This is a genomic window from Chryseobacterium barbadense (assembly GCF_042849955.1).
Lineage (GTDB): Bacteria > Bacteroidota > Bacteroidia > Flavobacteriales > Weeksellaceae > Chryseobacterium.
Genome location: NZ_BAAFHL010000008.1, coordinates 1 through 57,671, shown reverse-complemented (window position 1 = coordinate 57,671; position 57,671 = coordinate 1). Strand labels below are relative to the sequence as shown.

At 36.9% G+C, this 57,671-nt stretch carries 55 protein-coding genes (1 of these 55 running past the window's edge); 19 read left to right on the top strand and 36 right to left on the bottom strand.

Features of this window, described 5'->3' with window-relative positions; genetic code table 11:
- The 4 genes from ACGHIN_RS05915 to ACGHIN_RS05900 all read left to right on the top strand — a co-directional run.
- Positions 1-458: the 3' portion of an endonuclease/exonuclease/phosphatase family protein gene (locus ACGHIN_RS05915; protein WP_390451726.1), read on the top strand. It extends 535 nt beyond the left edge of the window; the window shows 458 of its 993 coding nt (coding positions 536-993); its start codon lies off the left edge, out of view; its stop codon occupies positions 456-458.
- A gap of 73 nt (positions 459-531) precedes the next feature.
- Positions 532-1,506 (top strand): endonuclease/exonuclease/phosphatase family protein, encoded by a 975-nt coding sequence (locus tag ACGHIN_RS05910; RefSeq protein WP_390451725.1) that lies wholly within the window; start codon positions 532-534, stop codon positions 1,504-1,506.
- Between the two features lie 5 nt (positions 1,507-1,511).
- Entirely contained in the window at positions 1,512-1,877 is a 366-nt protein-coding gene (locus tag ACGHIN_RS05905; protein ID WP_390451723.1) for a hypothetical protein, read from the top strand.
- Positions 1,878-1,903: 26 nt separating this feature from the next.
- A complete protein-coding gene (locus ACGHIN_RS05900; RefSeq protein WP_390451722.1) occupies positions 1,904-2,275 on the top strand; it encodes a hypothetical protein in 372 nt (123 codons plus the stop codon).
- 28 nt (positions 2,276-2,303) lie between these two features.
- Here the strand turns inward: ACGHIN_RS05900 and ACGHIN_RS05895 are convergent, their stop codons facing one another.
- From ACGHIN_RS05895 to mraZ, 18 genes are all read right to left on the bottom strand, one after another.
- Positions 2,304-3,818 (bottom strand): GH3 auxin-responsive promoter family protein, encoded by a 1,515-nt coding sequence (locus ACGHIN_RS05895; RefSeq protein WP_390451720.1) that lies wholly within the window; start codon positions 3,816-3,818, stop codon positions 2,304-2,306.
- Positions 3,819-3,921: 103 nt separating this feature from the next.
- On the bottom strand, positions 3,922-4,332 hold the full coding sequence (locus ACGHIN_RS05890; protein ID WP_390451718.1) for a BrxA/BrxB family bacilliredoxin: 411 nt from the start codon (positions 4,330-4,332) through the stop codon (positions 3,922-3,924).
- A 415-nt stretch (positions 4,333-4,747) separates the two neighbouring features.
- On the bottom strand, positions 4,748-5,194 hold the full coding sequence (locus ACGHIN_RS05885; protein WP_390451716.1) for a GatB/YqeY domain-containing protein: 447 nt from the start codon (positions 5,192-5,194) through the stop codon (positions 4,748-4,750).
- Between the two features lie 111 nt (positions 5,195-5,305).
- A complete protein-coding gene (gene ftsZ, locus ACGHIN_RS05880; RefSeq protein ID WP_390451714.1) occupies positions 5,306-7,222 on the bottom strand; it encodes a cell division protein FtsZ in 1,917 nt (638 codons plus the stop codon).
- An 86-nt stretch (positions 7,223-7,308) separates the two neighbouring features.
- Positions 7,309-8,685, bottom strand: coding sequence for a cell division protein FtsA (ftsA, locus tag ACGHIN_RS05875; protein ID WP_390451712.1), 1,377 nt, complete (start codon positions 8,683-8,685; stop codon positions 7,309-7,311).
- A 19-nt stretch (positions 8,686-8,704) separates the two neighbouring features.
- Positions 8,705-9,694 (bottom strand): cell division protein FtsQ/DivIB, encoded by a 990-nt coding sequence (locus tag ACGHIN_RS05870; protein WP_390451710.1) that lies wholly within the window; start codon positions 9,692-9,694, stop codon positions 8,705-8,707.
- Positions 9,695-9,786: 92 nt separating this feature from the next.
- A complete protein-coding gene (locus ACGHIN_RS05865; RefSeq protein ID WP_390451709.1) occupies positions 9,787-10,164 on the bottom strand; it encodes a GxxExxY protein in 378 nt (125 codons plus the stop codon).
- 82 nt (positions 10,165-10,246) lie between these two features.
- Positions 10,247-11,605, bottom strand: coding sequence for a UDP-N-acetylmuramate--L-alanine ligase (gene murC, locus ACGHIN_RS05860; protein ID WP_390451707.1), 1,359 nt, complete (start codon positions 11,603-11,605; stop codon positions 10,247-10,249).
- Between the two features lie 6 nt (positions 11,606-11,611).
- The gene (locus ACGHIN_RS05855) at positions 11,612-12,088 is read right to left on the bottom strand and encodes a hypothetical protein (RefSeq protein WP_390451705.1); all 477 of its coding nucleotides are present in this window, start codon (positions 12,086-12,088) and stop codon (positions 11,612-11,614) included.
- A gap of 18 nt (positions 12,089-12,106) precedes the next feature.
- Complete coding sequence (gene murG, locus ACGHIN_RS05850) at positions 12,107-13,204, bottom strand: undecaprenyldiphospho-muramoylpentapeptide beta-N-acetylglucosaminyltransferase (protein ID WP_390451703.1); 1,098 nt, start codon at positions 13,202-13,204, stop codon at positions 12,107-12,109.
- A gap of 15 nt (positions 13,205-13,219) precedes the next feature.
- Complete coding sequence (locus tag ACGHIN_RS05845) at positions 13,220-14,458, bottom strand: FtsW/RodA/SpoVE family cell cycle protein (RefSeq protein WP_390451701.1); 1,239 nt, start codon at positions 14,456-14,458, stop codon at positions 13,220-13,222.
- A gap of 85 nt (positions 14,459-14,543) precedes the next feature.
- Positions 14,544-15,869: a UDP-N-acetylmuramoyl-L-alanine--D-glutamate ligase gene (murD, locus tag ACGHIN_RS05840; protein ID WP_390451699.1), complete on the bottom strand. Its 1,326-nt coding sequence runs from the start codon at positions 15,867-15,869 to the stop codon at positions 14,544-14,546.
- Between the two features lie 91 nt (positions 15,870-15,960).
- Complete coding sequence (gene mraY / locus ACGHIN_RS05835; RefSeq protein WP_390451697.1) at positions 15,961-17,202, bottom strand: phospho-N-acetylmuramoyl-pentapeptide-transferase; 1,242 nt, start codon at positions 17,200-17,202, stop codon at positions 15,961-15,963.
- A 79-nt stretch (positions 17,203-17,281) separates the two neighbouring features.
- Positions 17,282-18,742, bottom strand: coding sequence for a UDP-N-acetylmuramoyl-L-alanyl-D-glutamate--2,6-diaminopimelate ligase (locus tag ACGHIN_RS05830; protein ID WP_390451695.1), 1,461 nt, complete (start codon positions 18,740-18,742; stop codon positions 17,282-17,284).
- 19 nt (positions 18,743-18,761) lie between these two features.
- A complete protein-coding gene (locus ACGHIN_RS05825) occupies positions 18,762-20,753 on the bottom strand; it encodes a penicillin-binding transpeptidase domain-containing protein (protein ID WP_390451693.1) in 1,992 nt (663 codons plus the stop codon).
- Positions 20,737-21,102 carry an FtsL-like putative cell division protein gene (locus ACGHIN_RS05820; protein ID WP_390451691.1) on the bottom strand — a complete coding sequence of 122 codons (366 nt, stop codon included), beginning with the start codon at positions 21,100-21,102 and terminating at the stop codon, positions 20,737-20,739. Before ACGHIN_RS05820 ends, ACGHIN_RS05825 begins: the two co-directional genes overlap by 17 nt.
- Positions 21,103-21,182: 80 nt before the next feature.
- Positions 21,183-22,076, bottom strand: coding sequence for a 16S rRNA (cytosine(1402)-N(4))-methyltransferase RsmH (rsmH, locus tag ACGHIN_RS05815; RefSeq protein ID WP_390451689.1), 894 nt, complete (start codon positions 22,074-22,076; stop codon positions 21,183-21,185).
- A gap of 37 nt (positions 22,077-22,113) precedes the next feature.
- A complete protein-coding gene (gene mraZ / locus ACGHIN_RS05810; RefSeq protein WP_390451687.1) occupies positions 22,114-22,572 on the bottom strand; it encodes a division/cell wall cluster transcriptional repressor MraZ in 459 nt (152 codons plus the stop codon).
- A 273-nt stretch (positions 22,573-22,845) separates the two neighbouring features.
- Here mraZ and ACGHIN_RS05805 point away from each other — a divergent pair, with 273 nt between their 5' ends.
- The 4 genes from ACGHIN_RS05805 (at position 22,846) to ACGHIN_RS05790 (ending at position 25,413) form a co-directional block, all read left to right on the top strand.
- Entirely contained in the window at positions 22,846-23,607 is a 762-nt protein-coding gene (locus tag ACGHIN_RS05805) for an alpha/beta fold hydrolase (protein ID WP_390451685.1), read from the top strand.
- 89 nt (positions 23,608-23,696) lie between these two features.
- Positions 23,697-24,245 carry a hypothetical protein gene (locus ACGHIN_RS05800; protein WP_390451683.1) on the top strand — a complete coding sequence of 183 codons (549 nt, stop codon included), beginning with the start codon at positions 23,697-23,699 and terminating at the stop codon, positions 24,243-24,245.
- A 102-nt stretch (positions 24,246-24,347) separates the two neighbouring features.
- Positions 24,348-24,971 carry a ribosome biogenesis GTP-binding protein YihA/YsxC gene (yihA, locus tag ACGHIN_RS05795; RefSeq protein WP_390451681.1) on the top strand — a complete coding sequence of 208 codons (624 nt, stop codon included), beginning with the start codon at positions 24,348-24,350 and terminating at the stop codon, positions 24,969-24,971.
- Entirely contained in the window at positions 24,964-25,413 is a 450-nt protein-coding gene (locus ACGHIN_RS05790) for a GNAT family N-acetyltransferase (RefSeq protein WP_390451679.1), read from the top strand. Before yihA ends, ACGHIN_RS05790 begins: the two co-directional genes overlap by 8 nt.
- 53 nt (positions 25,414-25,466) lie before the next feature.
- Here ACGHIN_RS05790 and ACGHIN_RS05785 read toward each other — a convergent pair whose 3' ends face one another.
- The 4 genes from ACGHIN_RS05785 to ACGHIN_RS05770 form a co-directional block, all read right to left on the bottom strand.
- A complete protein-coding gene (locus ACGHIN_RS05785; RefSeq protein WP_390451677.1) occupies positions 25,467-25,937 on the bottom strand; it encodes an SH3 domain-containing protein in 471 nt (156 codons plus the stop codon).
- Between the two features lie 137 nt (positions 25,938-26,074).
- A complete protein-coding gene (locus tag ACGHIN_RS05780) occupies positions 26,075-26,740 on the bottom strand; it encodes a response regulator (protein WP_390451676.1) in 666 nt (221 codons plus the stop codon).
- Positions 26,741-26,750: 10 nt separating this feature from the next.
- A complete protein-coding gene (locus tag ACGHIN_RS05775) occupies positions 26,751-28,403 on the bottom strand; it encodes a tetratricopeptide repeat-containing sensor histidine kinase (protein ID WP_390451674.1) in 1,653 nt (550 codons plus the stop codon).
- A gap of 65 nt (positions 28,404-28,468) precedes the next feature.
- Complete coding sequence (locus ACGHIN_RS05770) at positions 28,469-28,666, bottom strand: hypothetical protein (protein ID WP_390451672.1); 198 nt, start codon at positions 28,664-28,666, stop codon at positions 28,469-28,471.
- Positions 28,667-29,029: 363 nt separating this feature from the next.
- Here ACGHIN_RS05770 and ACGHIN_RS05765 point away from each other — a divergent pair, with 363 nt between their 5' ends.
- The gene (locus ACGHIN_RS05765; RefSeq protein WP_390451670.1) at positions 29,030-30,073 is read left to right on the top strand and encodes a hypothetical protein; all 1,044 of its coding nucleotides are present in this window, start codon (positions 29,030-29,032) and stop codon (positions 30,071-30,073) included.
- 35 nt (positions 30,074-30,108) lie between these two features.
- On the opposite strand, the gene msrA is transcribed toward ACGHIN_RS05765, so the two are convergent.
- The 9 genes from msrA to ACGHIN_RS05720 all read right to left on the bottom strand — a co-directional run bounded on the left by msrA (position 30,109) and on the right by ACGHIN_RS05720 (position 43,417).
- Positions 30,109-30,660: a peptide-methionine (S)-S-oxide reductase MsrA gene (msrA, locus tag ACGHIN_RS05760; RefSeq protein WP_390451668.1), complete on the bottom strand. Its 552-nt coding sequence runs from the start codon at positions 30,658-30,660 to the stop codon at positions 30,109-30,111.
- A 228-nt stretch (positions 30,661-30,888) separates the two neighbouring features.
- Positions 30,889-31,857, bottom strand: coding sequence for an ROK family protein (locus tag ACGHIN_RS05755; RefSeq protein WP_390451666.1), 969 nt, complete (start codon positions 31,855-31,857; stop codon positions 30,889-30,891).
- An 85-nt stretch (positions 31,858-31,942) separates the two neighbouring features.
- Positions 31,943-33,157 (bottom strand): PepSY-associated TM helix domain-containing protein, encoded by a 1,215-nt coding sequence (locus tag ACGHIN_RS05750; RefSeq protein WP_390451664.1) that lies wholly within the window; start codon positions 33,155-33,157, stop codon positions 31,943-31,945.
- Between the two features lie 35 nt (positions 33,158-33,192).
- Positions 33,193-35,307 carry a TonB-dependent receptor gene (locus tag ACGHIN_RS05745; RefSeq protein ID WP_390451662.1) on the bottom strand — a complete coding sequence of 705 codons (2,115 nt, stop codon included), beginning with the start codon at positions 35,305-35,307 and terminating at the stop codon, positions 33,193-33,195.
- Positions 35,307-36,509: a PepSY-associated TM helix domain-containing protein gene (locus ACGHIN_RS05740; RefSeq protein ID WP_390451660.1), complete on the bottom strand. Its 1,203-nt coding sequence runs from the start codon at positions 36,507-36,509 to the stop codon at positions 35,307-35,309. Before ACGHIN_RS05740 ends, ACGHIN_RS05745 begins: the two co-directional genes overlap by 1 nt.
- A gap of 40 nt (positions 36,510-36,549) precedes the next feature.
- The gene (locus ACGHIN_RS05735) at positions 36,550-38,700 is read right to left on the bottom strand and encodes a TonB-dependent siderophore receptor (RefSeq protein ID WP_390451658.1); all 2,151 of its coding nucleotides are present in this window, start codon (positions 38,698-38,700) and stop codon (positions 36,550-36,552) included.
- Between the two features lie 146 nt (positions 38,701-38,846).
- The gene (secA, locus tag ACGHIN_RS05730) at positions 38,847-41,918 is read right to left on the bottom strand and encodes a preprotein translocase subunit SecA (RefSeq protein ID WP_390451656.1); all 3,072 of its coding nucleotides are present in this window, start codon (positions 41,916-41,918) and stop codon (positions 38,847-38,849) included.
- A gap of 114 nt (positions 41,919-42,032) precedes the next feature.
- Positions 42,033-42,254 carry a DUF2795 domain-containing protein gene (locus ACGHIN_RS05725; RefSeq protein WP_002662059.1) on the bottom strand — a complete coding sequence of 74 codons (222 nt, stop codon included), beginning with the start codon at positions 42,252-42,254 and terminating at the stop codon, positions 42,033-42,035.
- 140 nt (positions 42,255-42,394) lie between these two features.
- On the bottom strand, positions 42,395-43,417 hold the full coding sequence (locus tag ACGHIN_RS05720; RefSeq protein WP_390451646.1) for a GDP-mannose 4,6-dehydratase: 1,023 nt from the start codon (positions 43,415-43,417) through the stop codon (positions 42,395-42,397).
- Positions 43,418-43,492: 75 nt separating this feature from the next.
- Here ACGHIN_RS05720 and ACGHIN_RS05715 point away from each other — a divergent pair, with 75 nt between their 5' ends.
- The 3 genes from ACGHIN_RS05715 to ACGHIN_RS05705 are packed head-to-tail and all read left to right on the top strand — an operon-like array spanning position 43,493 to position 48,075.
- Positions 43,493-44,551, top strand: coding sequence for a DUF389 domain-containing protein (locus ACGHIN_RS05715; RefSeq protein ID WP_390451644.1), 1,059 nt, complete (start codon positions 43,493-43,495; stop codon positions 44,549-44,551).
- A gap of 35 nt (positions 44,552-44,586) precedes the next feature.
- Positions 44,587-45,384, top strand: a complete 798-nt coding sequence (locus tag ACGHIN_RS05710; RefSeq protein ID WP_390451641.1) for a DUF2797 domain-containing protein — start codon at positions 44,587-44,589, stop codon at positions 45,382-45,384.
- A 36-nt stretch (positions 45,385-45,420) separates the two neighbouring features.
- Positions 45,421-48,075: a hypothetical protein gene (locus ACGHIN_RS05705; RefSeq protein WP_390451639.1), complete on the top strand. Its 2,655-nt coding sequence runs from the start codon at positions 45,421-45,423 to the stop codon at positions 48,073-48,075.
- Between the two features lie 14 nt (positions 48,076-48,089).
- On the opposite strand, the gene ACGHIN_RS05700 is transcribed toward ACGHIN_RS05705, so the two are convergent.
- On the bottom strand, positions 48,090-48,431 hold the full coding sequence (locus ACGHIN_RS05700) for a hypothetical protein (RefSeq protein ID WP_390451638.1): 342 nt from the start codon (positions 48,429-48,431) through the stop codon (positions 48,090-48,092).
- A 175-nt stretch (positions 48,432-48,606) separates the two neighbouring features.
- Between ACGHIN_RS05700 and ACGHIN_RS05695 the strand changes: the two genes are divergently transcribed.
- Positions 48,607-48,801, top strand: coding sequence for a hypothetical protein (locus tag ACGHIN_RS05695; protein WP_390451635.1), 195 nt, complete (start codon positions 48,607-48,609; stop codon positions 48,799-48,801).
- A gap of 121 nt (positions 48,802-48,922) precedes the next feature.
- Positions 48,923-49,969 carry a PA0069 family radical SAM protein gene (locus tag ACGHIN_RS05690; protein WP_390451632.1) on the top strand — a complete coding sequence of 349 codons (1,047 nt, stop codon included), beginning with the start codon at positions 48,923-48,925 and terminating at the stop codon, positions 49,967-49,969.
- 91 nt (positions 49,970-50,060) lie between these two features.
- Here ACGHIN_RS05690 and ACGHIN_RS05685 read toward each other — a convergent pair whose 3' ends face one another.
- Together ACGHIN_RS05685 and ACGHIN_RS05680 are read right to left on the bottom strand one after the other, a co-directional pair.
- Positions 50,061-50,219 (bottom strand): bacteriocin-like protein, encoded by a 159-nt coding sequence (locus ACGHIN_RS05685; protein ID WP_390451629.1) that lies wholly within the window; start codon positions 50,217-50,219, stop codon positions 50,061-50,063.
- Positions 50,220-50,293: 74 nt separating this feature from the next.
- Positions 50,294-51,244 (bottom strand): isopenicillin N synthase family dioxygenase, encoded by a 951-nt coding sequence (locus ACGHIN_RS05680; RefSeq protein ID WP_390451627.1) that lies wholly within the window; start codon positions 51,242-51,244, stop codon positions 50,294-50,296.
- Positions 51,245-51,330: 86 nt separating this feature from the next.
- Here ACGHIN_RS05680 and menD point away from each other — a divergent pair, with 86 nt between their 5' ends.
- A complete protein-coding gene (gene menD / locus ACGHIN_RS05675) occupies positions 51,331-53,007 on the top strand; it encodes a 2-succinyl-5-enolpyruvyl-6-hydroxy-3-cyclohexene-1-carboxylic-acid synthase (RefSeq protein ID WP_390451624.1) in 1,677 nt (558 codons plus the stop codon).
- Here the strand turns inward: menD and ACGHIN_RS05670 are convergent.
- Entirely contained in the window at positions 53,004-53,630 is a 627-nt protein-coding gene (locus ACGHIN_RS05670) for an aminotransferase class IV (RefSeq protein WP_390451621.1), read from the bottom strand. The genes menD and ACGHIN_RS05670 overlap by 4 nt on opposite strands.
- The gene (locus tag ACGHIN_RS05665) at positions 53,614-54,591 is read right to left on the bottom strand and encodes an aminodeoxychorismate synthase component I (protein ID WP_390451618.1); all 978 of its coding nucleotides are present in this window, start codon (positions 54,589-54,591) and stop codon (positions 53,614-53,616) included. Before ACGHIN_RS05665 ends, ACGHIN_RS05670 begins: the two co-directional genes overlap by 17 nt.
- Before the next feature lie 47 nt (positions 54,592-54,638).
- Here ACGHIN_RS05665 and ACGHIN_RS05660 point away from each other — a divergent pair, with 47 nt between their 5' ends.
- The 4 genes from ACGHIN_RS05660 (at position 54,639) to ACGHIN_RS05645 (ending at position 57,523) form a co-directional block, all read left to right on the top strand.
- A complete protein-coding gene (locus tag ACGHIN_RS05660) occupies positions 54,639-55,361 on the top strand; it encodes a hypothetical protein (RefSeq protein ID WP_390451616.1) in 723 nt (240 codons plus the stop codon).
- 71 nt (positions 55,362-55,432) lie between these two features.
- Positions 55,433-56,170 (top strand): DUF2189 domain-containing protein, encoded by a 738-nt coding sequence (locus ACGHIN_RS05655; protein ID WP_390451614.1) that lies wholly within the window; start codon positions 55,433-55,435, stop codon positions 56,168-56,170.
- Entirely contained in the window at positions 56,170-57,258 is a 1,089-nt protein-coding gene (locus ACGHIN_RS05650) for an AI-2E family transporter (RefSeq protein WP_390451785.1), read from the top strand. Before ACGHIN_RS05655 ends, ACGHIN_RS05650 begins: the two co-directional genes overlap by 1 nt.
- 13 nt (positions 57,259-57,271) lie before the next feature.
- Positions 57,272-57,523, top strand: coding sequence for a DUF3820 family protein (locus tag ACGHIN_RS05645; RefSeq protein ID WP_390451783.1), 252 nt, complete (start codon positions 57,272-57,274; stop codon positions 57,521-57,523).
- Positions 57,524-57,671 lie beyond the last annotated feature (148 nt).

The following is a 57,671-nucleotide window of genomic DNA, read 5'->3' as shown; positions in this document are numbered from 1 at the left end:
TGGAGATAAGAGGCAAAACCTATCGTATAATCAATGTCTACCTGCAGCCGTTCAAATTTGAAAAAAGCATGGTGAAGCTTAATGGGAATAATGAGCAAAATGAACAAAAACTGAAAGGGGTCATCAGAAGGCTTATTCCTACCTTTAAAAAACATCAGGAGCAGGTAGAGATCATCCGCGAAGCGATTGAGAATTCTCCCTATCCGGTTATTGTTGCGGGAGATCTGAACTCTGTTCCCAATTCTTACGAATATTATCATTTGACAAAAGGGCTAAAAGATGCGTTTGTAACCGCTGGAAAAGGCAGCGCCACCAGTTTTCATGATTATAAATTTCCTTTGCGAATTGATTATGTTTTTTCTTCAGAATTTATCAAGCCTGTAAATTACCGGGTAGACCGATCCGTCAGGTTATCAGATCATTATCCGGTTGTTGCGACTTTTCAGTTAGAAAAATAATATTCATAAAATTAGTTAAAGCCTATGGCGTTGGTAGGCTTTTTGCTGAAGGTCATGCATCAAGACCGTTTTCATGAAGCCGAACCAGATATTATTATTTTTTCATATCTCTGTTATTGTATTATTACTTTGTACCTTGGGAAATGCATGGATTCCCCCTAATCTGGTAGGGAATTTAAATCTTCTTTCTCTTGGGTTTCCCTATCTTATGGTCTTGCACCTCATATTTACCCTGATCTGGATTTTTAAAATGAAAAAAATTGCCTTTCTTTTTGCGGCGAGTATGTTATTGTTCTATAATCCTGTAAGAAGGTGGGTGAATTTCTCACCGAAATCGGAAAATCTTAAATCAATAAGAGATATTAAAGTGCTCACTTTCAATGTGAAATACGGCAGCTTCGGTTGGGATAAAGTGAAAAAATATATTCAGGACCAGGATGCGGATATTATCCTGGTTCAGGAAAAAGATACCAACAGGGATTTAAAACAGGATATGGTAAAATATCCTACGGTAATTCTGAAAACGAAACACCGTATCGTAAGGCAGGCCGAATTAATAGAGGATAAATCCAGAGGAAACTCTTTTTATGCGGATGTGGATATCCGAGGGAAGATTGTAAGGGTGGTTAATGTGTACTTGGAACCATTCAGGCTGCATAAGTCAATGTTTGAACTTAAAGGGCTAAATAAAGGAGGGGATAAGATCAATACCCTTTTATCCCACATGATTCCTACCTTCAAAGCACACGAAGAACAGATAAAGAAAATCAGAAAAGCCATTGACCTTTCCCCGTATCCCGTAATTTTAGCCGGGGACTTCAATTCCGTTCCCAATTCCTATGAGTACTATAATTTGGGGAAAGATCTTCAGGATGCATTTTTAACCGCAGGAAACGGCAGTTCAAGCAGCTTTCACGATTATAAAGTTCCGTTAAGGATCGATTATATCTTCACCTCCAAATCCATTATCCCTTTAAGCTATAAAGTGGACAACTCGGTAAAATTATCAGATCATTATCCGGTAATTGCGGAATTTCTGCTAAATTAGTTCCCATGAAAAATGTATTGTTTATAAGTCTTGTTTTTGGGATTTTATTTACAGCCTGTTCAAAAAAGGAAATGGTGAATACGGATGCCGTTCAGGAGTTGAAGGCGGATTATGATACCACGGCTATTGATTCTTTTTCTTCAGGAGCCACTTCTATAGATATTGTGGAGCAAATCAGAATGTCGTCCCAAAAATATCAGGACTCCGTGAAGGAAGCCATCCGTCTTCAGGAAGAGGAAAAAAAGCTGAAAGCTGAGCTTGAAAAAGAAAATAAGAAGAAGCAGGACGAAGAAAAGAAAAAAACTGAAGAAGAGAAGAAACAGCAGAAAGCTGCAGAAACGCCATCCTCAAACGATACCAAAACCGAATAAAATTTTTTTAACCTAAAATAGAAAATATGAAAAAACACATTGTAACCGCACTTATGCTTTCAGCATTAGCTGTATCCTGTACCAAGACAACCAAAACAGAAACGGTAGAAAATCCTGACGGGTCTGTTACCACAACCACAACCACTACAACGAATGCCGACATCGTAGATACCTCAAAAATCAATCAGGCTAAAGAAAATGTAAAAACAAAAGTGGATGAAACGGGAAATAAAATTGATAATGCAGCCCAAAAAACCAAAGAAGATCTGAATCAGGCCGGAAAAGACATCAAAGCCGGAGCCAAAGAAGTAGGAGAAGATATTAAAGATGCAGCCGCAAAAGGGGCAGAAAAAGTGGAAGAAGGCGCAAAAAAATTAAAAGAGGATTTAAATAAATAAAAAAGAACCGCAGGTCTACTGCGGTTTTTTATTTATTCAGTTCCAGTAAAGGATCTATATATTCTCTGTCGTTACTTAATCTCGGAACTTTATTCTGTCCACCGAGCTTTCCTTTAGATTCCAGCCAGTTATAAAACAGATTGGGCTTGGCCATGTGGACGATAGGCCTTTTCAATGTCATATTGTTATATCTCTTAGCTTCATAGTCTGAATTAACTGTTTTCAGATGCTGGTCGAAAATATCAATGAAACGCTCCAGATCATCCGGATTTCTGCTGAATTCAAAGATCCATTCATGAGCCCCACCTTCATTTTCTTTCATGAACACAGGCGCTCCCGTAAAGTCCGTTACAGAAGCTCCGGTAGCCTCACAGGCTTTTGAAAGTGCGGATTCCACATTGGTGATCATCAGTTCTTCTCCAAATGCGTTGATATAATGTTTTGTTCTTCCCGTTATTTTTATCCTGAAAGGGTTAGTAGATGTAAATATAACCGTATCTCCAATCAGGTACCTCCATAACCCGCCATTCGTCGTAATGACCATGGCATAATTTTTTCCTACTTCAACATCTTCAATGTTCACCACTTTAGGATGGGCAAAATGGAACTGGTCCATCGGAATGAATTCGTAGAAAATACCGTAATCGAGCATCAGAAGCATTTCATCACTGTCTGACCTGTCCTGAATGCCGAAAAAGCCTTCGGAAGCATTATAGATCTCATAATAATTGATATTCTTTCCAATGATCTGCCTGTATTGTTCCCTGTAAGGCTTAAAACTGATTCCGCCATGGAAAAAAACCTCAAGATTAGGCCACAGTTCAGAAATGTTTTTAATATCGGTTTCCCTTACAATTCTTTGCAGAAGAACCATCATCCAGCTTGGAACTCCCAAAATACTTCCTACATCCTCATTTTTAACTTCTGAAACGATTGCCTGTAATTTGCTTTCCCATTCAGACATCAGGGAAACTTTTTTACTGGGAGTAGTGGTAATTTCTACCCAAAAAGGGAGATTATCGATCAAAATAGCGGACAAATCCCCAAACTTTGTGTTGAAATCGGCATATAATTCCGAGCTGCCTCCCAGACGAAGATTTTTATTAGTGAAAAGCTGGTTTTCGGGATGATTGTTGGCATAGATGGAAACCATGTCCTTTCCCGCCTTCATATGGCAATATTCAAGGCTTTCTGCCGAAATGGGGATGAATTTACTTTTTGCGTTGGTGGTTCCGGAAGACTTGGCAAAATGCTTGATATAACCGGGCCAGCTTATATCTTTCTGCCCCTGTCTTGCTTTTTCTATATAAGGTTCGAAATCCTCATAGGTAACGATAGGAACTTTGTTTTTAAAGTCCTGGTAGCTGGAAATGGAGCTGAAACCATATTTCTTACCATATTCGGTATCTTCAGCATGAAAGAGTTGGGAGAATAAGATGCCTTTCTGCGTTTCTACAGGATGATTCATGAAATTCTCTATCTGATCTATCCTTTGGCGGATAAACCAATTGACCACAGTATTGAAAAGTGCTTTCGTTGCCATTTTCAAATATAATGATATTTGACTTTTTAGAGAAAATTTTACAATCGATTAAATAAAAAAACCGCTACAATTTGTAACGGTTTATAGTTGAATGCTATTATTTTTAGCAATATTCGTCATAAGCAGCCTGAAGGTTGGCAGCAATTGCTCCTGCGGGATTTCCTTCAATATGATGTCTTTCCAGCATGTGAACCAACTCTCCGTCTTTGAAAAGAGCTACACAAGGTGAGCTTGGAGGGAATGGAGCCAAATGCTTTCTGGCTTCTGCCACCGCTTCTGTATCATATCCTGCAAAAACAGTGGTTAAATGATCAGGTTTTTTATCTCCTGTCAAAGAATATACAACTCCCGGTCTTGCAGCTCCTGCAGCACATCCGCATACAGAGTTGATTACAAGTAGAGTAGTTCCTGTTTGTTTTAATGCTTCTTCTACCTGTGCAGGTGTAGTTAAATCTTCGAAGCCTTTATCTGTAAGTTCAGCCTTCATCGGCATTACTAAATCTGTTGGATACATTTTTTGCTTTTTTTAATCTTGACAAAGTTAATCAATTATTTACTTTTCTTCAATTTATAAAAACTATCAGGTTTATTTTAGAAATAGAATAAAAAAGAGACTTGAATATCAATATTATAGACATAATTAAAAAAAATTAACATAAAGTTATGAATAATTGAAAAAAAGTGTTAAATTTGAAATGATTCTAAAAACAAATAACCACGGAAAAAACTATTCGAGTTTCCCTCAATTTTAAAAGAGAATCCATTTTTGAAATCTCTGTACACAAAAATGAAGCCCGGAACTATTAGTTTCGGGCTTCTTTAATCAAATCGATATGCAAAGGTTGAATATCCTTGGTTGTGGTTCGAGATACGAGTTGGCGGGATATGGGTTGACATAGTAAACCCGAATCACGGAACTCGCAACTCAATTATGATAGCAGCTTTTTAGCCATTTCGGAAATGCTTTTTCCGTCCGACTTTCCTGCTAATGTTTTGGAAGCAACTCCCATTACTTTTCCCAGATCTTTCAGAGAATCCGATGCGGTCTCTCCGATGATTTTTCTGATTTCAAGCTCCAGTTCCTGCGGAGTAAGCTGTTTGGGTAGGAACTGCTCTATCACTTTCATCTGAGCCTCTTCCACATCTGCAAGATCCTGTCTTCCCTGTGCGGTAAACTGCTCGTAAGAATCCTTACGCTGTTTGATCATCCTCTGTAAAATAGCAATTTCCTGTTCAGCCGAAACTTCTGCTCCTTTTGCTTCAGTTTTCAGCAGTAAAATTTGAGATTTCACAGCACGAAGAGAATCTAAAGCAACTTTGTCTTTCTCTTTCATGGCTGTTTTTATAGCTTCGTTGATGATATTTTCTAAACTCATTTATTCAATTTGTATTTATGTAAAACGTATTAATGTAGTAACGATTAAATATGTAAAATAAGTACTAAGATCATTAATACATTTTACATGAATACATTAATACGATTAATTCTAGTCAACATCTTTATTTAAAAACCTGTTTTCTCTGATCTGCATAGAACCATTGTTTTCAGATAAGTATGTATTAATGCTTTGATCTGAAGCGTTGGTTCCGTCAATAGAGATATTTTTTCTTTTGAAAGCAGGAACAGATTCAAATTCATTCACGGTATCAAAGCTCTGGTAACGGGAATTAAATTCTTTTAATTTATTTCTTCTTTCCATTACCTTATCCTGGTCAACTGTTTTATTCACAAACGTGAATTCACTTTCAGTTGGTTTTGGAGCTTCAATTTCTGTTCTGTTTTCAAAAACAGACTTTTCTTCCACTTTAGGTTCTTCTTTTACCGGTTGTTGAAAGAAGGTCTCTGTTCTCTGAACCGGCTCTTCAACAACGGGAGCAGGAGTGGTAAACTCTGCCTTAGGCTGTCCGAAATCAGCTTTTGGCTCATTGATAGGCTCATTTACAAAAAAGCTGAATTCAACAGGTTTCTCTTCTTCATATGAGTTGGAGAAAGTATCCGTTTTAGGCTCTTCTTTTTTCTCTTCCGTCTCAAATGAGAATGATTGAATTTCAAGATCTGTAGAATCTTCTCCTTCTTCATCAAAAGAGAAAAGATTGAAGGCTTCCTGTTGAGGCTCCTCTTCGTTTCTCCAGCTTTGTACAGGATTGTCTAGCGTATCTTCCTCTCTATCAAAGAATTTGATTTCTGTGGTAACCTCTTCTTCCTCAACAATCATTTTTTTTTCCGTAGACGTCACCTTGAATTGTGGCGTTTCCTGCTCTTCGTCATCCAATCTAAAAAGATTTTTCCCTCCGAAATCATGAGTTGGCTCAGAAGTAACTTCTCTTTCTTCTCTTGTTTTGAAAGGGGAAGCTTTTGGAGTTTCCAAAGCATCATTCAAACCGATTCTGATTTTCTCAGTAGGGCCTGAAAATTTTTGGTTATCATTGGAGAAACCTGTAGCAATAACCAGTACGCTTACTGCATCTCCTAATTCATCATCAGCTCCAACCCCGAAAATGATATCAGCAGTGTTTCCTGCTTCTTTCTGGATATGATCCATGATGATACCGATCTCATCCATGGTAACTTCTTCCGCACCACTTCTGATCAGCAATAGTACATTTTTAGCACCGGTAATCTTATTGTCATTCAACAATGGGGAATCCAATGCTTTTTTAACTGCTTCTTCCGCTTTATTTTCACCTGAAGCCGTTCCTGTAGACATCAAAGCAGTGCCTGAATTCTGAAGTACAGATTTAGCATCTCTAAAGTCAATGTTTACGTCAAAATAACCGGTAATAACTTCTGCCATTCCTTTTGCGGCATTGGTTAATACTTCATCGGCCTTGGAGAATCCCTGCTTGAATCCAAGGTTTCCGAATTGCTGTCTTAGTTTATCATTATTGATAACGATTAATGAATCGACATTGTTTCTTAGTTTTTCAAGACCGTTTTCGGCCTGCTCCAATCTTCTTTTTCCTTCAAAGCTGAAAGGAACGGTAACAATTCCTACCGTAAGGATTCCCATATCTTTCGCTACTTTAGCGATAACAGGAGCGGCACCGGTTCCGGTTCCACCGCCCATTCCGGCCGTAATGAAAACCATTTTGGTGTTTTGTCCCATCGCTGCTTTGATCTCTTCGATGCTTTCAATCGCAGATTTTTCTCCTACTTCCGGATCAGCTCCTGCACCAAGACCTTCCGTAATAGAGGTTCCTAATTGAACTTTATTTGAAACGGGGTTATTGTCTAAGGTTTGAGCATCCGTATTACAGATAACGAAGTCAACCCCGTGAATTCCTTTTTCGTACATGTGCTTTAGGGCGTTGTTACCACCACCACCAACACCAATTACTTTTATGATGGATGAATTTCCTTTTGGCAAATCAAATGAAAAACCTTGTGTTCCTATATTTTCCATAATTATATTTTTTTATAATTAATAATTGATTTATGATAATTGATAAGGAAAAGATCGTGTATCGCTTATCATTCATCATTTATAATTTACTCTACTTCTTCAAAGAATTTTTTAACTTTTTCCATTAGCGACTGTCCGAATGTTAATCTTGCCGCTTTTTTACTTTCGTGCTGTTCGCTCACTATTTCCTGTTCCTGAACTGGGGCTTGTTGAGTCACTGAATTGGTTTCAACGGTTGCTACAGCTTCAGGCTGAGGTTTTTCCTGAACCGGCTCTTCAACTTCCACTGTCTGCTTTTTGTCTCTGATCTTTAAACTTTCCATCAGTAACCCGATAGAAGTTGCAAATTCAGGGCCTTTCAGATACTGGTTTTTATCGTTGGCAACATATTCGTTGGCAAAACCGATTCTGCTGTCGAAACCTGTGGTATAATTAGCAAGCTGACGAAGGTGCTTAAGGTTAGACCCACCACCAGTCAGAACAATTCCTGCGATCAGCTTTTTCTTTTGTTCGAAAGCACCGTAAGCTTTTAATTCTGTATTGACCATTTCCAGAATTTCTTCTACTCTTGCATTGATGATCTGTGCTAAAGTTTTAAGGGAAATTTCTTTATCCGGTCTTCCGTGAAGCCCCGGAATGGTAACAAATGTACTGTCTTTTTCCAGTTCAGGAACTGCGGAACCGAACTTTACTTTCAGTTGTTCTGCATGTTTTTCGATAATTGAACAGCCTTCTTTGATATCTTCGGTAATAATTCCTCCTCCGTAAGGGATTACACAGGTATGACGGATGATATTGTCTTTAAAAATAGCAATATCTGTAGTTCCGCCACCAATGTCTACGATAGCAACTCCGGCTTCTTTTTCTTCCTTTGTAAGAACAGCTTCAGAAGATGCTAGAGGTTCTAAGGTAAGAGCTTCCATTTCCAATCCGGCTTCTCTTACACATCTTGCGATGTTTCGAATGCTGCCCATTTGCCCAACAACTACGTGGAAGTTGGCCTCTAAACGTTTTCCATGCATCCCGATAGGCTCTTGGATTTCTCCTTCGGAGTCTACCTTATATTCCTGAGGAAGAACATGAATAATTTCTTCTCCGGGAAGCATTACCAGCTTTTTTACCTGGTCTTTTAATGCTTCGATGTCATCATCTGTAATAAATTTATCCGGGTTTTCACGCATAATATAATCGGAGTGTTGCAGTGAACGGATATGTTTTCCTGCAATACCTACCGTAACTTTACGGATAGGAACTCCAGCGCTTGACTGTGCTTCAGCCACAGCAGCTTTGATTGAATTAATGGTCTGCGAAATATTATTCACAATACCTTTGTGAACCCCAAGACTTTTGGCCTTCCCAACACCGAGAATTTCTATCTTCCCGTGTGCATTCCTCCTTCCGACAATCGCGACAATCTTTGTTGTCCCGATGTCCAGACCTACTGAATACTCTTGATTTTCCATTGTATAACGATTTGATTTTTTATTCTATTTTAATTTTTGCTTTCGGCTTTGCTGCCGGTTTTTTATCACTTGTTTTTTTTGTTTCTTTTGGCTTGGCAGCCGTTTTGGGTTTGGTACTTTCTTTTGGCTTTGATGATGATGAGCTGCTTGTTTTCTTAGGTGCAGCTGTTTTCTTTATTTCTGCCGTTTTGGGTTTGACTTCTGTTTTTTTAACCGTTGCCGGAACCGAAGCTGTTGCCGCTAATTCTTTATGCCCAGCCTTTAAAATACTGTCGTTTTCTTTAAAATATGGATTTAAAGTGGTGACAATCTGGTTCTGGTATTTCACAGAGACCATGCTGTATTTCTGAGGATCCTGGAACACAAGATATTTTTCTACAAATTCCTTAAAGCCTTTTACTTTAAATTCAATATGGTCTAAATCTCCGATCTCTACTTTGTAGTTTCCTTCACTCGTAAGAAGATTGTAATCATCTTTATCTTTTGAGATCCCGATGAAATATTTTTTGCTGAAATCGTCTTTATCGATCTTTTCAACCAATTCAGCCAGTTTTTCATACTCAGCAGGTTTCACATCACCGGTGACCAACATGCATGGATGCGAATAGGTTTTTGAAATCGGGAATTCCACGCCTTTTCCATCCACATAGAAGTCTTTTCCGTTTTTATTCAATCTGAAAACAGGAACTCTCTGCCTGATATCAAGATTGAGCTTTCCGTTTAAATTCAAATACACATTGGCACTGTCAACAGCAGGAAGAGCATTGATCTTCTTTTCCAGCACGGGAATATTAAGATCACCTACTTTTCCGGACGGATTTTCTTTTTTTACAATTTCCTTAATGTCCTTTTCATCAATGAAATACACCGGAGTTTTCTCATTCATTTTTACAGAAATCTTATTATCCGTAATCTTCTGGCCACTGAATCTCTTTAACGAGAAGCTCAGCAGAAATCCCAGGATGATTACTGTGATAGCAATTTTTAATATTCTGTATTTATTTTTCATTTTTTTCCTTGTTTTAGCGCAATGCTCGCAAAAGCTTTATTTAATTCTCTTTTTTTGTTCGCAAGGGCGTTTCACTCAGCTAAGGCTTGATTTTATAATTTGTTTACTACTCTTCTTATTCCATTTTTAAATAAAGTTGAATGAAAATTTAAAATCATTCCCAACTTCTTATCTGTTATTCTTAAGTAATTTAAAAGTTGGAAGAAATGATAATCATTAATTTCCTGCACAGCTTTTATTTCTATAATTACTTTATTCTCTATTAATAAATCTATCCTGAATGCTTTATCAATCTTTAAATCTTCATAGCTAATAGAAATGTCTTTTTGTCTTTCTACTTCTAATCCTTTTTTCTTTAATTCATAAAGCAAGCATTCTTCATATACATTTTCGTAAAGCCCTATCCCAAGCGTACGATGTACTTTAATTCCCACGTCAAATACGATGCTGGAAATTTCATTTTCACCCATCTTTTTGTGTTTGTGTTTTTTTGCTGAGTGAAACGCCTTTGCGATCGATCAATTTTTGTCTTTCGCGAGCGTGGCGTTAAACTTAGCTTATCTCCATCCATTTACAAATAGGATCATATAGGGTGTCTATATTTCCGGCTCCTACGGTAAGAAGAATGTCAAAATCTTTTTCTTTTATTTTTTCAAAAGCATCAGATAATGTTGATACTTCTTTTTTATCTAATGTCACTTTTTCCAGTAACCAGCTTGACGTAATTCCTTCAAAGTTTTCCTGAAGCTCTCTTGCCGGATAAATATCAAGCAATATCAGCTCATCTGCTTTGCTCAAGCTTTCCGCAAAACCGTCTGCAAAATCTCTGGTTCTGCTGAATAAATGCGGCTGGAATGCCACCAAAAGTTTCTTATCCGGGTAAAAAGTTCTGATGGAACCCATCACGGCATTGATTTCGGTAGGGTGATGTGCATAGTCATCAATATATATTTTACCGCTTTTATAAATATGCTTCGTATATCTTCTTTTAATTCCTTTGAAATTGGCAATTGCTTTTTTTAATGTTTCAAAGTCTACTCCTAAGTTGTGAAGAATGGCCAATGCAACTGTGGCATTTTCCACGTTGTGGATTCCCGGAATTTCCCAGACAAAATCTTTAATAGTTTCGGTTGGCGTATGAAAGTCAAAGTAGATCTTATCATAATCCATCCGAAGGTTGTCTGAATAATAATCGGCTTTTTCATTCACCGCATAAGTTCTGTGATCTCTGCCGATCTCAATTCCTTTTCGGATAAACAATTGTTTACTGTCCGGAACTAATGAGGCAAACTGTCTGAATCCTTCTTCAATATGGTTTTTATCTCCATAAATATCCAAATGGTCTGCATCGGTGGAAGTTACTACTGCCCAATCCGGGGAAAGGTTTAAGAAACTTCTGTCGTACTCATCTGCTTCCACTACAGAATAGGTTGAACCGTTATATAAAAAGTTCGATTTAAAGTTTTCGGAAATACCGCCTAAAAAACATGAAAACGGAAGATTGGCCTCTTTACACAAGTGAGAAACAAGGGTAGAAGTGGTTGTTTTACCATGTGTTCCTGCCACCGCAATACAATCTGTGTTTTCAGTAATTAAACCTAAAACTTTAGCCCGTTTTAAAACTTCAAATTGGTTTTCATTGAAGTAATCTAAAATTCCCAGCACTTTAATAGCCGGAGTATAGATTACCAATGTATTTTCTTTTTGAAGGGAAGTTATTCTTTCGTCTGTAAGATCTTCAAAAACAATATCAATACCCTCATTCATCAGTTCCTGAGTGAGTTTGGTGTGGGTCTTATCATAACCTAACACTTTTTTACCGGATGCATTGAAGTAGCGTGCCAAAGCACTCATTCCGATCCCTCCGATTCCAACGAAGTAAAATGTTTGATATGTTTCTAAAATTTTCATTTTCTACTATTGTAATATTTTCTGTTCTTTATCCAAATCCAGTGCATCGCCTACGTATAAGCCGAATTCGGAAAGGGAATCTTCTAATGATTCATAGGTGAATCCGTATTTTATCCAAAAAGTATATTGAAACATGGCTTTCTGTTTTTCCTCCACATATACTACGTTAAACATAGGCATCTTGTTATTAACCATTTCTATATACTCTCTGATTTTATCTTTACTTGCAGAGGTATTGACAAGAATATTGGAGGAGTAGTAGATCACCTGGTTTTTAGCATCAACATCTAGAAATACATCAGCATTGTTTTTTGTTGTCACCTCAAGATATTCCGGGTTCTCTTCCACAATGGTATATCCTTTACCCTTAAGATAAGAAGTTACACCGGAAAGCTTAAAATCCGCGGGCTTCACAAGAGTTTGTGCAGTCCATAGATTGGCAAAAAAGCCAATCATAAGCAGGATTAAAAATTTTGTTTTCATATTCAATGCGTTATTAGTTTATATTTTGTCCAAAATTTCGTCTACAATCTCCTTTGCCGCATTGGGTTTGGCAAAATAGAGCAGATTTTTAGACATGTCTTTTCTTATGTTTTCATTTTCACAGATTTCTTCCAGAGTATCCCAGAATTTATTCTGTACTTCAGAGTCCTTTACCATTTTTGCCGCATGTTTTTCTACCAGATTCATGGCATTTTTAGTCTGATGATCTTCTGCTGCAAACGGGAAAGGAACCAGTACAACCGGTTTCTGTGCAACGGCCAACTCTGAAATAGCAATGGCTCCCGCTCTTGAAACTATGACATCTGCTGCAGAATAGGCAAGTTCCATTTCTTTAATGAATTCAAGAACCTGTATATTCCTGTTGTCGATCTCTTTTGTTTCTTCAATAATATCCTGATAATCCAGTTTTCCTGTTTGCCAGATCAACTGGTAATTTTTACCGATAATGTCATTTAAATGTGCTTTCCAGGCATTATTCAACGTTCTTGATCCTAGAGATCCTCCTACAGAAAGAATGGTAAGTCTGTCTTTATTAAGCCCCATTTTTTCTTTAGCATCTGTTGTTTCCGTCATTCCCGAAACAATATTTTCTCTAATCGGGTTTCCGAGAAACTTAATCTTTTCATTAGGAAAGCCTTCTACTTTTGGATAGGCGGTAAACACAGCTCTTGCCTTTTTACTCAGAATTTTATTGGTAACTCCTGCGTGGGCATTCTGTTCCTGAATAAAAATCGGAATACCAAGCTTGCTTGCTGAATACAATGCAGGGCCGCTTGCAAAACCTCCTGTTCCTATGGCAAGATCGGGAGCAAATTCTTTAATGATCTTTTTGGATCTGGATAAGCTTTTCAAAATCTTGAAAGGCAGTCCTAAGTTTGACAGAAGATTTCCTCTGTCGATTCCCGCAATGTCAATTCCTTCGATCTTATAGCCTGCCTGCGGAACTTTTTCCATTTCCATTTTTCCGTTGGCACCAATGAACAAAAATTCGGTATCAGGAAATCTTTTTCTGATTTCGTCTGCAATGGCGATGGCCGGGAAGATATGTCCTCCTGTTCCTCCGCCGGATAGTAATACTTTCAACTTTTTGCTCATCTGACGTTCTTGTGTTTAAGCGATATCATTTATTTCTGCAACACTTTGCTTTTTGCCCATTCCTTCTTCATCATATATCTGGATTCTTGAACTTATGTTCAGAATAATTCCTAACTGTATATACGTTACCAACATGGACGTTCCTCCATAACTTATTAATGGCAACGGCTGCCCGGTTACCGGGATCAGGTTTACGGCAACGGCAATGTTTACCGAAAGCTGTATAAAGATCATCACACCGAGACTGAGAACAAGCAGTGACCCGAAAAATGCGGGCATTTTACTGGCTATCATCACGATCCTGATCATCATGATCAGATATAAACTGATCAGAAATGCGGCTCCAATTAATCCATATTCTTCCACAATAATGGCAAAAATAAAGTCGGAGGCGGATTGTGGCAACATTTGCTTTAAAGCACTTTTTCCGGGGCCCATTCCTGTAATTCCACCATGAACGATGGCTGCTTTGGCTTGCATTACCTGGTAATTTTTGGCTTTTACACTTTCGTCATCAGTATCTGCTGTTTTTGCCTTGCTTGAGGTAAATGTTTCTATACGGCTCATCCATGTATGAACACGGTTTCCACCGATCAGGTTTGTATTTAAAGCAATAATCAAGAACAGAACGATCGCTATAAATGAGGCGGAAATAAATCCTGCAATATATTTCCAGTGAAGCTGCCCGATCACTAAAACCACTACGGAAACCATCAAAATCATTAGGGCCGTAGAACCGTTGTCTTTGGCCACCAATACAAAAACGAGCAGGATAGGACCGAAGATGTACATGATGTTCTCAATCGGAAGCCTTTCCCTGGTGATTTTCTTGGTTAAGTATCTACAGAGGTAAATAACCAGCATCAGGAATGCAAATGATGAAGGTTGGAAAGAAATCGGTGTTCCCGGGATCTTTAACCATCTGGATGCACTGGCACCGTCAATCGTCTGTCCCGTAAACATGGTGACTACCAGAAGTAATATCATCAAACCAAGCAGAATGCTGCTGAGCTTTCCGATATACTCATATTTCACGGTTCCTACCAGTCTCATAATTCCTAAACCAAGAAGCACAAAGAACATATGCTTGATAACGTGACCGGTTGTGGTCCCGTTATTGACAATATATTCCAGATTCGAACTTGCAGAATATACAGGGAAGATAGAGAAGATGGAGATCACAAGGATGACCATCCAAAGTACTTTATCGCCCTTTAGAAATTCAAATCTGCTTTCTGTGTTCTGTTCGTCCATATTTTGTTGTATTCATGTATTGATGTATAATGTATTTATGATAACAAGATCATTGATACGTTGATACACTTCTACTTTTTACATTTTATTTTAATACCTGTTCTTTAAACTGGTTGCCTCTGTCCTGATAATTTTTGAATAAATCAAAACTTGCACAACATGGAGATAATAAAACGGTGTCTCCGTTTTTGGCAATAGATTTTGATATTCTTACGGCTTCTTCCATACTGGAAGTGTCATAAATAAATTCTTTTTTATCTTTAAAAAAGTCTATAATCTTTTGGTTATCAATACCTAAACAAACAATAGCTTTTACTTTTCTTTTAACCAGGTTTTCAATTTCTGAGTAATCGTTTCCTTTGTCCTGCCCTCCTACGATCCATACGGTCGGGGTTTTCATGCTTTCTAAGGCATAATAGGTTGCGTTTACGTTGGTTGCTTTGCTGTCGTTGATGTATTTTACCCCATCAATTTCAGTTACAAATTCCAGTCTGTGTTCTACCGCCTGGAAAGTCATTAATGAGTTCCTTATGCTTTCATTGTTGATTTCCAATATTTTACCTGCAATAGATGCTGCTAAACTGTTGGCAACATTATGATTTCCTAATAATGATAACTCATCAATTTTCATTGAGAATTCATCTTTCAGTTTTACCACAATCTTATCATCATCAATAAATGCTCCCTCAGACACCATTTCTTTGGTTGAGAAAGGGATCATTTTGGCTTTTATTTCCAATTTTTCAAGAATGGTTTTGCTCATTTCATCATCTTTGTTGTAGATGAAGAAGTTGTCATTCTCCTGGTTCTCAGCTATTCTGAACTTTGCCAGTGCATATTCTTCGTAGTTGTAATTGTACTGATCCAGGTGGTCCTGCGACAAGTTCAACAGTAAAGAAATATAAGGTCTGAAATTCTGAATATCATCCAATTGGAAAGAACTTACTTCCAATACATAATATTCATGGTTTTCATCGGCGACCTGCTTAGCAAAGCTGTATCCTATGTTTCCTCCCAAACCTACATTCAATCCGTCGTTTTTCAGGATGTAGTAGATTAAGGATGTAGTTGTTGTTTTTCCGTTGCTTCCTGTGATGGCAATAATTTTAGCATTGGTAAACTCCGAAGCAAATTCAATTTCAGAAGAAAGCCTGATTCCTTTCTGATGAATTTTATAAATGATATCTGCTTTTTTCGGAATTCCCGGGCTTTTTACGATCCAGTCTGCATTTAAAATCCTTTCCTCATCGTGGTTTTCTTCTTCAAATTCAATCTCATTGTCTACCAGAAACTGCTTATAGTTATCTTTAATGGTTCCTTTGTCTGAAAGAAATACTTCCATACCTTTCTTTTTTGCCAGATACGCAGCTCCGCAACCACTTTCTCCACCTCCTAAAACAACTATTTTCATATTACTTTTTTGTATTTATGTATTGATGTCCCATGTATTCATGTATTTTATAAATCATTAATACGTTAATACATCTTTACTTTTTACAATTTTATCTCATTTTCAATGTGATCAGACATACAATCGCCAACATTACACCGATGATGATCATACGGTTTACGATTTTACTTTCGTGAAATCCTTCTTTCTGATAATGGTGATGTAATGGTGACATTTTAAACAATCTATTGTTTTGGGCATATTCCAGCCCGTATTTTTTCTTTCTGTATTTGAAAACCGCTACCTGAAGCATTACAGATATGTTTTCTATTAAAAAGATTCCGCACAGAACAGGAATCATCAATTCTTTTCTCAAAATGATTGCTAATACGGCAATTACTCCTCCTAACATCAAACTTCCCGTATCTCCCATGAAAACCTGTGCAGGATAGGTATTGTACCAGAAAAACCCGATTACCGCTCCTACCATGGCGACCACAAAAATGGTGGTTTCCCCCATATTCGGGAGGAACATGATGTTGAGGTAATCTGCAAAAATGATGTTCCCTGAAACGTAGGCGAAAAACGCCAAAGCGAGGAGAATGACTGTACTTGTTCCTGCTGCAAGACCATCAATTCCGTCGGTAATATTGGCTCCGTTGGAAACGGCGGTTACAATGAAGATAACAATAGGAATGAAAACAATCCATGCCCATTCATGAGCATCTTTATCGTTCATCCAAAATAGCATTCCACTATAATCAAACTCATTATTTTTAGCAAAAGGAACGGTAGAAACGGTGATTTTTTCTGTTGGCATAAAGTTCTGCTCTACATTATTTCTGTTCACTACTTTTGCGTCCGCATATTTTCTTTTAACCGTAATATCCGGGTGGAAATACATGGTAACTCCGACAATCAGTCCCAATCCAACCTGTCCTACAATTTTGAATTTTCCGCTTAACCCGTCTTTATTTTTCTTGATTTTCTTCAAATAATCGTCCAGGAAACCGATGGCTCCCATCCAGATGACAGAAACTAATAAGAGGACAATATAAACATTGGTAATTCTGGTAAATAGCAAAACAGGGATAATCGTAGCTAAAATAATGATAAGACCACCCATTGTTGGTGTTCCTTCTTTTTGCTTTTGTCCTGCCAATCCAAGATCACGGACTAATTCGCCCATTTGTTTTGTTCTAAGGTAATTGATGATTCTTTTACCGTATACAAGAGCTATGGTTAAAGACAAAAGAACGGCCATTCCTGCACGGAAGGAGATGTATTTCAACATTCCCATTCCCGGAATATGAATTCCCTGACTTGTTAGATATTCGTATAAGTAGTATAACATAATTTCTATTTCTTAATAAATGATCAATGATAATTGATGAATGATGTATCGTTTATCATTAACCAATTATGATTATAATTTACTTGCTCATTAATTTCCAAAGCTCATTAATTACTTCTTTGTCATCAAAATGGTGTTTTACGCCATTAATCTCCTGATAGTTTTCGTGGCCTTTTCCGGCTACTAAAACAATATCTTTCGGTTCTGCAAACTTGATCGCCATTTTTATGGCTTCTTTTCTATCTGGAATTGAAGTGTATTTGCTGAAGTTTTGAGGTTCAACACCTGCTTCAATTTCTTTTATAATCTGTGCCGGATCTTCTGTTCTCGGGTTGTCTGAGGTGATGATTGCCAATGTTGATTTTTTCGTGGCAATATTTCCCATTTCAGGTCTTTTGGAGTGATCTCTGTCGCCTCCACATCCGAAAACCGTGATCAGTCTTTCGTTTTTGGTTCTGATATCATTAATGCTGTCCAGAATGTTTTCCAAAGCATCCGGAGTATGGGCGTAATCTACAATGAAGAAAATTCCGCCATCGGATTTGAAGGTTTCAAATCTTCCGGAAACTCTTTTTAATTTGCTGATCGCCTGAAGGATTTCGTCCTGTTCAAAACCTAATTCAGTTGCAATTCCAAATACCAATAATAAATTGTAGACATTGAATTTACCTGTCAATGTTGTCCAGAATTCTTTTCCGTTGAAGTTCAACAGCATTCCGTTGAAATCAACTTCCAGAAGTCTTCCATGATAATCGGCCATTGTCTTCAAAGCGTAAGAAACTTTCTTTGCTTTTGTATTCTGAAGCATAATAGTTCCGTTCTTATCATCGACATTGGTAATCGCTACAGCGGTTTCATCAAGCCCATCGAAGAATCTCTTCTTTGTTTTCAGATACTCATCGAATGTTTTATGATAATCCAAATGATCGTGGGTAAGATTGGTAAATCCGGCCACTTTGAAGTGTAATCCTTCGATCCTGTTTTGAGCAATCCCATGAGAACTTACTTCCATGAAAGCATATTCGCAGCCTTCATAAACAGCCTTTGCTAAAATCTTATTGATGGTAATAACATCCGGAGTCGTATGAGTTGCAGGAATTATTTCATCACCAATTCTTATTTCTACGGTGGAAAGTAACGCTGAATTATATCCTAAGTTCTTGAAAACATCAAATAACAGGGTTGAAACTGAAGTTTTTCCATTGGTTCCCGTAACTCCGATCAGTTTTAACTGTTCAGAAGGGTTTCCATAAAAATTGGAAGCCAGTTGTCCCAAAGCTTTAGATGAATCTTTTACTTTCACATAAGTAATATTTTCCTCTAAATTTTCAGGAAGTTCTTCACAAACAATTGCTTTAGCTCCTTTTTCAATAGATGATGCAATAAATGAATGTCCATCCACCACTGTTCCTCTCATCGCAATGTAAAGAGAGTTTTCCGTAACCTTTCTGCTGTCGAATACCAATTCGGAAACCGAGCGGGTGTTGTCACCGTGGATTTCTAACGTTGGGATTCTATTTAATAATTCAATTAATTGCATTGCTGTGATGCTTTATCTTTTAATTTTGCAGAGATAAATAAATTCTCTGATTCTTACTTATTACAGTGCCTTCCAATGGGAATTGTTCTTTAATTCTCCCCACTCCTTTATAATTGACACGGTACCCTAAGTTTTCCAATTGAGGGATGACGTTTTTACCGATTAAGCCAACTACATTAGGCATTTGCTTATTATTTACTGCTACTTTCACATTAGGTTCAACCATTTTATTAAGGTTTACCTTTTTGTCAACCAGCATTTCTCTTTCAATATTCTGAGGTGTTTTTAGGAATGTTTTTCCTGCAATTTCTTTAAACACCGGTGCGGAAACGGTTCCTCCGTAAAACCCTTTTGCCGTATTCGGTTCACTGATCATGACATAACATGTGTACTTCGGATTATCTGCGGGATAGAATCCTGCAAAGGAAGCACGGTATTTCATAGGACCGGGAAGCCAGTATTCAAATCTTGCAGTTCCTGTTTTTCCAGCCATTTTAAGGTTCGGAGTGAAGATGCTTTTTGCTGTTCCTTTCTCTACTGCTTTGGTTAAAGCGCTGGTCATCATTTTAATCGCTTTTTCAGATGCCATTTTGTTAACCATAACTTCAGGTTTTGCCTCGTACATTATTTTTCCATCTTTCATGATCTTATCAATGAATAGTGGTTTCAGCATTTTACCGCCATTAGCAACCCCGTTGTAGAAAGTTGCTAATTGTAATAAGTTGATGTTGGATGAATATCCGTAAGCGATAGAAGCTAATGTTGCAGCATTCCATCTTTTATTTTCAGGGGTTACGATCTTCGGTTTGGTGATTCCCGGAAGCTCGATGTCCATTTTATCAAATAATTTCCATCTTTTTAAATGATCAAGAAATATCTGAGGCTTATCTGCATAATATTTGGTGATCAGCTTGGCTGTTCCTACGTTGCTGGATTTTGCCAGTACATCACTGATCTCGTAAGTTCCGCCTCCGTGGCCATCTGAAATTCTCTGTTTGGCATACGTCCAGACTCCGTTTCCTACATTTACGGTTGTATTTTCATCAATGAAACCATCGTCCATTGCTGCTAAAAGTGAAATGGTTTTAAAGGTAGACCCCGGCTCGATGTTATCTTTTAAGGCATAGTTGTAGGAATCAACATATTCTCCTTCTTCTGTTCTTTTTAAATTAACCAAGGCACGAACTTTCCCTGTTGCCACTTCCATGACAATCACGGTTCCGTGTTTTGCTTCGAAATTGATCAGTTGCTTTTCAAGCGCAGAATGAGCAATATCCTGAATTCTAAGATCTAAAGTGGTATAAACATCTTCACCGTCAATAGGCTCCTGAACTTTCCAGTAATCGATTGGTTTCCACTGAGAAGAGTTGATTCTCTGCTCCAATCTTTTTCCGTCGGTTCCCGTTAAATATTTTGAAAAAGCGCCTTCCAGACCTGCTTTAAGCTCACCATTGTCCATTCCGATAGTTCCGGCTCCGATTTCTGAAGTCGCGAGTTCTCTTTTGTAGTTTCTGTCAACAATAAACCCTCCCTTATTTTTACCTCTTTTGAAAATCGGGAATTTTCTGATTCTGTCGTATTGATCAAAATCTAATCCTCTTGCTAAAGAATAGTACTGATTTTTCTTTTTTCTCTGCTCGTCAAACTTTTTTCTGAATTCAGCTCTTGGCTTTCCGAACATTTTGCTCAGAGAATCGGTTAAGGGACCAATATTATTGCTGTATACGGTATCTTTCATCGTTTTGAAATCAAGGTAGATGTCATAACGCATTACTGTTGTTGCCAAAATAGATCCGTCAGAAGCATATAGGTTTCCACGGGCTGCTTTTAAAGTAGCTTCGCGGTAATTTTTATTGATATAATCGTCTTTTATTTCCTGAACATTGGTGTTCTGAAGAATGATGATCCTCCCCAAAAACATCACAAACACGCATAAAGCCACCACTGCGAAGAGGTAGCCCCACCTTAACGTTTTTTTACGTTTGTTATCGTATTCATTTTGCTTTTGCATCTGTACTATCTAATTTTATCAGCAGTTTGTGAGGATGGTTTTCCAATGTCATTAAGGAATCTTCTGCCACCTCTTTTCCTAACTCCGATTCCATTTTTACTTTGATCAGCTTACTTTGTGCGTAAGCATTTCTCGATTTATATTCTTCTGTTTCTTCTTTTAAGGCATTTACAATTTTGATCTTTTTATTCACCAGGTGGTTACTGTAGATCATCGCCATCATGAGTATAAACAACAGCAGGAAATACCTGTAGTGTATCTTTACTTCATCACGGTTCAGGAAATTTCCTTTTATAATGTCTATAAAAGTGAGTTTCTTCTGTGGGCGATATGTTGTTTTTTTTGCCAAATGTTTCTTTTTAAACCACCCCGTCAAAAACCTTCATTTTTGACACTCCTCCAGAGGAGGGGAATGGTGAGTGGATATTTTTATACTTTTATTCCTGTTCTCATTTTTGCACTTCTTGCTCTGGAGTTTTCCTCAATTTCCTTATCATCAGGAATGATCGCTTTACTCTTTAACAGCTCAAATGCTTTTTTATAATTTCCATAGATGTCTCTTTCCGGTTCTCCTTCAAACATTCCGTTCTTTAAAAATCTTTTTACCAAACGGTCTTCTAAAGAGTGGTAAGAGATTACAACTAACCTTCCTTCCGGTTTTAAAACCCTGTAAGCCTGAACAAGCATTTCTTTCAACACTTCAAGCTCCTGGTTTACTTCTATTCTTATGGACTGAAAAAGCTGCGCATAGAATTTATTGACTTTATGGGGAGGGATATAACTGAAAAGTTTTTTTAAATCCTCTGTTGTTTCTATGTTTTTTGTTTTTCTGTGATGAACAATGTCTCTTGCCAGTTTTCTTGCTTCTCTCAATTCTCCGTAGTGGTAAAAAATGTCAGCCAGTTCTTCTTCTTCATATTCGTTGATCACTCTTTTGGCATCAAGGCTTTGCATGACGTTCATTCTCATATCTAAAGGAGCGTTGCTTCTTGTAGAGAACCCTCTGTCTGCTTCATCAAACTGATGGGATGATACTCCAAGATCGGCAAGAATTCCGTCTACTCCGGAAACGCCATACATTAATAAGGAGTTCTCAAGGAATCTGAAATTTTGATTAATCAATGTAAATCTTGGATCATCAATGGTATTTTTAAGAGCATCAAGATCCTGATCAAAACTGAAAAGTCTTCCCTTATCCGAAAGCCGGCTCAGTATTTCTCTTGAATGGCCTCCACCTCCAAAAGTGCAGTCTACATATGTTCCGTCCGGATTCGTCACCAAATCATCTACACTCTGCTTCAACAAAACGGGGTTATGATACATGCTTTTATTTGTGTTTTCGCTGCTTAAAACAGCAATGTTATTCTTCGTCGAATGAGCCCATCACATCTTCAGCAAGGCTTGCGAAATCGGCTTCATTGGTAGAGATCACCTTTTCGTAGGCATCTTTGTCCCAAATTTCAAATAGTTCTCCCGCACTTGTAATCACAATATCTTTCTGCAGATTTGCGAAGTGGGTAAGGTCTTTAGAAATCTGTAATCTTCCTGCATTATCCAATTCAACCGTTTTTACTCCTGCTGTAAACATTCTTATGAAATCAGCATTCTTTTTAATGAATCTGTTCAGTTTATTAATTTTGTCCATCAGCTTATCCCATGCTTTCATAGGATACACTTCAAGACAAAGCTGGAACACGGAGCGTTTTACCACAAAAGCCTTATCCTCAAAGTTCTCCATCTGCTTGATCAGCGATGAAGGCACTTTTAAGCGACCTTTGTCGTCTATTTTACACTCATATGTTCCGATGAAATTCTTCATTTGGGACAAATTTATATAAATATTTCCAAAATTTCCCACTTTTTCCCACTTTTTGACTTAATGTTAATAAGTTTTATAATAAGTTGAACCTTAAGGATATAAGTATTTGATTTTTTGGGGCTTGTGGATTATGTTATTTAGCCCATAACAAAAAGGATTTGAAAAAAAATCGCCAAAAGAACATTATTATATTATTTTTATTTTAAATTAGAGATATCAAAATATTTTTGAGGTTTAATTTGTATTTTTGCAAGGCTTTATTAAAGCATTTTTATGATATTTAGTACAAAAAAAGAAAAGAAATTTACCTTTATAGAGGCAGGAGAAGGACATCCATTGGTGCTGTTGCACGGGCTAATGGGTGGTTTGAGTAATTTCGATAAGATGGTGCATTTTTTTTCAGAGAAAGGATTTAAGGTATATGTACCTCAATTACCGATCTATGATTTACCTGTACTTAACACCAATCTTACTACTCTTGCAAAATATATTATAAAGTTTATTGAAACCCATGTTTCAGGACCGGTAACGATTGTAGGAAATTCGATGGGAGGCCATGTGGGACTGATTTTAACATTGGCGAGACCTGATCTTGTAAAAAATCTTGTTCTTACCGGAAGTTCAGGTTTGTATGAAAGAACGTTCGGGGATGGTTTTCCAAGAAAAAATGACAGATCCTATATAAGGAAGAAAACGGAGGAGGTTTTTTATGACCCGTCCGTTGCTACCGAAGATTTGGTGGATGAGGTTTTCAATGTGGTGAATGACAGAATGAAGGGGATCAAAACCGTTATGTTAGCGAGAAGTGCCATCAAGCATAATATGCTGAATGATTTGCCAAAGATTACATGCCCTACCTGTATCATTTGGGGGAAGCAGGATAATGTAACACCTCCTGAAGTTGCGGAGGATATGCACAAGTTTATTCCAAATTCGGATCTGTTCTGGATCGATAAATGCGGCCACGCGGCAATGATGGAAAAACCGGATGAGTTCAATGAAATTCTTTACAACTGGTTAAAAGATAAAGTATAAAAGATGATAGGAGGTAAGTTTTACTTCCTATTTTATTTACAATGATATTGAAGTTTTTTTTTATTCTGTTTTTCTTTCAAAGCACTACAATGAATGCTCAGAAAGAGGCTTGGTTGGTTGGAACCATTAAAGATTGTAAAACAGGGAATTATAATCCGGAACAAAAAAGCATAAAAATATTTGACGGAAATCGGGAAGTTGATTTTATCAATGAAGGATTCGGGGCATTTTATGCTAAAAATATGGAAATGAAAACGTATTCAGTTCAATATCAAAATATTTTTGGGCAAACTGTAGTTAATAATGTAAGCTTAACGGAAGGTAATAATTTTATTGATTTTTGCCTTGATTATTTTACGGAGCCAGACATCACTACTTTCGTTTCATCAGTTAATAAATCAAATACATTAAAAATAAGCTTTAAAGGGGTTTCGGCTACGAATGTAAATGAACAAAATGCTGTTTTTTACTATAAGGGAAACGAACTTTGGGCTGATTTCAGGAATGAAAGTGGAAAATTTTCAAAAAAAATAAAACCTGAAATTTTAAAAAAATTAATTATATCGGAAAAGAAAGCGATAGAAGCGGTAGTTTTAAAAGATGAAAGTTCTGATTATAGAAATGTAATATACTTTTGAGCTGGGCAGTAAGAAAAAGCAAATCATCAATTGTTATATAGATGACTGGAATTTTTACGTCGATTTTTTTATTACGATATTTGGAGAATTAAAATAGTAAAAATGATTATTAAAACAGCAAATTTTGTAAAGAGTAGTGGGAAATGGCAGGATTGTCCGGAACCTACGATTCCTGAATATGCTTTTATCGGACGTTCAAATGTGGGAAAATCATCATTGATCAACGCGATGATGAATCACAAAGATCTGGCTAAAACTTCACAAACGCCTGGAAAAACCCAGCTTATTAATCATTTTTTAGTGAATGAAAACTGGTACTTAACCGATTTACCAGGGTATGGATATGCAAAAGTTTCCAAGTCGATCAGAAAAGATTTTGAAAAACTGATCACCAATTATATTTTAAACAGGAGAAATCTTGTCAACCTTTTTGTTCTGGTGGATGTAAGACACAATCCTCAGAAGATAGACATGGAATTTATTCAATGGTGCGGAGAAAGCGGCGTTCCTTTTTCTATTGTATTTACCAAAGCAGATAAGCTGAAACCAAATGCAGTGATCCAAAATGTAGAGGATTATAAGAGAGAACTTCATAAAACCTGGGAAGATCTTCCTGAATTATATGTGACTTCCGCTGAAAAAAAGGAGGGGTGTGAAGAAATCCTGGATTTTATTGAAAAGACCAATGATTTTTTAACGCTTAATAATGTAAGCTTCGATGAGTAATATAATCTGGAAAATAAAAACTTTCGAAGAATTTACGGTTCCGGAACTTTATCAGGTTCTGAAGGCACGGATTGATGTTTTCGTCATTGAGCAGAACTGTCCTTATCCTGATCTGGATGATTATGATCAAAAAGCAATACACATCTGGGCAGAAGAAAATGAGGAAGTTCTTGCTTATTGTAGAATTTTTGACAAAGGAATTAAATATAAGGAAACTTCCATAGGAAGGGTTTTAACTACAGAAAAAGCTAGGGGAAAAAGCTTAGGCAAATTATTAATACAATATGCCATTGAAACTATAGAAAATCGTTTTCATACTCCCGAGATCAGAATTTCTGCACAGGATTATTTACTGAGATTCTATGCCGGATTTGGTTTTGAAGATACCGGGAAGAAATATCTGGAAGATGATATTCCGCATACGGAAATGATAAGGAAATAAAAAGCGAAGAAGAGTCTTCGCTTTTTTTGTTGAAAAGAATATTTTCGGGGTTATTAGTTTTTAACGTCGTCTTGAAAAACAAAACCTTCTGTTCCTGTTTTCCAGATTTTAATATACAGCCAATCACCATTTTTTTCAATCTCAACAAGTTTCGATCCCTGCTTGATCTTTTCAACCACGGCAAACTCAAAGCCGGGACCTTTATAGATTTTTACGATTTCTTTTTTAGCATAATATATAACAGAATCATCATACAATATAGATTCTGGTGTTACTTTGCTGATTATTTTATTCTTCTGAGAAGAGCTGTTATATATGGCTCTTCCGGAAGTTCTCCCGATACAAACTCCACAGGTTCCGCCGGAACTGCAATGTCCACAGCTTGAGCAGTTTGAACAAATAGAGCAATTTGTAGCGCCAATACACCTTCCATCATGGATGATAATATCATTCGCTTTAAAACAAGAGCTTAAAAAGAACAGTCCAAGGCAGGCTGTTACAATAAAAATAATTAATTTTTTCACGGTGTCAGTCAGTTTTACGAAGCAAAAGCTTCTTGTCAAAAATATTTATGTGGGAGGAATTTACCTTACGGGAAACCGTAAATAAAAAACAACTCCTTTCAACATGAAAAGAGTTGCCATATAGTATTGGAATTCATTTATATAAGTCCCAAATCTTTGCAGAAGGCGATCAGATGTTCATTGCTGTTAACATCCAGGGACATTTTAATGTGGCTTAATCTTTTTTCGATGCTGCTTAAACTATTAGGCTTGATATTTTTATTTTTAAGATATTCAGGGATGTCTTTTTGTAAAATTCCGTTTGCTAAAAGTTTTATAAGATCAGTATCATAATTGGAAAGTTCATAAGCATTTATTTTTTTTACGGATTGCTGTAATTCCGTTGATAAATGTTGCCTATTCTGATAGACGGAATTGATTGCAAGATTAAGTTCTTTACCATCGTAACGGGCTTTACGGACAAAACCGTCGATATAATAATCAGAAAATAGAGTATCTATAGCACCGGATCTGTTTTCACCTGAGAAAACAATGATTTTTAGGGAGGGGTCTTCATCTTTTGCCCGTGTTATAAGCTCTTTTCCATCTTTGATCTGCTGAGCGTAGTGATCTTCTTCAAAATAGATATCGGTAATCAATAAATCGTAAGGATTCTTTTCCCGGATCCCTTTTTTTATCTTGGCCAAAGCATCATCACAATAGTAAACATGATCAACATTACTGATGTTGAGTTCCTGTAATACCCGTTGTACAGATAAATTGGTGATCTCGTAATCTTCAGCAATTAATACTTTTTTGAACATTTTTTTAATTTTAAGAATCAGGAAATGAAATGTTGATTTTCAATCCTTTTTCAGTTTCTAAGTCAAAAATAATTGTTCCATTCATTGAATGAATACGGTTTTCCGTATTCCGCAATCCATTTTTAGGAAGGTGGGTTTCCTGAATGCCTATTCCGTTATCAGAATAGAAAATTTGGGTACTGTTTTTGTCTTTTTCAAACCGTACAACAACCAGATCAGCTTCACTGTGTTTTTTCATATTGACCATCAATTCCTGTAATACATGGAAGACTTCTTCTTTTTTTGAATCGGATAAAGCGCTCCATATGTTTTCTTCATTTCCAACAATGAAGATTCTCCTGTTTTCATTTTGGAAAGAGCTTAAAAGGTGTGAGATTCTGTCTCTGAAATCTTCTTCAATATCTGTACTGAGGTTTTCATAAGAAATATCCCGTGACTTTTCATATACACTTTCCAATTTATATAAAATCCTGTTTTTATCGATCTCTTCCTGATTTTCAATTTCAGTAAGAATCTGATAAACTCCATTAGCGACTACATCATGTACTTTTTTGGATAGAGCCAGCTGTGTATTTTTAAGATCTAGCTCGCTTTTCTGTTGTTGGATTTTCTGTTTTTTCCTGAACCAGCCAAGAATAAGGATCAGTATGATGATAGCAACTAGCAAAGCACCAAGTGTAAAAGTTTGCCAAAGGATCCGCGTTTGTTTTTCAGCAATTTCAGTTTTTAATTGCTGGGTTTTATACCGGATAATAGCAAATTGATTTTTAGAATTATTTCTCGTCGTTTGCAAACTGTCTTTCAGGAAAGCATACATGCTGAAGTTTTCAGAATAATTTTCCGGATCAAGCCTTATTAATTTGTGCAGTGCTTCCAGCCTGTCATCAGGACTTTTGTTCTTTTGAGCAACTTTATACATTTCCCGGGCATAGAAAAGAGCTTTTGGATGATCATTTTTTTTGATATAATAATCAGCAATAGTGGCAAAGCTGGAATTGAGCCCATCATCATCACTTTCCTGAACCCTGATCTTCCATGCTTTGGATAATTCAGGTATAGGATTATAATTGTTGTTTTCCAGAAACTTTACTTTGGCGAGATTATTCAATGCCCGGGCATAATCTTTTTGATCAGAAGTTGATATTGCTTTTTGGAAATACGTCTTTGCGGATTTTAAATCCTTTTGCTCTAGATAAGCATCTCCGATATTATTATAAAAGGCTAATGAATCAATTTTGGTTTTTGAAAGGGATACAGCCAGATTATAATAATGTATCGCATCACCATAATTCCTCAGATTTTTTGAAGCAATAGCTATAGAATTATAATTTACAGAAGAAATATACTTAGAAACACTATCCTTTTTTTTATATAAAAGTTTTTTTGCATCAATAGAGCTCGCAATACTGGTCTGGTAATCTCCATTATCGCATTCTATAATTGCAAGATTGGTAATAGCTCGAGCGGCTTCTGTACTATCACGAGCTTTTAAAAGATCATCTTTTGCTTTACCATAATAAATATAGGCTGAATCTGAATTCCCATTGTCTCTGAATTTTTGTGCTTTCAATAAATTCTCATTGGGCGAGCCATCAATACTTATGTTTTTTTTCTGATTACAGCTTATAATGGTTATAAGGATGAAAAAAATAATTCTTTTCAATTTTTTCTTTCCAATATACAAAAAAGAGAGCAATGTGGTATTGCTCTCAAAATTGCTTAATAGGATTAAGGATTGGTTTCCGGTGTCGGTGCAGGAGGTTTTTGTCCTGTATTACCTCCGGTGTCTCCATCATCTCCGCCGGTTTCAGTTCCGGGGTCAGATTCTGAAGTTACGGTTACTATATTGGAATTATTATTGGAAGGTATATCTACATTATTCCCTGAAAATGCTAAACCAAATAGCATTAATAAGAATTGGATCATTCTTTTAAAAATTTAAAAATTCATAATGTTCTTCTTCCTCTCGTGAGGATTCACGAGCTGTACACATGTTGAAGCGCTTCTTAAATTTTTGGGAAGTATGATGATCCAGAGTGAGAGTTAAAATGTGCTTCCCAACCCAGATGTTAATCCTCACTTTATCACATCAATAATGAAATCTGTTTTGTACATTTGTCCTGATAGCAAGTCAGAACTTTTTCTGATTTCTGAGACAAAATTATGCTCGCCAAATGCTGATGCATAGGAGAATTCCGAAGATTCCACTCATTCTTTAGGAGTTCTGAAGATTCAGATAGAAATTCCGGAAATTCCGGATGTAATAATTATTCAGAATGTATTTGGGAAATGTTTACCAGTTATACGGATAGGGTGTTCAAAGCCTATCAAAAGAAAAAAGATGAGGGAAAGCTTTCTCTGAATTTAGTTGAACCAACTCCTGCCAAACTAAAACAGGAGTGCGCGATTGTATATTCGGAAAGATATAAAGAGAAGGATGGCAAAATCTTAAGACTTTTTTTTCTCCCGAAAGATGATTCCACAGATTACGGGATAAGTATCAGAAATATTGATACGGATAAATTCAAACCATTAAGCAATTTTCTAAAAAGGAAAACTTCGGATACGGAGGACAAGAATATTGAATTATTGGCGTGGCTTATCAACTTCGAGCCGAGACCATATAATTTTAAATTTAATTATAAAGAAGGAGTTGAGCCTGTGAATAGTTATAGTGAATCAGATGAAGAATTTGCTGTAATAGATGAGATTAAAAAAAACTCAGAAAATGACCCACCTGTGGAAAAAGATGAGTCCGCTGAATATCATCCTGAAAAGAAGGGTGAAGGGAAACCAACAGGATCAAGCAAAAAAAAAATTCTTATTGGAAGTGTTTTGAGTGGTTCACTTATTTTGTTCGGATATTTAGGGATAAAAAAAATGAGCAATAAAGACGAAGCTCGGGATGAAAATATTACAGACAATATAGGAATCCGGAGAGGAATAATGACCGAACAATCTGCTGCAAGAAGCCAGACGGTAGAAGATAAAAAAGATAAAGAAGAGCCCAGCGAAAAAATTTCTACCATCTATATTCCCTCTAAAAAAGAAATGCAGTGTATGTATTGGAAAGACGATCATTATCAGGAGGCTTTCTGTGATGATGAAAATATACCGGCATCCTTGGTTGCGGTTGATAAAAATCTGGTGAAGAATTTTAAAAAAATCACCTTTCCGGATACCATTACAGAGAAATCGGTCAATAAAATATGGTATTTGAAATCTGACGGTAAAATTGAATTCTTTACGCACGAAGGAAAACATCCCACCAATAACAGAGAATTGAAAAAGATGTCCAAGTATATTTTGGATAAATATGTATATAACAATTAAAAAAGCTTATCTGAAGTCAGATAAGCTTTTTTTTATTAGTTTTCCAGCATTCCCAATTCCCCGAAATACTTTTTAAATTTCTGAATTTTCGGGCCTACAACGGCACTGCAATAAGGTTGTGTTGGATTAGCATTGTAATATCCCTGGTGATATTGCTCAGCAGGCCAGAATTTCTCGAATTGTGTTAATTCTGTAACATATTCTCCCGGCCATCTTCCTGAAACTTTAGAAACTTGGATTGCTTCCTCGGCTTTTTGCTTTTCAGCATCATCTTTATAGTAAATCACAGAGCGGTATTGGGTTCCAATATCATTTCCCTGTCTGTTTAACTGAGTAGGATCGTGAAGAAAGAAAAACACATCCATGAGCTGTTCATAAGAAATGATAGAAGGATCGTAAGTGATCTGTACTACTTCTGCATGCCCTGTTTCTCCTGTACATACTTCTTCATATGTCGGATTATCTTTATGTCCTCCGGAATATCCTGAAATAGCTGACTTTACCCCCTTCAACATATTAAAGCAGCTTTCCACACACCAGAAACACCCGCCACCGAAAGTGATCTGCGCTAAATTATTTGTATTCATTTTGGGTTGATTATTTTTGTTATTGCTTTTCATTCATCGCTGTTAAGAAGCGGAGAAAAGGCCTATCAAAAGTAAGGAAAACTTTTTCATTTAAAACACAAAAGACACAAGTAAGTATTACAAATCGACACAAATTTGAGAGAGGACTTATCTGTGCAAATCTGCGTAATCTGTGAAAAAATTAAAGCACCCTAAAAGGATGCTTAATTATTCTTAAAATATTTTCAATTACTTTTCCCAAACCAAAGCACTGGCTCCAAGAATGGCTGCATCTGCTTCGTCAAGCTCACTGAATACCAGTTTCACTTTATTTCTGAAAATTGGAAGAAGGTTCCTTTCCATATGTAGTTTGGCAGGTTTTAAAATGAAATCTCCGGCTTTAATTACTCCACCGAATAAAAGAATAGCTTCCGGTGAAGAAAACATTACGAAGTTTGCTAAAGCTTCCCCTAATTTTTGTCCGGTGTATCTGAAAACCTCAATAGCGGTCGGATCACCTTTTTTAGCACATTCAAAAACTGTTTTTGAATCTATTTCTTCTTCAGGATATTGATTAAGCATGGAGTCCGGGAATTCCGCTCTCATTTTTTTAGCCGTAATAGAAATTCCGGTTGCGGAAGCATAGGCTTCTAAACTTCCTTCGGAGCCGGTACTCCAATGTTTTCTACCTCCTGGTTTTACAATGGTGTGCCCCAGTTCTCCGGCGAATCCGTCATGTCCGTAGATTAAATGTCCTCCCGCAATAATTCCGCTTCCTACACCTGTCCCTAACGTGATCATAATAAAGTCCTTCATCCCTCTCGCTGCACCGTACATCATTTCTCCAAGAGCTGCTGCATTGGCGTCATTGGTCATTTTACAGGGTTTCCCGAACTTTTCTGTCATCAAATCTGCAAAATGGATCACCCCTTTCCATGGAAGATTGGGAGCCTGCTCAATAGTACCTGTGTAATAATTGGCATTGGGAGCACCTACACCAATTCCTTCGAATTCTTTTCCTTCACAATGTTTATCTGCTAAAGGCTGAATCTTATTATAAAGGGCATCAATAAATGCTTCAGGGGTTTCAAATTCGTCAGTAGGTATGGACCCTTTAACTAAAATTTCTCCTCTGTGATTCACTAATCCGAATTTAGTATTGGTTCCACCGATATCGATACCTAATGCAACCTGTTTTGACAAATCTACTAATGACATTTCTATTTCTTAAATTCTAAAGGGTTAAAATTATAAAAAAGATTGTATTAATAGATTATTAACTCAATATTTATTGAAAAAAGTTTTATGCCGTTTTCACTGTTTTCTTTTTTCTTCTTCCCCACCAGATCATAAAGCCTGTTACCGGTAAAGAAGCACATATGAGGCTGACAATGAATGCGATGATTTTTGTAGGAAGTCCTAAAATGGCTCCAACGTGGATGTCATAATTGGCTGCCACTGTTTTTTCTCCGAAGTTTTTATCTTTCGGATCATGAGTATGGAGTAGCTCTCCTGAATTTTCATCAAAAATAAGGCTGCTGTTTTTGTGATAAGAATAGGAAAGATGTTTTACAAAGATCTCAAAATTAGGATGCTCATGGTCGTCCATATGTTCATGACCAAGGTCTACCGCAAACCCGTAAGAATCAGGATATTTTTCTCTTACCGTGTTGATAATCTTGTCTAACGTGGTTTCTGTTCTTAATTCTATTGGAGCTTTCGTTTTGATATGTGAGAAATCAGGATATACTGTTTTTCCACCCGAGAAAATCATGTAGATCATTGCCTGAACTACAAAGAATGCGTAGAATAATCCTGTGATTGAAAAAATTAATGCAAAAATAGAGGCGTAGAATCCTAAGACATTGTGAAGGTCATAGTTCTTTCTTTTCCAGCTTTTAACGTTCTCCCATTTGAAAGAGAAACGCTGTTTTCTTGCCGCTTTGTTTTTAGGCCACCATAAAATGATTCCTGAAATCAGCATCATAATAAAGATGATAACAGGGATTCCCACAACATACGTTCCCCAATCCTGCTTTAAAAGATAGCTCCAGTGGATCATCTTCACGATGTTGAAGAAACCGTTCTTCTCATCATATGTTCTCAGGACTTTTCCATTATAAGGATTTACATAGGCGACTTTATAGATCGGAAATTCCTCAAAATAATTCCAGGCTGTTGTGTCATGTTCATACCAGTAGAACATATAGGACATTTTTTTGTCAATAGGAATATTCACCCAATGGATCGGGTATTTTTCCTTTACCTGCCCTGCAACGGATTTTTCCAAGACACGGATGGGAAGAATCTGTTTTTGTTCGATATTCTGTTCATGATGGTAGATAACATCTTTTCGGGTAAAATTTTCAACTTCGTCCTTGAAAACATATAATGCTCCCGTAATGGAAATAATAAAAATTAAAAAGCCGATTCCCAACCCAAACCACAAATGCAGTTTTCCGGTCCATTTTTTGAACAGACTGGGTTTCTTTTTTTTATGATGATGTTTTTTTCTCATGTTGATTATATGTTTGGCAAAGATTTTTAGATTTATTAAAATTTATATTCAATCATGAATGTTCCCCTCATTCCCGGTGAATTGGTAAAATCACTATCCCTTGCAGCCCACCAGGCAATAGCAGGTTGATACATTTTGTTGAATACATTTTCAATTCCTAAGGAAAGTCTCCAGTTTGTATTGACCTCGTAGGTTGATTTAAAGTTGAATACCGTATAGGCCGGAACTTCCCCTTCCCCGTATACATATAAACCTTTTGCATTAGGATCAAACCTGTCTTGTTTGAAAGCATGAAGCATATCTAATCCCACGGATAAAGCCTGAGTAGGTCTTACCTGAACGTAAGCAAGAACTTTTGGAGCAGAAATTCTGCTGTTATTGATTTTCGCTGAGTAATCTCCATCATCTTTTAATGAAGTAATCCCTTCCATCCAGCTGTAGCTTCCTCCGAAATTGATCCATTTTTCAGGAGTGAAATGTACATATCCTTCCACACCATACACCACTTCAGGTGCTCTTTGAATCGTTAATGCTCTGTCCGGGCTTTGAATGAAAGTGGCACCTAATTTTGAGGTGCTTACATAAGATGTAACCTCATAATTTAACCATTTCGCAATTTGTCCGGTTGCACCTAATTCGTAGTTATTAACAATAATAGGCTTAGTTTCAAGATTCGAGATGGTATCAGATGTTGAGGTTCTTAAAATTCTTCCTAACTCATTGATGGAATAAGCCTGAGAAAAACTTCCGAACAGATTGATGTAAGGCTCGAAATTATAACGGATACCAATATTTCCTACCAAAGCATTGTATTCAAGATTACCGCCTTTTACAAAAATACTATTGGTAAAAGTTCCGTCGGCTTTCAAAGTAGAAAGGGTATTGAAATCACCTACTTTCACTTTCATGTTTTCATAACGAAGTCCTCCTTTAATGGTTAATTTTTTCAAGAGATCAACTTTTACCAAAAGGAAAGGAGCAATGTTGGTCATATCCATATCGGGAGTCCAGTAACGGCCGTCTTCCAGCTTTTGGACGGTCTGGTCGTTAAGAATATCTGCTCCGTAGATGATTTCTCCCTGAGAGTTTTGACCATTCCATAGTTGAGTGTCCAGATTGATTCTGGCTCCTTTTTTCTGGGAAATGACATTGGATTGCCCTCCATTGAAGAAAGTATCGCTATATCCATACACGGTTCTGAAATCCTGGTAATAAAGATTAACGTTCAATGAAGTATTCCAAAACAGGTTTTTATTGTCGTAACTTAATTTATAGTTGTGGTTTCTTGGAGTTCCCTGTGGGGTTGTATCCAGATTCAAACCTCTTCCTTCTCCGATGGTTGGAGTAATACCATACTTTCCTGTTTTTAAGCCTAAATCCAGGTCTGATTTTGAGGCATAGCCAATATAAGAAGCTTCAATTCTTTGATTATCATTGATGTTGTAGCCTAATTTTAACATGCCGTTGTAGTTGTCCATTTTAGCCGGACTGTAAGTTGGGCTTAAGTTCACTCCATCCGCATCTTTCATGTAGCCTGTTCTTTCGTACGCTAATGAAGCAACATAATCAAGGTTGTTCGTTATTTTTCCGGATAATAGCTGGCTGGCTCTGAATCCTAATGTTCCGCCGTAAGGTTGTCCTGTAATACCGATTTGAGAAATCCCAGAGATCTTTTTATCGGAATTACTTCTTCTTGTAATATAATTGATGATCCCTCCATCAGCACCGTTTCCGTAAATAGAAGATGCTCCTTTGATCACTTCGATTCTTTCAATAACGGAAGGGTCAATCACTCTTAAATCTCTTGCTCCGTTTCTTAAAGGGGTAGATTGTGGGATTCCATCAATAAGCACCAAAACCTGACGCCCTCTTAACGTCTGTCCGGTATTGGAAGTCTGCCCCGAACTTGTCGCCAAACTCGGAACCGTATATTGCAAAATACTTGTGATGTCTGAATTAACCGTTAATTGTGACTGGATTTGTTTTTCACCCACAATGGTAACAGAGCTCGGAACTTCTTTGATATTTTCTTTTTTTCTTGAAGCCGTTAATACCACTTCTTCTACATCCTTGGTTTGAATACTGTCTTTAACCTGAGCATAAGTACCCATTGTTCCCAGACAGGCTACCGATAAAAGAGCTTTTTTCATTATATTTTTCTATCCTTATTTTTTCTTTTTCCCCACCAAATCATAAAACCGGTTACGGGCAATGACGTGCAGATCAATCCGGCAATGAACCAGATGATTTTACCAAACAAGCCAAAATAAGATCCCGTGTGGATATCATAATTGGCATTGGCATATTTTTCTGCGTTGTTGAGTTTCTGATGAGGTTTGTTTGCTAATAGCTTTCCTGAATATTTATCGAAAACAAGTTGGTTCCTCTCACTGAATCTGCCTGCTTCCTGATAAACCGTCACAGGAATATTTTTTAATTCTTTTCCTTTTTTATTTTTTCCGTTTAACGGAATTCTGAAGCTTGATGATTTTGAATACAGTTTACCTGTCTGCTGGGCTGCAAGATCAAAAACCAATTTATTTTTTACAGAAAGAGAATCCGGGGATTTGATTTCTTTTTCTTTGGGTAAATCTATTGAACCTGATAATGCCAAATTGAAGGTATTTTTTACCCATGGATAGGCGAAGTAAATCCCTGAAAGGCTTAACAGCAATGCAATGAATGAAGCATAGAACCCCAAAACATTATGAAGGTCATAGTTTTTACGCTTCCAGGTTTTTACATTTTCCCAATTAAACCAGAATCGTCCTTTTCGTGCCTTTTTATTTTTGGGCCACCATAAAATAATTCCGGTGATCAGCATGAAGATAAAAATTACCGTAGGAATTCCTACCACATATTTTCCCCATTCGGAATTAAGAAGCAAGCTCCAGTGAATGGATTTTAAAATAGGGAAGAGGTCATATTTTTCATTGTAAATTCCCAGAATTTCACCAGTGTACTGATTAACGTATACCAGTTTATTGATCTTTACTTCATCAAAATAATTCCAGGCTTTTTTATCTTTTTCATAATACAAAAACCCATAAGATTTGTTTTTATCCAGAGGGATTTCAACAGAGCTTATCGGGTATTTTTCATTGATCTCCAATGTTACTTTTTCACGAAGAGTTTCAAGGGACAATGGTTTCTCTCCAACAGTTTCTTTTTTTACATAAATGACATCTTTGCGTAAAACATTTTGTATCTCATCTTTGAAGACATACATAGTCCCTGTTAATGAAACAATGAATATGACGATGCCAACGGATAAGCCAAGCCACAAATGCAGTTTGGCAGACCATTTTTTGATGAAAGATGGTTTCTTTTTATGGCGATGTTTCTTCCTCATGATAAAAAGCTAACCCGAAAGACTCGCTTTTATTTATTTTTTAAAATTTATAAGCAATCGTTCCTAAGAAGTTGGCCAATTTTTGCGGATTCGCTGTGGTATATCCTGTCCAGTAACGTTCATTCGTGAAGTTATCCACTTTAACTCCGATTCTGAATTTCTTGGCATCGTAAAACACATTGGCATTCAAAACGAAATATTCTGGTAAAATGAAATCTCCTGTTACATTATTATCGCTGGCATAATTTCCGCCAAATCCAAATCCCAGACCTTTTACTTTTCCGTCAACAAATTGGTATGCCAAATTGAAATTAGCATTCCAGAAAGAACCAGCTGTTGTTGGTCTTAAATCTGTAGACTCATCTACGGTGTCGTTGTAAGCCAAACCTCCGACTAAAGAGAAGCCTTTTACAAGATAGGCGTTAACTTCCAATTCGAACCCTTTACTAAGTGTAGAAGCTGCTTGTTTTTGAACCGAAACAAAATTTGGGGCATATTCTCCGGTGTAAAGCAATTGGTTTTTCACTTTGATGTTGTAGTAAGAAACCGTTGCATTGAATCTGTTGTTAAATAAACTCGCTTTGAAACCTCCTTCAAACTGATTTCCTCTTTCAGGGTCTGATAAAGTAGTAGTTCCGGCTACATCAGAAGTATAATATCCGTTGGACCTGAAAGAGTTCTGGTAATTTCCGAAAACAGAGAATTTATCTTTTACGATTTCGTAAACAATTCCGGCCTTTGGCGAAAATGCGGATTGGTTGAATGCTTTCTCCGAATTTGGTCCGGACATTCCGCCTAAATAATCATTATTCTCATAGCGAAGTCCTGCCATAATATGCAGGTTTTCAATCGGAGTAAACAGGTTGGAAATATACCCTGAATAAGTATTCAGATCTCTTACATAATCCCAGTTTGAATAATTGGCAGGATTTGCATAAAGTGCAGACAAAGCATCGTCATTCATTGCGGAATAATCCGCACCTGAAGCTGCCACAGTGTCAAAATTAGAGTTCAAGTATTTGTAGCGTAGTCTCTCCGTTGTTCTCATATAATCAAAACCAACAACCGTTCTGTTTTTCATTCCATTTGAAAAATCATAATTGAAGTTGAAGTTTTGTTGAATCTGAAACCAAGATTTTTTACTGTCATTTGTAGATTGGTCTGCCCTTGCCACCCAATATGAAGAAGATGCTGCATCGTAGGCAATCGAAAAATAGGGATTGTAACCGTCTGAATAAGAATCAGAATTATTGATGTATGTATTTGAGGTGATATTATCGTTGATCTTCCATTTCACATTTCCGAAAATATTGGAGTTTCTTGCAGTCATATACAAATCCTTTCCGGTGAAAGATTCTTTATAATCCAGACCTGCCACTCTTTCCAAATCTTTCATATTATCAATTCCGTTCAACGTTTTCGGTGAAAGATAGAAGAAATATGGATTTGCGGTTACGCGGTTGTGAAACAATTCATAATCTACATTCAACTGAAGCTTTTCGGAAACATTCCATGTTAAGCTGGGAGCGAATGTTGTGTATTGATTTTTCGCATCGGTTTTCGTGAAATTTCCTTCATTGGTATAAGCCGTATTTATACGGAAAAGCAGGTTTTTTGTAATAGGTGCATTAATATCCGCAGTTGCCCTGTATGTATTGTAACTTCCTGCAGAAGCTGAGACTGCACCAAAGAAATTTTGCTGAGGCTTTTTAGTCACTCTATTGATAAGACCACCGTAAGAAGCTACTGTACTTCCGTAAAGTGTTCCCACAGGACCTTTTAGAAATTCCAAAGTTTCCACATTTATCGCATCAATGGTAGAAGTCACGGGAGCAACCACACCATTTCTTGTAGAAGCTTGTGAAGGAAATCCTCTCAAAACGAAGAATGAACCTCCATCTCCGGCTCTTCCTGTCGGATTCCACATTTTCTGCAAACCGGTTACGTTTCTGTAGGCATCGTCAACCGTAAAAATGTTTTCATTTTCTAAAATCCCTTTATCTATAGAAGAATAGACTTGTGGATTTTCGATGAATTTTACCGGCATTTTGTTGGAGGATTCGGTATCGAGTTTTTTCACCATTCTATTGATGATTACTTCTTCAATATCATTTGATTTGATAGTATCCCTTTCTTGCGAGAAAACCACGATAGAACCTAACAGAGAGGCACAGATCAGTACATTTTTCATGAAAACTTTTTTTTGCAAATATATTGTTTTTAATTATTCTAAATAAACGATTCGATTGATATTTATCATATAATTATTATACGATGAATAATAAAAAGCCCGCCTCAACAAAGTTGAGGCGGGCCATATTTCATAATTATTATTTCTTAAGCAGGGATTTCTCCTTTATATAAGAACGAAATAATTTCTTTATTTAATTTGTCGATCATCTCACTGAATAAGTGGAAAGACTCCTGTTTATAGATAACAAGCGGATCTTTCTGCTCATAAACCGCACCTTGTGAAGATCTTCTCAGATCATCCATTTCACGTAGGTGAAGCTTCCAGTTTTCATCAATAATTGCTAAAGTGATATTCTTTTCAAAATCATTGATTAAGCTTTCGCATTTTGTTTCATAAGCTTCCTTCAGATCTGTAACAATCGTCATCGTTTTGTGGCCGTCTGTGAAAGGAACCTGAATCATTTTAAACATGGAACCCTGGTTTTGGTAAACATTCTCAATAATAGGGAATGATTTTTCTTTTAAAAGGTTCAGTTTCATCTGATAATCTTCCTGAGCTGCTTTGAAAAGAATATTCGTTAAATCCTGAATATTTTTATTTTTGAAATCACTTTCAGAAACCGGAGACTCCATGGTGAAATTCTTGATGATATCGAATTCGAAATCTTTAAAGTTTCCTGAAGCTTTCCCTTTTGCTACAATAGAGTTGGCAACATCGAAGATCATATTCGTAATGTCATATTTCAGGTGGTCCCCGAATAACGCATTCTTTCTTCTCTTATAGATAACGTCACGTTGCTTGTTCATTACGTCATCATACTCAAGAAGTCTCTTTCTGATCCCGAAGTTGTTTTCTTCTACTTTTTTCTGTGCTCTTTCAATAGACTTGGTGATCATAGAGTGCTGAATAACTTCCCCTTCTTTATGACCCATTCTGTCCATCATTTTCGCAATTCTTTCAGAACCGAACAAACGCATCAGGTTATCTTCCAAAGAAACATAGAACTGAGAACTCCCCGGGTCTCCCTGACGCCCCGCTCTACCTCTAAGCTGTCTGTCAACACGTCTTGAATCGTGTCTTTCCGTACCGATGATCGCTAAACCACCTGCTTCTTTTACCTCTTTGGATAGCTTAATATCCGTACCACGACCTGCCATGTTGGTTGCAATCGTTACAACTCCGGGTTGTCCTGCTCCTGCAACGATTTCCGCTTCCTTTTTGTGAAGTTTCGCGTTCAATACCTGGTGTGGGATTTTTCTTAATTGAAGTGCCTTTGAAAGTAATTGAGAAATTTCTACAGAAGTAGTACCTACAAGAACAGGTCTTCCTGCAGACGTTAGTTTTTCAACCTCTTCAATTACGGCATTATATTTCTCTCGGTTAGTTTTGTAAACTAAATCTTGTTTGTCATGTCTTAAAATAGGACGGTTAGTTGGAATTACTACAACATCTAATTTGTAGATCTCCCAAAGTTCTCCTGCTTCAGTTTCTGCAGTACCGGTCATTCCCGCAAGTTTATTGTACATACGGAAATAATTCTGAAGCGTAATCGTTGCAAAAGTCTGAGTGGCTGCCTCAATTTTCACATTTTCTTTCGCTTCAATGGCTTGGTGAAGACCGTCAGAGTAACGACGTCCTTCCATGATACGCCCTGTCTGCTCATCTACGATTTTTACTTCACCGTCGATAACAACATACTCATCATCTTTTTCGAATAGAGTATAAGCCTTTAATAATTGGCTCATGGTATGAACACGCTCGGATTTTTCAGCAAATTCCGCGAAAAGTCTTTCTTTTGCTTCAAACTCCTCTTCTTTAGACAAGTTTTTAGCTTCCAGTTCAGCGATTTCAGTACCGATGTCCTGAAGAACGAAGAAATTAGGGTCTTCATTCCCTTGAGACATATAATCGATCCCTTTATCTGTAAGATCAACCTGATTGTTTTTTTCCTCAATCACGAAATATAGATCCTTATCTACAATCGGCATATCACGGTTGTTATCCTGCATATATTGGGCTTCCGTTTTTTGAAGCAATGCTCTGTTTCCGCTTTCAGACAAGAATTTGATCAATTGTCTGTTTTTTGGAAGACCTCTGTAAGCCTGAAGCAATTTGAAACCACCTTCTTTGGTATTTCCCGCTGCAATTAATTTCTTAGCTTCATTAAAGATCGTAGAAACTGTTCTTTTCTGGATTTCAACAATTCTGTCGATCGAAGGCTTAAGAACATCAAATTCCTGTCTGTCTCCCTGAGGAACAGGCCCGGAAATAATCAATGGTGTTCTTGCATCATCCACCAATACAGAGTCAACCTCGTCTACAATAGCGAAGTTCAATTCTCTTTGTACAAGTTCTGAAGGCGAAGTTACCATGTTATCTCTCAGGTAATCGAAACCGAATTCGTTATTCGTTCCATACGTAATATCTGAGTTATATGCTTTTCTTCTTCCGTCTGAGTTCGGTTGGTGATTGTCGATACAGTCGATGGACATTCCGTGGAATTGGTACAGTGGTCCCATCCAGGCGGAGTCCCTTTTTGCAAGGTAGTCATTCACGGTTACTACGTGAACACCTCTTCCGGGAAGGGCATTTAAGAAAATAGGTAATGTTCCTACCAATGTTTTACCTTCTCCGGTTGCCATCTCGGCAATTTTACCGCTGTGAAGGATTACCCCACCGATAAACTGAACATCGTAATGAACCATATCCCAAACAACAGGAGTTCCTGCTGCATCCCATGAGTTTTTCCAAACAGCTGTGTCTCCCTGAATTTCAACGAAATCTTTAGTTGCGGCAAGTTCTCTGTCCCAGTCGGTTGCTTTTACACGGATTTCTCCGTTTTCAGCCCATCTTCTTGCCGTTTCTTTTACCAGGGCAAAAGCTTCAGGCAGGGTCTGGCTAAGAATTTTTTCTTCAATTTCGTATGATTCTTTTTTCAGAGATTCAATCTTTGAGAAAAGAGCTTCTTTTTCATCAACGTTGGTTGAGTTTTTGATCTGCTCTTTAATCTGCTCTATCTGCGCTGTTATTTTGCTGGTGGCTGATTTTATGTTTTCTTTAAATTCAGCGGTTTTTTCTCTCAAACCATCATCAGACAATTGCTGAATAGCGGGTTCAACAGCTTTGATTTTTGTTACAACTTTTTTTACTTCTTTCAGGTCCTGCGCTTTCTTGTCTCCCAAAAACCCTTTAAGAACTTTGTTTAAAAAACTCATAAAATTTTGATTTAAGCCCAAAACTTCAGTTCTGAGCGTTTTTAATTATTACACTTAATGTGTGATGATATATCTAAAAAGCTCTAAGCATATGCCTAAAGCTTTTAGCAGTTTTTAGTATTCGTCCTCGTTCCAAAGGAAATCTTCATCCGTTGGATAGTCACTCCAGACTTCTTCAATGGATTCATAAATTTCTCCTTCGTCTTCAATTGCCTGAAGGTTTTCTACAACTTCCATAGGTGCACCAGTTCTGATTGCATAATCAATAAGTTCTGCTTTTGTCATTGGCCAAGGTGCGTCACTTAAATATGAAGCTAATTCTAATGTCCAGTACATAATTTTCTAATTTTTTGCAAAAGTATAAAAATAGGTTATAAAATAAACTTTTTTATGCTTGATTTTCAATTCTTTTTATTAATTTTTGTTGATAATGTGCTACGGTCAGCTTTATCAACTGTGTCAGCACATTCACGATGTCATTTTCTCAAAAACCATTCCACAAATTTTTTTATGCCATTTTGGAAGTGGGTGTCTGGTTGGTAGCCAATTAAAGTCTTCGCTTTGGCGATATCGGCATTGGTTTTCTGCACGTCTCCGGGCTGCATGGGTAATACTTTTTTATTAGCCGTTTTGTCAAGTGTATTCTCAATAGTGGAAAGCATTTCGGACAAATTGATTACTTCACTTTCGCCAAGATTAATGATTTCATATATGTTTAAATTGTTTTCTAAATAACTTATGGATTTGATAATTCCGTCAATAATGTCATCTATATAAGTATAATCTCTTGCGGTAGTTCCATCTCCGTAAAAAGGAATTTCCTGATCTTCCGCAATCAGTTTTGTAAATTTATGGATCGCTAAATCCGGTCTCTGCCGAGGCCCATAAACGGTGAAAAACCTTAGCTGGATCATATCGATATGATATAACTGATGGTAAACATGTCCCAGAATTTCCCCACATTTTTTGGTTGCTGCATAAGGGGAAATCGGGTGGTCAACATTATCGGTTTCAGCAAAAGGAATCTTTTCGTTATTTCCATAAACGCTTGATGATGAGGCGCAAATAATTTTTTTAATGCCGTATTCCCTACATAATTCCCAAAGATTCATGGTTCCGCGGATATTCACCTCTTCATATTCCAAAGGCCTTTCAATAGAAGGGCGAACGCCTGCAAGAGCCGCCAGATGGATCACCATATCGACTTGATGAGCTTGGAAGATTTTTTCAAGCCCGTTTTTATCACGGATATCCTGGTAATAAAGAGTATAATTGTTGGATTTTGAAAGAAAAGTAAGTTTTTCAATATCTGTTTCCTTATCTGTAAATTCAAAATCTGAAGGCCTTCCGACAGATTCTAAAGTATTTTTAATTTTTATCTCGTAATTATAAAAGTCATCAAAGTTGTCAATGTTGATGACAGAATGTCCATTTTTTAATAAATGTTCTGTTAAATGGGAACCAATAAATCCGCTTCCGCCGGTTACAAGATAATTCATTTGTTGATTTTAATTGGACAAATTTATTAATAATACTTGAAAACTGTTTTTATACTTTTGTGGGAAAATAGAAGAATGATCAATTTTCAAAAATTTTTTGCGCTTCCTAAAGAAGAAGATGAGGAATTTACATTTCGGGAGATTGAAGAAGGAATTTATTTTCGAGGGCATAATTTATGGCTATTGGTGATTTCTATGGGAATTGCCTGTATAGGACTAAATATCAATAGTCCGGCGGCTGTAATCGGGGCCATGCTTATTTCTCCATTAATGGGGCCTGTAGTAGGAGCATCTTTTGGATTTTCCATAGGAAACAGGCATTTAATAAAATTAGGTATTTTCAATTGGCTTCTGATGATCTTAGTTGCCCTTTGCTCTTCAGCATTATATTTCCTCATGACACCTTTTCATTCAGCAACAGCACAATTAGAAAGCTTTAAAACAGCCACGATTTTTGATTGTTTTCTGGCTTTATTAGGTGGGTTTGCCTGGTTTTTGGGGATTGTGAGAAAGGAAGCGATAAAGGTAATTGCAGGAGTGGCCGTTTCCACCGCATGTATTCCGCCTCTTTGTACTGCGGGGTTTGGAATTGCCAATGGCAATTGGGAATACTTCTGGGGAGGGTTTTATTTTTATCTGATCAATTGTTTTTTCATCGGAGTAGGAACATGGATATTAAGTCTTATACTGGGATATCAAGCTTATTACAGGGAGAAAAATAATGCGCGTAACCGGAAAACATCCGTTCTTATCAGCCTGGTTTCGGTAATCATATTGCTTCCAAGTATATGGCTTACCAAAAAGAAATGGGAAAAAGAAAAATTAAAAGAAAGATCAGAAACCTATATTCAGGTCATTAAAGAAAGTCATCCGGAGTTAGCCATCATAAATTATGAATCTTACAAAGAAAAGAATCAGAATTTTTTAAAAATTACGCTTTTGAATGACAGTGCTACTGTAAATAAAAAAAGACTGGAAGACCATAATAATCTGGTAAAGGACATTCATCTGATCTGGCATTATTCTCCTCGTTCAAGAAGCATCAATAATCCTGAATTTCAAAAATTGCAGGGGCAAATAAATGCTTTGAAAGCAGAAATAGAACAGATGAAATCCGAGAGAACAACCAAATAAATTTAAATTTTTATATTTACTTAAACATAATATCTATGCAATTCGAAGGGCAAATTTTAAAAATGACGAGCTATAATGATCAGCCGATCCAATATTATCTTAATCTTTCAGGCGATCTGATTCATATGAATGAGCTATTCGGAAAAGTACTGACCATAAAACATACAGGATTCCAATGTGTGAATTGCGGAGAAAGCAAACCCATTTACAGGATGGGGTTCTGCAAAAGTTGTTTTTTTGAAAGTCCTTATGCAAGTGATACCATTATCCGCCCGGAGCTTTCAACCGCCCATTTGGGTGTAGCAGAACGTGACCTGGAGGTTGAAAAAGAAATTCAGCTGCAACCGCATACTGTTTATTTAGCCTATACCGGAGAAGTGAAAGTAGGAGTAACCCGAAATACACAAATCCCGACAAGATGGATTGATCAGGGAGCTACTTTTGCTCTGCCTATTGCAAGAACGGAGAACCGATACGAAGCTGGAATGATAGAAGTTGCACTAAAACAGCATGTCCCGGATAAAACAAGCTGGAAAAAAATGCTTCAGGATGATCTTGAGGATGAGATAGATCTGGCGGATTTTCAGCAAAAAATCAAGCAATATTTTCCTGAGGACTTCCAGAAGTTCTACAGTGAAGGAGAAAACCTGTGGAAATTTGATTATCCTTTTGAAAAACCTGCCAAAGTAAATTCTTTCACACTGGACAAAAAACCAGAGTTTATGGGGAGATTAACAGGAATAAAAGGACAATATTTAGGATTTGAAGGCGGTGATTTTATCAATGTGAGAGGACATGAAGGATATGTGATTAGTCTGGATGTAAAAAATTAATTATATATTTAGTATGTAATTGATAAATCACAAATTATGAAGAAGTGGGTTAAAAAGTCATTAATAGGATTAGGAATTTTGTTAATAATTTTTTTATTAGCGAATTTCGGATTAAATATTTGGCTGAAAACACAGTTACCCAATTATATCAAAAATAATACAGATTATAAGGTTTCCTATAAAACGCTTGATGTAGATCTCGGAACAGGAAATATTATTTCTACAGGGATCACGGTAAACAGCAAAAACCCACAGAATATCAATGTAATTGGTCTTCAGGGGACTATTGATACCTTAAAGATCAGCCGTTTTGGGATGTATGACGCTGTTTTCAATAAGCAGATCAATTCTTCTGATTTATTGTTGGCGAGTCCGAATTTGAATGTTATCCTCGCTAAGCCAATAGATAATAAAACCGGTAAAAAAAGAAACCCTGTTCTGTTTGAAAACATCAGGATTAATAATGGAAGCATCCAGATTTTCAGGCATACCAAACAAAAATTTCTATCCGTACAACAATTGGATCTGTACGTTGAAAACCTCCAGATGACGGAAGAATCGGTAGAAAATAAACTGCCTGTTGTTTTCGATAAATATGATATTAAAGGTAAAAACTTCTTTTTTCGCCCGGATAATGTATATGCCTTGAAAATTGATAAAATTACAACAACAAACGGGCAAATGTCTGTGGAAAACTTCCGGCTGATACCTTTATTAACCCTTGCACAATTCAAAAGATTTTATCCTCAAAAATCCAAGCTGTTTCAGTTTGACATCCGGAAAATGGACTTTAAAGATGTGGTATTGAAGAAAAACAGAATTTCTTTGGCAAATGCAGATTTTCAGAATCCGGTGCTTTCCGTTTATACAACAAATGCAGAGGTTAAGAAATCTAATAAACCATTGGCTTATGAAGTGAATCTTGACGACATCCTGTTAAATAATGCCACGGTTCAGATTATGAAACCGGATGGGAATAAACTGTTTTTTGCCCGGAACCTGAATGTTAATGTCAATCAGTTAAAGCTGAATAAAGAAACCATGGAAAATATGATTCCCGTTGGCTACAAAGATTTCCGGTTTTCAGGAAAAGACATTCATTTTTCCAATCATCAGAATATCAATGCGGAAAGCGTTGCTTTAAATCCGAAAAGCGGTGAGCTGAGAAATATCTCCATTGTTCCGAACGGGCCGGCTCTCGGAAAAACATCTATGAATCTTACAGCAGCACATATTGCTTTTAATATTAATCAATGGGAATTTATTGATAAAAAGCTGAATCTGGATGTTAAAGATGTTCTGGTGAGCAATGTTAACGGAACGGTTAAAGGAGGAGATGGAAAATCTGGTAAAAAAGCAAATCTAAGCGGTATTCAGTTCCCTGTCATCATAAGAAAGGTGACCCTGAAAAATTCAAATGTGATTTATGATAAAGGCGCACAGCCTTTGGCGTTTAATGATTTAAATGCCACAATAAATAATATTGAACTGCACGAGAAAGCGAATAAAAAAGAAGGAATTGATCTGAAAATAAAAGATTATTTTCTTACCACAAGGAATTTTGCTTATAACACAAAGTTCTATCGTATGAGTGTAGGGCTCTTAAAGCTGAATAAAAATAAAATTCAGATCAACAATTTTACCATGAAGCCTCTCGTTTCGAGAGCGCAGTTTATCAAAATGATACCTGTAGAAAGAGATTTGTATGACCTAAAAGCAAATCAGGTAACAGCAGACGGAACCTGGGATCTGTTTTCTCAGAATAAGTTCATCAATGCATCCAACGTAACTATTCAGGGAGCTGATGCGGTTATATTTCGAAGCAAAATCCCCAAAGATGATCCGAAAGAGAAGCCTTTATATTCCAGGATGCTCCGTTCGATAAAGTTTCCGGTAATCATCAATACTCTTGACCTGAAAAATTCCAAGCTGGTTTACGAGGAAGATACTCCCGAAAGTGCGGGCCCGGGAAAACTGACATTCAGCAACTTCAATATGAACGTAAAAAACCTGAATTCTGCCAAAACGAAGGGGAAGCCTACCCGTGTAGATATCAGGATTCACTGTTCCTTTATGAATCTTGCCCCATTGTCTGTCAACTGGAACTTTGATGTGGCAGATCAGAGAGATGTCTTCCATATTTCAGGAAGGACAGTCAATCTTCCTGCTCAGGGAATTAATCCTTTTATACGTCCTTATCTTCACGTAACGGCAACGGGAACCATTCAGGAAATGCTATTCAATTTCAGGGGAAATCCTGCCGGATTGAACGGTACATTTAATCTTAAACATAAAGATCTGAAAGTTGCTATTCTGGATAAAAACAACCGGGAAAAGAAAGGCGTGCTTACGGCTATTGCGAATCTCGTGGTCCGTTCGAATTCGGGAAGGCTTCCTGAGGATGTAAAGGTGGAAGATATTCCGCGGGACCCTACCAAATCCTTCTTTAATTTATTCTGGAAGGGAATTGAAAACGGGCTCAAAAAAACACTTATAGGAAAAAACGTTGATAAAACTGAAGAATCCGTCAAAAATACGGTTTCTGCGGTAAAGGATATGAAACAATCCGTAAAAGAGCTGAAAGAGGAAGTGAAACATAAAGAAGAATCTGCCCCACCTAAAGAAGAGAAAAAGAAAAAAGGATTGTTTAAAAAGATATTCAATAAAAAAGAAAAACCCGAAACAGAATAGTCCCGGGTTATATTTTAAAAGTTGAATTCATCGCTTTCATGAATGGGAATGTCCCGTAAAAAGGCATCAAACTCATGTCCGGGATAATTGCTGTCTGCCCCGTAAGAATCAATAATCATCCCCATATTGCCGTCAACATCTCTTACGATATAAAGCACCACATTATCATCCGGATTGCTGTCTCCTTCAAACCGGTACGTTTTGAGAATACTTAAATCAGAAGACAGATAGTTTTTTCCGGAGTTTTCAAGCTTCATCTCGCCGGATTCATTCATTCTAAATTCTCTTGTTATACCTCTTTGCGATAACTTTTCCATTACTTGACTAAGAGTGGTCATTTTTTCAGAACTATTCATTGGATTATTTTTTAATTGAATACTACAATAATTAAACCATTATAGATGGAATTATAGGAAAGAAAGGAATTATATTTTTCTTAAAAATAGGGTGTAATGTTAACAAAATTTATAATTAATGAAATAGGAATGGGTATACTTTTTGCAATAGCCTTAATAATAAATCGGACAAAATATGAAAAAAGAAGTTGGAGTATTACTGGCAGGAGGAGTTGGTCTTTTGGCGGTATTAAGTTTTTTTGGAATTAAAAAAATGCTACATAGAAAAGATAAAAAATACAATGAAAGCTATTCAGATTATCATAGACATTTTGATGGAAAAAATCATGAAGATGACTATCATGGAGTTGAATTTTATGCCCTGAAGTAGTAAAAAAATATATTTAATTTATGTTTATCCAACGCTTTTGAAAGTGTTGGATTTTTTTGTGGAAAACTTTAGTGTTAAAACTCATTATTTTCAAAATATTCCACTCTAATTTTACATCAGAATGCAGAACGAAAGCTTCATAAAAGGACAAGGGGCACAGCGAAACGTCGTCAACCGTTTCGACAGATATACCTATGAGCCTGAAGATGAAGATTTCGAAACGATCAGGACATCTTTCACGGAGGTGTTCCCGAAAACAATTGTCAATCAGGTGAAAAGTGAAGATCTTCCGATGGAATATTCTATGAATCCTTACCAGGGATGTGAACACGGATGTTCTTATTGTTTTGCAAGACCCACTCATGAATACTGGGGATACAGCGCAGGAATCGATTTTGAAAGAAAGATCATGGTAAAGAAAAATGCACCCGAACTTTTGGAAAAATTCTTTCAGAAAAGAGGATATAAACCAGCCCCTATTTTGCTGTCCGGAAACACAGATTGTTATCAACCTGCTGAAAGGCAATTTGAAATCACCAGGAAAATACTGCAGGTATGTCTGGATTACAGGCATCCTGTTAATGTTTTGACAAAAAATGCCCTGGTTTTGAGAGACCTTGATATTTTACAGCCCATGGCTGAGCAAAACCTCGTTTCCGTTTCCTTAAGTATTCCTACGATCAATGAAGAGCTGAGAAGGAAAATGGAACCAAGAACAAGTTCTGCTAGAAATAAATTAAAAGCGGTTGAAATTCTTTCAGAGAATAAAATACCGGTAAATGTGATGGTTGCTCCCATTATTCCGGGGTTGAACAGTGATGAGCCACTGTCTATTCTGAAAGCGATTTCAGAGGCGGGAGCACAAAGCTTCGGATATACTTTGGTAAGATTGAATGATACGGTGGAGCCTGTTTTTGTTCAATGGATTGAAACATTTTTTCCTGATCGTGCGCAGAAGGTATTAAATCTGATCCGCTCCATGAGAGGAGGGAAGCTTGGCGAGAAAAGATATTTTGACCGCCAGAAAGGGGAAGGAAATATTGCTGAAATGATTCATAATACATTTAAAATAGGCAGAAAGAAATTTTTTGAAGGGAAAGAATTTCCAAAGCTTTCTACGGCCGGTTTTACCGGGGCTAAAGATCAACAGTTAAGACTCTTCGATTGATTGTATTTTCTACATGAATTTACATGGAGACAAATAAAAACCACTCTCAAAAAGAGAGCGGCTTTTTATAATGTTCAGACTAATAAATTAATTACATTGTATCATCCGGACATGTAAAATCATCGCTGCAGGTTGCACAAATTACAACACCATTGCAGTAATACATACAGAAATCTTCTGGAGGCAACGTAAGTCCTGCTCCGGAAATGCTTTTTAACTGGCCTTTACTTAGTTTTTTTAAATTTTTCATATTGTTTTAATTTAAAATTTGATACAAAAGTAAAGATATGATTAAAAAATGAAATTAATAATACTTTCTTGTAACTATTTTTTTATCAATCCCAATTCCACTAATCTCTCATGCAGAAATTCTCCGGCAGTCGTATCAGGATATAATTTAGGATTATTTTCGTCTATACAATTCTCAAGAGCATTCAGAGACATTTCACTTACCGGATGCATAAAGAAAGGGATGGAGTATCTTGAAGTCCCCCATAATTCCCTTGGCGGATTTACGACTCTGTGAATGGTAGATTTTAGTTTGTTATTGGTATGTCTTGATAACATATCGCCTACATTGATCATTAATTCGTCCGGCTCCGCAATAGCATCAATCCATTCTCCCTTATGGTTCTGTACCTGAAGTCCTTTTCCCTGAGCTCCCATCAAAAGCGTAATAAGATTAATGTCACCATGGGCGGCAGCTCTTACAGCATCATCCGGCTCTTCTGTGATGGGCGGATAGTGAATAGGTCTCAAAATGGAGTTTCCTTCTGCAATTTTATCATCAAAGTAGAATTCATCTAAACCAAGATGTAAAGCTAAGGCCCTCAAAACATACTGCCCTGTTTTTTCCAACATTTTGTATGCTTCTTTTCCTACTTCGTTGAATTTTGGAAGTTCGTCAACGATCACATTGTCCGGATACTCCGATTTATATTTTGAATCATCAGACAGATACTGCCCGAAGTGCCAAAATTCTTTTAAGTCTCCCTTTTTGAAACCTTTTGCCGTTTCTTTACCGAACCCCACATAACCTCTTTGCCCTCCAATTCCCGGAATCTCATACTTTTGCTTCGTTTCCACTGGAAGTTCAAAAAAGTTCTTTACCTCTCCATACAATTCATCTACTAGTTTGTCATCAAGAAAATGGCCTTTTAAAGCAACAAAACCAATTTCTTCATAAGCTTTTCCGATTTCATTTACAAATTTCTGTTTGCGTTCCGGGTCACCCGAAAGGAAATCACGCAGGTCTACACTAGGTATTTTGTCCATTTTTAGAAATTTAATGTACTGCTAAAATACAGATTTTTTGGATTAAATGATTTTACAATTAAGTATTTATAAACTAAATTTGCTGCATGAAAAAATATTCTTCTAAGAGAAGTATTCAGATACTTGCGCATCTCCTTCAACAGTACGGCATTTCAGACGTTGTCATTTCACCGGGATCCAGAAATGCACCTTTGGCGATTCATTTTTCAGAAATAGACAGTTTCAACTGCTATAGTATTGTGGATGAGAGAAGTGCTGCTTTTGTGGGAATAGGGATGGCCAAAAGTGAAAAGAAGCCTGTGGCAATTACCTGTACGAGTGGTTCAGCAGCGGCAAACTATTATCCTGCCGTTACAGAAGCTTTTTATCAGAATGTTCCCCTTTTAATATTAACAGCCGACAGGCCAACGGATTATGTGGATATTTTTGACGGACAAACCATCCGTCAGAATCATCTTTTCCATCAGCATTCTTACGGTGATTTCCAGCTCTTAGAAGACAGCAGGGAGAATGCGGAAGATATTAATTTTGATACGATCAAAAAGGCGATTGAGCTTTGTTTTGAGAAGCAAGGTCCTGTTCATATCAATATTCCCTTAGAAGAGCCTTTATATGAATTAGTTTCGGAACTGCCCACTTTTCCAACGGTTGAAAAAACAATTAAGCAGAAAGAATACGAAATCCCATCTAACCTGGTTGCTGAGTGGAATACCTCACACAGAATCATGCTTTTGGTAGGAACTAAAGATTACAGTCCGGAACTGGAAAACCAGCTTACCCAGCTTGTTAAAAATCACTCGGTGGTTGTTTTGAGTGAAGCGAATTCCAATCTGTATCATGAGAAATTTTTCAAGAATATAGACCGGTATATTTTCAACTTTACGGAAGAAGATTACAAAACATATGCTCCGGATTTATTAATCACTATCGGGCAGAATGTGGTTTCCAAAAAGGTGAAGCAATTTTTAAGAAGCGCCCGTCCAAAACAGCATTGGCATCTGGATGAGGTTTGGCAGCCGGATACGTATTTTTCTTTAACGGAGAAAATTGAAGTAAAGCCGGAAGTTTTCTTTTCAAAACTGTTGAAATTCATCAACCTTGAACCCAGACCTTATTTCAATCTTTGGGATGTTCTGAGGGATAAAAAAGATGCAAAGCATCTGCAATTCCTGAATATGGTTGAGTTCTCGGATTTTTATTTCTTTAACAAAGCTTCGCAGACAATACCGGAAAATTATAATATCCATTTCAGCAACAGCTCGGCCATCAGATATGCCCAATTGTTTGATTTCGGAAAGCGAAGAATCTATTGCAACCGGGGAACCAGCGGAATCGACGGCTCTACTTCCACAGCGATGGGTTTTGCCATTAAAAATGCCAATCCAACATTGCTGATTACAGGAGACTTAAGTTTCTTTTATGACATCAACGGATTATGGAATCAGTACATTCCTCCATTTGTAAGAGTCATCATTTTTAATAACGGAGAAGGGAATATTTTCAAAATCATTCCGGGACCTGGAAATGCGAATCCGAATACACTGGATGAGTTTATTGCGACAAAACATCATAAAAATGCTGAGCATCTGGCAAAACACTTTGGCTTTTCCTATATCAAAGTAGAAGATGAGCCTACTTTAGACAGAGTTTTGGATAATTTCTTCAAACCGGATGTGCAGCCTAAGATCCTGGAAGTGAATACCTACGGTAAGAACAGTGCGGATGTCCTGAAGGCTTACTTCAATTTCATGAAGGAAAACTAGAGATCCAGATACTCTTCGTTGCCGGGCAAATTAATGATTCTGTCGATAGGATAAATGAACATGTCGTCGAAATCATTTAAAGCATTAATGATCTGGAAGTGTGAGAATTCCTTGATATTTTGTAAAGTGATTTCCGCTTCTTTGATTTTTTTGTGCTTTAAAAGATTCTGTCTCTGAACACCATTTAAAAGATAGGTTTTCGGGGTGAACCACTCTTTGCCTTTCAGAAATAAAAGATTGGAAAAAGAGGTATCGGTAATATGATTGTTTTTGACAATGATGATTTCTTCGGCTTTGGATTTCGTTTTCATTTTTTCCAGCTCCTTACGATCTTCAAATTTAAAGGAATAATCAAAGCTGTTGTTTTCAATCAGCTGGAAATCCTGTATTTCCGGGATCGCATAAGGAATCATTTGGGTTCTGATTCTTTTATCCAGATCATAAACGATTCTTAGTTTGAAAAGTCCGTCTTCATCATGATCCAGGCTTTTGAAAACTTTAGCCAGATCAATGGTTGTTTCTTTCCCGAAATGGGCGAAAGTCTGGTCAACTCGTTTTTGGTGAAAATCCAACAGGAAAATTTCCTGATCTTCTACTTTAATGCTTTCAATGAATTGGTACATAAATTTTGTTTTTCATTTCCTGATATTCGTCCTCCAGTTTGCTCATATGGGTAATTCCGCCCCCGCTTTTGAAGTACAACGTATCATTTTCTTTTTCAATAAAGCGTATCATTACACAGCTGTCCAGGTTTTTGCCATCGAACCAGCCGCATACGCCCGTGTAGTATCCTCTGTCATATCCTTCAGCATCGAGTATGATTTCCAAAGTTTTCGGCTTCGGAGCTCCCAAAATAGAACCGGCAGGAAGCAAGTTCATCATCAGGCTTCCAATTTTATTGTTAAACTCCGGTTTTATATAGCCTGAAATTTCAGAACTCATGGCCAAGAGATCTTTTTGCCGTGTTTTGATGAGGTCAATCTGCTGAAACTGATCAACTTTTACATCATTGGCAACCATGCTGAGATCGTTCCGGAGCAAATCCACCACCGTATAATGTTCAGCTTTTTCTTTTTTATCGTTCCTTAAAATTTCCGCAGCATTTTCTAAAGAGGCATCAATAGTGCCTTTCATGGGATAAGTAAAAATTTTTCCGTCAATAATTTTTACAAATGTTTCAGGAGAAAAAAATACAAAAAAATCTTTATAAAAAACTTTATACTTGGCCTGAGAGTGATAAAAAATTTCTTTGAGCGTTAAATTGGTCTCAATCCTGGTTTTTCGGGTGTAATTAGCCAGGTATGAATTTCCCAGCCTAATATTTTTCTGAACTTTATCAAATCCGGATTTGAAACTTTCCAATGTTTCAGGAAAAGATTTCCATTCTATTTTTTTGTTTGACTCTTGTTTGTTTTTTATATTTGAAAACGACTGAAAATCAATTAATAAACCTGATTTTTCAATTTCACTTTCTTGATATGTTTCTACTTTTTCTCCCAGAAAATCAATGATAAAGAAAAAGGGAACCTTCTGAAGAGAAAGCTCATCCATTTCTATAAATTTTGTGTAATTCACTGAAAACATTCGGCAAAAATAAATATTGATGTTTACTTTTGCACAAAAATTTTTTAATGCAGAATAAATATCCTCAGAAACCGGGAATAGATTTTATATTGAAGCAGGCGTTTTTCTATTGGAACAAAACATTGATTTTCCAACTGATGTTTTCCATCATGTATTTCGCAATCTTTCTTACCGTCTTCTTTGTTTTTGCCGGGAGATATGGAATCTGGGAACAAAACCAGGAATTAATTGAAGCCATGAGGCAGGGAAGCCAGGCATATATGGAAAAGCTGATGGAGATTTCTGCGAATGAAAATACTCAGAAAATGTCATTGGCCATAATGCTTACAACCACTTTCCTTTATCCTTTGAATTTAGGATTTTTCCAGATTTTCCGCAAAATAGACCTGGGTGAGAAATTGGAACTGGGTGATCTTTTGGTGGGATATAACGGTCTTAACTTTTTTAGGTATATCGGTTATTATGTCTTTTGGTTTTTTGTTTTCAGGTTTACGGTTCCAACCTTTTTCCTGGCAGTGGCCTGGGTAGGAATCACAATATTTGTGGCTCCATTAATGTTTTTTATGGATAAAAGGATATTCGAAGCCATATCTTTAAATTTTAAGGCTCTGAAGGTATATTTTATAGAGATATTGGTCTGTATACTGGTAGCATTTTTCTTTAAATATCTTGGTTTTGCTTTATTTTTTATCGGCGGATTATTCACATTTCCTTTTTGGAATGCCATGATTTATTCTCTTTACAAGTCTATTTTTTCAGAGAAAAATTAAATTTAGATACTGTTTGATGCTTTTTTTGCCAAAAAAAATTAAATTTGGTATACATTAAAAAATTAAACACCATGTCCGAATTTAACGAATTTGATCAGCAAGGGTCTGTCCCCGAAAGAAATACAGGGTCGATTCTCTCCCACGCTTTCGAAATGTATAAAGGGGTTTTTCTTTATGCTATTGTTGTCATGATTATTTATTTAATAGGGGATTTCTTTATCCAGGCCATTACGGGATTCAACTCCTGGAATAGTTTTCAGGAAATGAGAAATCATGATGGTGACTATTCCAACTTCAGGTATTGGAATTCATCGGGGTTGGGATTATATTATTCTTTGTCAAATATTTTATTGATTCTGCTTTCGCCTTTGTTTGTAGGACTGATTTATATGATCAATAAGTACAATACCAAAAATACCATAGAATTTTCGGACCTTTTTATCGGATATCGTCAGAATTTTGTGAATATTCTTGTTTACAGCCTGATTTCGTGCATTATTTTGGGAATTTCACTCGGGTTATGTGGTTTACCTTTCATTTTTATGTTCCCATTTTTTCTTATCGGCTATCCGATTCTTCTTTTTGAAAACACTTCTGCTATTGATGCAATCAGTAAATCTTTTAATGTGGCAAAAGAGAACTACGGAACTTTTTTAGGAGCTTCTTTTTTAGGAGGCTTGCTTAGTCTTTGTGGTTTTTTAGCCTGCTGTATAGGAATTATTATAACAATGCCTTTTATTATGGCAGTAATGTACTCGGCCTATTGTGCATTTTTAGGGAAGCCAAGACAAATAATGTTTCATAAATGATGATAAATAAAGACAAACAAATAAGCAGTATTGCTATAAAGCAGGTATTTCTCCTTGCTATTATTCTGATATTGGCAGGATTGATCTGCTCTAACCTTGCTCTTTTCATTCCTTCTGTTTTAGGAGCAATTACCATCTATGTGGTTTGCCGGAAATATAATTTTTATCTGCAGGAAGAGAGAAAATGGAAACCATGGCTTTCGTCTCTGGTACTCATGCTCGCAAGTTTGATTATACTTATTCTTCCGATCTATTTCATTGCCGATCTTTTGATTGAAAAGCTGGGAAATGCACAGGCTTATATGACTAAATTCAATGTATTCCTTGAAAAGATACATTCTTATATTTATTCAAAAACGAGCTTTGACATCCTGAGCAAGGAGAATATGGGCAAGCTTAAAGATTCTGTCGGTAAATTTTCTACAACCGCTCTTAGCAGTACATTCAATACCCTCACGGTAGTGATCTCCATGTATTTCATTTTATATTTCATGCTTGAAAAGCCGAGACTGTTTGAAAGAATTCTCACTTCATCCGCTCCGTTGAAAAGGGCCAATGTTTCTTTAATAGGAGAAAAGATGAGAAAACTGATTATGGCGAATGCTATCGGAATCCCGGTAGTTGCTATTGGGCAAGGGCTTGTTGCGATGGTCGGATACTTTATTTTCGGAGCACCCAGCCCGGTATTGCTTTTTGCCTTAACAGCGGCGGCTTCTATGATCCCTGTAGTGGGGGCTGCCATCGTTTATATTCCTGTATGTATCTTTATGATTGCGGAAGGAGATACAGGACACGGACTTGGGTTGGCTGCATACTGTGTCATTGTGGTGGGTTTAACAGATAATCTGCTTCGATTTACGTTATTAAAAAAATTAGAGGATATTCACCCTTTAAATACGGTTTTTGGGATTATTATGGGAATGAATTTATTTGGATTTATGGGTTTAATTTTCGGACCTATTCTTATCTCTCTGACACTCCTCCTCATTCAGGTTTACAGAAATGAGTTCTCTGATGATGATACCCCGGATCTTAAACTTCCTGATGAAGATGATGAGCTTGAACAAAAAATTGATTTAATAGTATAAAATGACAGAAGGAATAAACCCCGAAATTTTAAAAGAAATATGTGTTGTCACCATGCCTTTCGGGAAGTATGAAGGAACAGTTCTTGCTGACTTGCCAATCAGCTATCTGGAATGGTTTTATCGTAAAGGTATGCCAAAAGGAAAACTTGGAATGCAGCTTTCCACCATTTATGAAATAAAGCTGAATGGCTTGATGGATCTCCTGATTCCCATTCGGGGAGCGGTCAGCAATGAGAAGCCTAAAAATAAAACGTATAAATTTTAATAGTTTCGGGGGGGGGGGCGGGGGGGCGTGGGGGGGGGGGCCCGGGCCGTGTCTGGACGTTCTGGACACTATAGACCCTAGTATAGTAAAAATTTAAACCGCTTCATTCGGAAGCGGTTTTTTTATTTGTGAATGTGGATAGCTTTTT

What these genes read in the sequence shown, in the direction of transcription:
- ACGHIN_RS05705 (WP_390451639.1), top strand. Translation starts at nt 45,421, where the DNA reads ATGAAGAAGTGGGTTAAAAAGTCATTAATAGGATTAGGAATTTTGTTA.
- ACGHIN_RS05905 (WP_390451723.1), top strand. Translation starts at nt 1,512, where the DNA reads ATGAAAAATGTATTGTTTATAAGTCTTGTTTTTGGGATTTTATTTACA.
- ACGHIN_RS05855 (WP_390451705.1), bottom strand. Translation starts at nt 12,088, where the DNA reads ATGAAAACAAAATTTTTAATCCTGCTTATGATTGGCTTTTTTGCCAAT.
- ACGHIN_RS05745 (WP_390451662.1), bottom strand. Translation starts at nt 35,307, where the DNA reads ATGAAAAAAGCTCTTTTATCGGTAGCCTGTCTGGGAACAATGGGTACT.
- ACGHIN_RS05685 (WP_390451629.1), bottom strand. Translation starts at nt 50,219, where the DNA reads ATGAAAAATTTAAAAAAACTAAGTAAAGGCCAGTTAAAAAGCATTTCC.
- ACGHIN_RS05805 (WP_390451685.1), top strand. Translation starts at nt 22,846, where the DNA reads ATGATATTTAGTACAAAAAAAGAAAAGAAATTTACCTTTATAGAGGCA.
- ftsA (WP_390451712.1), bottom strand. Translation starts at nt 8,685, where the DNA reads ATGGAAAATCAAGAGTATTCAGTAGGTCTGGACATCGGGACAACAAAG.
- ACGHIN_RS05695 (WP_390451635.1), top strand. Translation starts at nt 48,607, where the DNA reads ATGAAAAAAGAAGTTGGAGTATTACTGGCAGGAGGAGTTGGTCTTTTG.
- ACGHIN_RS05720 (WP_390451646.1), bottom strand. Translation starts at nt 43,417, where the DNA reads ATGAATTATCTTGTAACCGGCGGAAGCGGATTTATTGGTTCCCATTTA.
- mraZ (WP_390451687.1), bottom strand. Translation starts at nt 22,572, where the DNA reads ATGAAGAATTTCATCGGAACATATGAGTGTAAAATAGACGACAAAGGT.
- ACGHIN_RS05710 (WP_390451641.1), top strand. Translation starts at nt 44,587, where the DNA reads ATGCAATTCGAAGGGCAAATTTTAAAAATGACGAGCTATAATGATCAG.
- ACGHIN_RS05825 (WP_390451693.1), bottom strand. Translation starts at nt 20,753, where the DNA reads ATGCAAAAGCAAAATGAATACGATAACAAACGTAAAAAAACGTTAAGG.
- ACGHIN_RS05770 (WP_390451672.1), bottom strand. Translation starts at nt 28,666, where the DNA reads ATGATCCAATTCTTATTAATGCTATTTGGTTTAGCATTTTCAGGGAAT.
- ACGHIN_RS05735 (WP_390451658.1), bottom strand. Translation starts at nt 38,700, where the DNA reads ATGAAAAATGTACTGATCTGTGCCTCTCTGTTAGGTTCTATCGTGGTT.
- murC (WP_390451707.1), bottom strand. Translation starts at nt 11,605, where the DNA reads ATGAAAATTTTAGAAACATATCAAACATTTTACTTCGTTGGAATCGGA.
- ACGHIN_RS05780 (WP_390451676.1), bottom strand. Translation starts at nt 26,740, where the DNA reads ATGTTCAAAAAAGTATTAATTGCTGAAGATTACGAGATCACCAATTTA.
- ACGHIN_RS05890 (WP_390451718.1), bottom strand. Translation starts at nt 4,332, where the DNA reads ATGTATCCAACAGATTTAGTAATGCCGATGAAGGCTGAACTTACAGAT.
- secA (WP_390451656.1), bottom strand. Translation starts at nt 41,918, where the DNA reads ATGAGTTTTTTAAACAAAGTTCTTAAAGGGTTTTTGGGAGACAAGAAA.
- ACGHIN_RS05895 (WP_390451720.1), bottom strand. Translation starts at nt 3,818, where the DNA reads ATGGCAACGAAAGCACTTTTCAATACTGTGGTCAATTGGTTTATCCGC.
- yihA (WP_390451681.1), top strand. Translation starts at nt 24,348, where the DNA reads ATGATTATTAAAACAGCAAATTTTGTAAAGAGTAGTGGGAAATGGCAG.
- ACGHIN_RS05670 (WP_390451621.1), bottom strand. Translation starts at nt 53,630, where the DNA reads ATGTACCAATTCATTGAAAGCATTAAAGTAGAAGATCAGGAAATTTTC.
- ACGHIN_RS05660 (WP_390451616.1), top strand. Translation starts at nt 54,639, where the DNA reads ATGCAGAATAAATATCCTCAGAAACCGGGAATAGATTTTATATTGAAG.
- ACGHIN_RS05655 (WP_390451614.1), top strand. Translation starts at nt 55,433, where the DNA reads ATGTCCGAATTTAACGAATTTGATCAGCAAGGGTCTGTCCCCGAAAGA.
- ACGHIN_RS05845 (WP_390451701.1), bottom strand. Translation starts at nt 14,458, where the DNA reads ATGGACGAACAGAACACAGAAAGCAGATTTGAATTTCTAAAGGGCGAT.
- ACGHIN_RS05680 (WP_390451627.1), bottom strand. Translation starts at nt 51,244, where the DNA reads ATGGACAAAATACCTAGTGTAGACCTGCGTGATTTCCTTTCGGGTGAC.
- ACGHIN_RS05910 (WP_390451725.1), top strand. Translation starts at nt 532, where the DNA reads ATGAAGCCGAACCAGATATTATTATTTTTTCATATCTCTGTTATTGTA.
- ACGHIN_RS05690 (WP_390451632.1), top strand. Translation starts at nt 48,923, where the DNA reads ATGCAGAACGAAAGCTTCATAAAAGGACAAGGGGCACAGCGAAACGTC.
- rsmH (WP_390451689.1), bottom strand. Translation starts at nt 22,076, where the DNA reads ATGTATCATAACCCCGTTTTGTTGAAGCAGAGTGTAGATGATTTGGTG.
- mraY (WP_390451697.1), bottom strand. Translation starts at nt 17,202, where the DNA reads ATGTTATACTACTTATACGAATATCTAACAAGTCAGGGAATTCATATT.
- ACGHIN_RS05650 (WP_390451785.1), top strand. Translation starts at nt 56,170, where the DNA reads ATGATAAATAAAGACAAACAAATAAGCAGTATTGCTATAAAGCAGGTA.
- ACGHIN_RS05740 (WP_390451660.1), bottom strand. Translation starts at nt 36,509, where the DNA reads ATGAGGAAGAAACATCGCCATAAAAAGAAACCATCTTTCATCAAAAAA.
- ACGHIN_RS05755 (WP_390451666.1), bottom strand. Translation starts at nt 31,857, where the DNA reads ATGTCATTAGTAGATTTGTCAAAACAGGTTGCATTAGGTATCGATATC.
- menD (WP_390451624.1), top strand. Translation starts at nt 51,331, where the DNA reads ATGAAAAAATATTCTTCTAAGAGAAGTATTCAGATACTTGCGCATCTC.
- ACGHIN_RS05765 (WP_390451670.1), top strand. Translation starts at nt 29,030, where the DNA reads ATGTTTACCAGTTATACGGATAGGGTGTTCAAAGCCTATCAAAAGAAA.
- murD (WP_390451699.1), bottom strand. Translation starts at nt 15,869, where the DNA reads ATGAAAATAGTTGTTTTAGGAGGTGGAGAAAGTGGTTGCGGAGCTGCG.
- ACGHIN_RS05715 (WP_390451644.1), top strand. Translation starts at nt 43,493, where the DNA reads ATGATCAATTTTCAAAAATTTTTTGCGCTTCCTAAAGAAGAAGATGAG.
- ACGHIN_RS05790 (WP_390451679.1), top strand. Translation starts at nt 24,964, where the DNA reads ATGAGTAATATAATCTGGAAAATAAAAACTTTCGAAGAATTTACGGTT.
- ACGHIN_RS05725 (WP_002662059.1), bottom strand. Translation starts at nt 42,254, where the DNA reads ATGTACTGGACATTAGAATTAGCTTCATATTTAAGTGACGCACCTTGG.
- ACGHIN_RS05865 (WP_390451709.1), bottom strand. Translation starts at nt 10,164, where the DNA reads ATGGGTGAAAATGAAATTTCCAGCATCGTATTTGACGTGGGAATTAAA.
- ftsZ (WP_390451714.1), bottom strand. Translation starts at nt 7,222, where the DNA reads ATGGAAAATATAGGAACACAAGGTTTTTCATTTGATTTGCCAAAAGGA.
- ACGHIN_RS05885 (WP_390451716.1), bottom strand. Translation starts at nt 5,194, where the DNA reads ATGAGTTTAGAAAATATCATCAACGAAGCTATAAAAACAGCCATGAAA.
- ACGHIN_RS05800 (WP_390451683.1), top strand. Translation starts at nt 23,697, where the DNA reads ATGAATGCTCAGAAAGAGGCTTGGTTGGTTGGAACCATTAAAGATTGT.
- msrA (WP_390451668.1), bottom strand. Translation starts at nt 30,660, where the DNA reads ATGAATACAAATAATTTAGCGCAGATCACTTTCGGTGGCGGGTGTTTC.
- ACGHIN_RS05870 (WP_390451710.1), bottom strand. Translation starts at nt 9,694, where the DNA reads ATGAAAAATAAATACAGAATATTAAAAATTGCTATCACAGTAATCATC.
- ACGHIN_RS05830 (WP_390451695.1), bottom strand. Translation starts at nt 18,742, where the DNA reads ATGCAATTAATTGAATTATTAAATAGAATCCCAACGTTAGAAATCCAC.
- ACGHIN_RS05700 (WP_390451638.1), bottom strand. Translation starts at nt 48,431, where the DNA reads ATGAATAGTTCTGAAAAAATGACCACTCTTAGTCAAGTAATGGAAAAG.
- ACGHIN_RS05900 (WP_390451722.1), top strand. Translation starts at nt 1,904, where the DNA reads ATGAAAAAACACATTGTAACCGCACTTATGCTTTCAGCATTAGCTGTA.
- ACGHIN_RS05750 (WP_390451664.1), bottom strand. Translation starts at nt 33,157, where the DNA reads ATGAGAAAAAAACATCATCATAAAAAAAAGAAACCCAGTCTGTTCAAA.
- ACGHIN_RS05665 (WP_390451618.1), bottom strand. Translation starts at nt 54,591, where the DNA reads ATGTTTTCAGTGAATTACACAAAATTTATAGAAATGGATGAGCTTTCT.
- murG (WP_390451703.1), bottom strand. Translation starts at nt 13,204, where the DNA reads ATGAGCAAAAAGTTGAAAGTATTACTATCCGGCGGAGGAACAGGAGGA.